Below are 57,671 nucleotides of genomic sequence, written 5' to 3' on the forward strand. Positions count from 1 at the left end.
AATGGGTTGTCGCGTGCTTTCCAGCATCGGTGCACCTCAATGTACAGGAGCGCAATCATCGCTTCCTTGAGGAAGCGCTCGAACTCGCTCAAGCGAACTCTTGCACAAAGGACGAGGCACTTGAACTGGTGGAATACGTGTTCGGTAGGACGAAAGGTGATTTGCGCCAAGAAGTTGGTGGCGTCCTCGTGACGCTCGCGGCCCTTTGCAACGCCACCAGTATCGACATGGATGAGGCCGCCGAACAGGAACTGGATAGGAACTGGTCCCGCATTGATCGAATCCGCGCGAAACAAGCTGCCAAACCTCAAGGATCAGCTCGTCCTCAATGAACGTAGTCTTAGCCGATCAGCGTGGCGTAAGCCTCGCCACCCAATACTGCGCAAGCGGACGCTGACTCGCGGATGCAGATTTCGTATGGGACGGTCGATCTAAAACATTGCTGCCTCAACCGTGACGTAGCGGAACAAAGGCTTGGAAGAACATATGCAGACCGCCTAGTCACCGAACTTGCGGATGCGGAAGCTTTCGAGAATGTCCAAGGGTGGCATGAAATCCTGGGGGATGACGTAACCATAAATGACGATGAGAGCTTTGAAGTCGCTATCGGTTCGAGTTACACGGCAACCTTCGTGAGCGTGGATCAGAATGTCGCACTAACGGAAGCTGGGCGGATTGACTGGTCGAGTGTTGAATTTGTGAAACTGACAGCCATATCGGAAGTACGATGATCGATGAGCGCAACACAGCCAATTGGTTTTCGAAACCCGGCGACTCAATCCGCGCAATCATGCAAAGACGCAACATTTCCGCACATGACCTTGCCGAGCGCTTGGACGATGGGCTTGATGCCGTCCGCAGCCTCATAGACGGGTCGCGGCAGATCGACGAGTCGACCGCTTCGACACTGTCGATGGTCTTGGGAGCGACGGCGGAATTCTGGCTGAAGCGGCAGGAGAACTTCGACACGGCGGTTAATCGATCTGTGGTTCAAGTCCGAGAGAGCGGACACGAAGATCTGCTGCTGCGCCTCCCGGCTCCGGGTCAGAAAGCGCGCGGCAAGCTTTCCCTAGAGCGCCGTGCGGCCGAGATCCGCAAGAGATTGGTGTTCTACAACGTTCCGGACGCAGCATCGTGGACGGGGCGATATGGGCGTTTGGTGGGCGAAACGGACTATCGTACCTCCAAGGCATTCGCATCAAAGGAAGATGCCACTCTCTTATGGCTCCGACGCGGCGAACTAGAGGCCGACATGATCCAGACACGCGCCTGGAATTCCGAGAACCTGGTGGATCGGCTGAAGGAAATCCGAAAGCTTTCTATGATTCGCCATCCGCAGCTCTTTCTACCGAAGCTGAGAACACTGTGTGCGGAAGCGGGGGTTGCGCTTGTAGTAGTCAAGGCTCCAGCCGGCTGCCGTGCCAGTGGCGCGATACGGATGGTCGATCCCGACAAAGCAATGCTCCTGCTGAGCTTTCGCTACAAGCGGGATGATCAGTTCTGGTTCACGGTCTTCCATGAAATCGGACATCTGGTGCTCCATAGGGCGAACACCTTCGTTGACGATGAAGCTCTGCCGGGGGACTTAGATCGGGAAAATGAGGCCAACGAGTTTGCGGCGGAATGCATCATTCCTCCCCTTCGGGAGTCCGAATTCGAACGCGTCGGGCCGAAACGAGACGACATCGTTCGCTTCAGCGTGTCAATTGGAGTGGCCCCGGGCCTAACCGTCGGGCAGATGCAGCACCGCGGAATGCTGGAGCCCGACAAGCTGAACTATCTTAAACGTACGTGGGACTGGAGTCAGATCAATCCCGCTACCGTCTAGGATCGCGCTACCCTTTGAAATGGACGAATGCGGTCGGGCTCTTTTGCCAGTTGCATAAAGCGTCTTCCATCACAATCATCCCCACGTGAAGGCTTGCGTCCAACTCATCCACCCAGCTCTGAAGCTGTGCTTCCGTTGCTACGCCAGTGTGCGAACCGGTGAACAGGAGACGCGCTCCGGAAGCGGGACCCGTAGCGCCCTTGAAATAGGCGGACCCTGGCTCGATCGGAGCGATACCGTATCGCCCGATCAACGCGAGGTAATCAAACTTCGCAAGGCGTCCAAATGTCTTCACGCTCATACTCCGATAAAGAGTATCGAAGATTGTTGCCGGATTGTTGCCTGTTTGCTGGATTTTTACTGCGAAGTACGCTTGATGTCCTGCGGGTCCTATCCAACCGACATAGCTGAGCAGAACGTCACCGAAGCTCCTGTTAGAGTTCGGTCGCAGACTTTCGTACTTCCGGTGATTACCGAATTTTCCTCCGATGTTCATCCAATTCGCGGCCAGCCATGAAATCATTGCCTGTGGGTTATTCGAAACAGTCTGCCAGTCCCACATCCCAGCCCCGAGGCAGCCGTATACCTGCTTCAGTCGAAGCCATCCGGAAGACGCCGGACGAGCGAAATGTGTCATCAGGAACACAAGCCATGCGGCTTCCTCTACGTTCTCGTTCTGCATATGATATGCAACCGCGCGCTCAGCATCGAACGCGCCCGAGTTGGGATCTGCTTTCCTTGCCGTGATGGGCTTTTCCTGTACTCGCCTGTAGTAATCTTCGCGCCTCAGGCTCGCGACGAACTGCATTGCGAGTGTGTCTCGGGCGATATTCCCCGCTGCACCTGGGAGATTACGGACGTTGGCAGAGTAGGTCTGAAGAGCACTAGCGATCTGCTCATGTTGCATCTGCCTCGTCGGCCACATTTCAGGCTGCTCCATTTGATTGGGCATTTCGCAGGGCTCGAGTTTTCAGCCTTCGCTCAAGATATGTTCGATAAACCTCGTCATGAAACTCGGCCTTTAACTCGTCGAGATCTTCGAACCCTGGCGCATCCCGACGTTTAGTCGCCCAGAACACCTGGAGAAGGCGAATGATGTCGGCCCAGTAGGGTTCTCTCGCGAAGTCTGCGGCTCGAATTTTCCTTTCTGCCCGGATCTCCCCCTCAGCCTGCAACAATCGGTCAGTAACCGAGAATGCGTCTCCGGAAGGCATCGGCGGCATTTGGACAGTCTTCTGATGTCCTTCATTCACGTAGTGGTTCATCGCTTCGATCGAGCCGTCATAAACGTGCATGCTAGCGGCGTAGTGAATGTAATCGCCCGGATCGAGGTCAAGGCGAGTTGCCATCATCTCCTGAAGCATGGTGAAGCAGAACACATCATGCGGCAGGCCCTTGTACGCGTCGTTCGACCGCATCGTGGTGGACATGTGAAGACGGCCGTCCCGCGCTACGAATTGCAAGGCCGTCGTACACGGAATCTCCTCGTGATGGACCGCAATGTCCGCAGCATCGTAAAGTTGAATCACGGCGCGCTTGGAGGTGGATTTCTCTTTCAAAAGTCTGGTGACATTCTCAAGCTGGTTAATGCTTCCATGCATCGCATGAATCCGTGGGCCGTAGGCGCCAGCAAGGATGCCATCTTCGGCATCCTTGGCGTAATCCGGGATGTATTCCTTGATGAACTCCAGAGTATTGAAGCCGCCGAGGTACCAAAGCAATTCCCCCAATGCACTGAACGGCTTCCCACGGTCCTGGGATCGACTAATCCGAGCTCTGGGGTTGGTCATTCGGAAGGAAACCCCAAGCTTTTCTCGCATCCCGCCCCGGCTGCCGACATTCTCGGCTCCCTCCGCGAGAAGGATCGGATACAGTTCGATTAGTATCTCATCAATGCCTTCACCGCACAGGTACATGCCGCCCCCGAATCTACCCCTGTGGAAGATCTTAAGATTGGACTTCGGCAAGTAAAGGGCTACTCGTATTAACTTCGTGCTTTTCTTGCACCTTGGGCAAGCGGCTCAGAACCGAAACAGATGATCCCCTGGCGAAAACCGGTATTGTAGTCAGCTCCGCGAGCAGCGCGCCGATATGCAGCGCCTAACGACCTTAAAACAACTTCGACGCGAAATGGTGTTAGGCCAGAATGAGTGCACATCGACGCCGTACGTCGCTGCTTTTTGCCCGGCAGAACCAGACTGTCGGAGGCACCGGCTATCCCGTCTTGGCCAATGCCCGTGGCGTGCCGACGAGCGGCATCAATGATCTCTTGGTGAAGAGAAAGCCGCGAAGAGTGGGTTTTCTCAGGTAGAGATAGTTCTGAGATCGTAGAGCACTACGGTCGCGGGTCGGGCTTGAGGCCCGCCCGCCCGGGGTCTCGACCTATCAAGGTCAGCGTCTACGCGAGGGAGGGAGTTCGCGAATGATTGCCGCGAACGAATCCCCTCCGCAATTCACAAACGCGTGAACTCATTTTGTCCGACTTTTGTCCGGAGTTTGTCCGGCTTTTGTCCGACTTTTCGGAATCTGCCGGAACCCTTTTTGCTTGACAGATTTCCGTGATTCTCGCGTCGCTTAGCACTCAGGGGAAGAACCCCCTTAGAAAAGATAAGGTCGGGCAGTATCCGCGGTGCTGCGCCCCGCGGTGCTTGCCCCCCTCATACGGTCCCTAAACGCCTCATTCTGCCCCGTCCCGAGCCCGCCCTCGAGGGCCTCGGACACGCCACCCAGACGCCAGCCCGGCACACGTGGCGCGTGTATGAGGCGCGTGTGGGCAGGGCAGGCCAGGCAGGCCGCGCAGACCAGCGCGCATGCGCATGGCTATGGCGGGCGCGGCCATCAGCGAGGCAGGGCGCGGCAGGCGCGTGAGCTGGGCAGCTCGGGCGGGTGGTGGGGGCTTGAGCGGACGGGTATCGCAACCCAGACCAAGAGCATTTCTCCGCTTCTGTCGAGGTGCGCCAGGGAGGCGCGAGAAAGGCGCGAGGAAATGAATAAATACATGATATTGTTTATGTTTTTCGTTCTTTTGCTTGCAAAAATGCCGGTTTCGTGGGACTATTCCCACGTATAACTGCACCGGGGAAAGTCATGGAAACGATTGATATCGGCATCACCGCCAACGGCGCGCCCGTTTCTCTGCCGATCGGTTTGGCAAACCGTCACGGCCTCATTCTCGGAGCGACCGGCACCGGGAAAACCTCGTCTTTGCAGCGCCTGGCCGAGCAGTTCTCGGCCGCCGGCGTGCCGGTGTTTGCCGCCGACGTGAAGGGCGATCTTTCCGGAATTGCCGCGATGGGCGATGCCAGCGGCGCGCCCGCCGCGCGGGCGCACGCGCTTGGCCGGAGTTTCGTCCCGGCACGCTATCCGGTGGCGTTCTGGGATATCTTCGGCCAGCACGGCCTCCCGATCCGTACCAGCGTGCAGGCGATGGGTGCGCAGATCCTTTCCCGCATGCTTGGGCTGAACACCACGCAGGAAGGTGCGATGGCGATCGCCTTTCGTAAATCAGAGGACGAGCATGATTATATGCTCACCCTCAACGATCTGCGCTGGACGCTGAATGACATGCTGGAGGAGCGCGAGGAGACCTGCGCGCGCTATGGCAATGTCACGGCGTCATCAATCTCGGCGATCCAGCGCAATATCCTCGCGCTCGAGGCGCAGGGAGGTGACCGCCTGTTCGGGGAGCCGCCATTCGATATCCTCGACATGATGCGCACCGACGATGCCGGCCGCGGCGTGGTGAATCTGCTGCATGCCGACAAGCTGATGGAGGCACCGAAGCTATATGCGACCTTCCTGCTGTGGCTGCTGACCGAGCTTTTCCGTAAGCTGCCGGAGGCGGGCGATCTGCCTAAGCCGAAGTTGGTGTTCTTTTTCGATGAAGCCCATCTTCTGTTCAATGATGCGCCGAAGCCGCTGGTGCAGCAGATCGAGCGCCTGGTGCGGCTGGTACGCTCCAAAGGCGTCGGCGTGTTCTTCGTCACCCAGACACCGGCCGATGTTCCTGATGCCGTCCTGGCCCAGCTCGGCAGCCGGGTTCAGCATGCGCTCCGCGCCTATACACCGGCGGCGCAGCGCTCGATCCGGGCGGCCGCCGATGCGCTCCGGCCGAATCCCGGCGTTGATGTCCGCACCGAGATCACCGCCATGGGCATCGGTGAGGCGCTGGTATCGGTGATTGAAAGCGACGGCGTCCCGTCGAAAGTGGAGAAGGTGAAGATCATTCCGCCGGCGGCGCAGGTCGGGCCGATCTCGGATATGGAACGCTCGACGCTGATCGAGGGATCACCGCTTTATCGTAAATACCGGGCGGATCTCGAAGAGGAGATGGCCGCCTACAAATTCCGCCGGCGAATGAAGGAAGAACGGGGAATCGACCCCGGCCCGGATACAGGGCCGGTTCACTACGAGCCCGGGATATACCTGAAATATGTGCCCACGATCGACATCGGCGCCGATCCGGTGAAGAGGAAGCTATTCGTCCCGCTGCTGCGGATATTCTTCTGGGGCAGCGTGGCGTTCGGCGGCGCGGCACTGGCGGGGTGGCTATGAGGAACTCATTCGACTAGTGACGCCGTTCCTTGCTCAACATGCTCCTGAACGAGAGCGTCAAACGCGAGGAGATGGGTGGATTTAATCACCGTCCCTAGGTGCATCATTGCCGCGACCGAAACGGCGGGCTGCCGAGCTAACACGATTTCCCCTCGCTGGTTAATTGTCGGGCCGGCATACAAAATGCCCATCAGCAACAGGCGAATGTTGCCCAATGCGTAGCCACCAGTAGCGCGATCAAAATTCGCTCCCGTGCTGTAGAGAAAAACGGGCGAACCTGAAGAGCCAGGGAAGCAGGCGAGGTCCACCATAAACTCGTCACGACCCTGGTAGTTTTTGGCTGGATGAGTAGCCGTAATGCCCCTTCGGATGATAGGCAGGTTGTTCGCCTCGTCGAACAGTCCGTTGGGGCAACCTACCATCGTGACTTCTTCAATGGCGTCGAATTCAGCCCAAGCCTCCACGGATGGAATGATATCTCGGGACAGCGTGATATAGAAAGGAAGCTCCTTCGCGCCGGCAGTTTGCCGATGAAGGTCCGTTATCGAAATCACCGCAAGATCGATTGTTGGATCGGGATGACCGATGGGATTGCCTTGGAACTCCAATTGCCACGTATGAAAAGTGCGCGAGGGCTCGCCGTTTTCGTCGCGAATGGGTAGCGTTACGTCAATTCGATCACAACCTTCAAAGACGTGCCGATTGGTAACAAGCAGTGCAGATGAGCGCCCGTTTTCCAAATTCACGATATAGAAGAATCCGGTCCCAACGGATCGCCGCATGCCTCTATGGTAGGTGGTAATCCGAGTGGCGGAATAGAGCATCTTTTCAGCGGGAGTGAGCGGCATCGTGGCAATCCTCTCCAAAGGGCTGCCTAATCTGGCATCGAAGCTTTGATTCGATCAAGGCAACGGGATAACTGCCGGTGTCGTTGCTTGGGAACTTACCACACCTCAACGCCGGTCTCATTCAGCTTCTCTGCGATGCGCGCCGCTGCGTTATCGCGCCGCCGGCGGAAAGTCGAATAGGCCCAGCCACGGCGCTGACATTCCGCCTCGGTGTGCCGGCCCTTGATCTCCCAGAAGCACCAGGCCACCAGCGTGCGCAGCAAACCGGGCTGATCACGCAGGTACGATCCCCAACTCGGCTGGCCGCCGATGCCGAGCAAAACCTTTTCCATCGACGAGATCTCGCGCGCGGTGCGCTGAACGCGCACCCGCGTCGCCTTCTTCTGTGTGCCTTGGGCATGCTGGCCGACCTCGTCCTCAAACGAAACGCGATATTCGGGCCAGCTGTTCTTGAACCAGTCAGGGCCGACCGGGCCGGTGGTTTCGAAAAGCACCTCGAATGCCCGGATCATCTCTTCCTTGACTGCCCTGGACGTCCAGGTCGTCATTCATCGAATTCCCCATCGGTTACCGCTTCGTACATGTCATCCGCAATCGCGCAGACCGCGATACGCCGGAGATATTCCTGCCGCGTTAATCCACGTTTCTCCGCCAACCGCACGAGTTTTGCCCGCTGGCTATAGGTCAGCTGGATGGTAACCGGGTTCCGCCGGTCGCCTCGCAGTTCGCTGAGCGGCAGACCCCATCGCCTCCAGAGACCACGCACAGTCGGAGCACTGGTGCCATCGGCCATGATCTTTTCGATTTCGACCGAGCTATAGCCTTGACCGGTGAGGAACCCGACGTAGCCGCTTTTGGCGTTCGTCCAGCGCTCGACGAGACGACCACGAAACCGCTCGGTGTGGTGTCGTTTTTTTTCCGACATTTCGTTGGCCATCGGTGCCTCCTCTTACAAATCGATAAGAATATCTGATAGACTTTCATGATATTCATAATTTGAAGTTTAGGCCAACCGGAGAGACAGATGGCACGCACCTTCATTGGTCAATTGGTCTTGCGCCTTCAGACGCAAGGCTTAACGGAAGCAAAGAAGGTCGAGGGCGCGATGCGCTCGATCGAGGGAGCCGCGAAACGCCTGTCGTTGGCACCTTGGGGGGCCGGCTTCCAGCGCCAACTCGACAAGTTGGGGCTCAACGCCCGGGAGCTAAATGACGTCCGTCGATCATGGGCCAACCTGGAGCGAGACCTGGTGTCGCGCAATTTGGGCGCGGCTCTCAAGAAGTCGGAAATCGGTGCATGGCGCACCGCAACAGTTGGCCATTTCGCTGCCGTGCGCTCCAGTATGCGTGAGACCGAGCGGACAGCCAATCGCATCGGCCAGAGCATCAGGACCGCGCTCCACCCAGCCTACGTCATGCTGGGAGGCTACACCGGCGTGTACATTGCCGGCCGGCTTGGCCGAGAAGGAATTGCCGCGTCGGCAGAGCGGCAGCGCGAGTATTTCCGCCAGCGGATGGGAGATATCCCGGAAGCAGAGCGCGAAGCCATTTTCGCCAGATCCGAACGTCTTAGCCTACGATATCCATCGGTGAACATCACCGATGTCATGGAGATGGCACGCACTGCCCGCAACACCATGGGCACGACAGAACGCGGTCTGGCGATCCTCGAAGAAATGACGCGAGGGCTCGTCGCCCTGCAAACAGCCAAGGGAATCGACGCGGCGCCAGGCGAAATGTCCCGCCTCCTTCGAGGTATCGACAACCTTGGACAGAACGCCAACGGCGAGACCGGTATCCAAGCAGTAAAGGATATCATCAACGGCTTGGTGAAGGCGGCCCAGATCGAAGGCGTTGAGCTGGATTCAGGGGAGCTCTTCGACGTTGCCCGGCGCTCGAAGATCGCCGGCCCGAGTCTCAGCACCGAGTTCATCATGACCACTGCGCCAGCGTTCATGCAGGACATGACATCGCACGGGTTCGGCACCGCGCTTTCGAGCGCCTACAAGGCCTTTGTCGTCGGCGCCAAAGACGTGGCCGGAAAGGTCTACATCGCGGAACAGAAACGTATCGGTATCCGCGCAGGAGAAGGACAGGGGCAGCTTGTCGACGGCGACCTTTTCGGCACCAACCCATACGCCTGGGTGAAGAAATATCTGATCCCCGCGCTCCAGAAGGACGGCGTCGATATCGCCAATGATACCGCTGTTGCAAAGGCCGTTTCCGGCCTTTCCGGTAATACCAACGCCACCGGTCTCCTCACTCGCATGATCACACAGCAGGATCAGGTCGACAGGCTGGTCAGCTTGTACAATCGGGCGATGGGAACGAGCGCTGCGGACGAGGCGAAGGATAATGATCCTTTCGTTGCCTGGAAGGGGTTCACGCAGTCGTTGGAGAATCTTTCGGCCTCGCTTGGCGAGCACGTCATGCCGGTCATCGTGCCCTCATTGAACCGGTTGTCCGGTTCCGTAAGTTCGTTCGCCCAACTCGTCCAGCAGGCAGATCCGCGCGTCATGTCCGGTGCAGCCGCCGTTGGCGGTGCTGCGGCGATCTACGGAACGTGGAAGGTTTCCACGGCAATCTGGGGGCTGGCCACCGCTGGCACCAACCTCAACGCCGCTGCTGCGTCGCTGGAGGCGGCGGCGCTATCGCTGCGTGGTGGAGGCGCAACGCCAGGCAGCGGGACGGCATCAGGGACAGGCACCGGCTTCGTTGCCGGTGCGCTTGCATGGCTTCGTGGTCTTGCCGTTGCGGGCGCGCCCGGTTTCGTGTCCACCACGCTCTCCGACACCCCGGGCAATACCTTTGAAGAACAGGTAGCCAACCAGCGCAAGGCACGCGCAGCGCTTCAACGTGGCCTGGGTATCGGCGACAAACCTGCATTCAGTTGGAGCCGACTGCTGTTCGGCGATGCTGCTGATCCGGATTTCAATCTCCGGGACCACATGCGGATCAACAAAGGAGGCGGTGCACTCGATACCTCCGCCATCAAGGCGCAGGCCGAGCAGGCCGGAACGGAGATCAAAGATGCATTGTCGGTGACGGCCACGCCAAAGGTCGATCCGTCCTCGATCGACAGCGCAATTGAAAAGGCGCAACGGCTGCTATCCGTCCTCCGCGAGGCTGGTTCGGCCGCGGCCTCCGCGAATTCAGGCGTCGACGCGCAATTGCGCCGCGGCTTCGCCGACTATGGGGTCGCGCCTTAGGGCAGGAGATGGGCGCGGCGTAGTCCGCGCCCATTATCATCACAGCTATTATGCCTTTAGGGCCGTCTCGGCGCGCTCCAGCTCGACAGTCACGTGGGCTATCGTTCCCTTGACCACGCGGATTACTCTTTCCAACGAACCCACCAACTGCGCCTGCGTGCTCTCGGCAGACATTTCAGCGGCTGCACTTTCGGCCAGATCGAGAATGGCCAGAACGTCGCAAAGTCGCCCACTGGCGCCATGAATCAGCGTGGCGGCATCATAATCCACATTGCTGAAAAGCTCCGAATGAACAGCAGGCATGCCTCGGGCGGCATGCCGAGCAGCGTGACTCGACATTGACTTCTCCTCGTCGGTATTAACGATAAATATACATGTTTTTTGCAACTTCGCGCAAACTAAGTCAACATGTTTTTTGCAACTAAGACGGAGAAGGCAGATGATAACCCCGGCACAATGTCGAGCGGCTCGAGCACTCGTAGAAATCTCCCGTGAAGATCTCGCCACACTTTCGACTGTCGCCCATCGAACGATAGTGGACTTCGAACGGGGTGCGCGCGATCCTAGAAGCAGCACAAAAGAGGCCCTTCGGAAGGCGTTGGAAGGTGCCGGCGTGATATTCCTCGACGATGGGCAGCAGGTAGCGGGCGGGCCAGGTGTGCGACTGCCTGCCTCCGGCGAGGCCATAGACGGTGGCGACGCCGAAGAAGCCGAGGCTCTTCGTCGCGAACAAAGCGTCATGGCCCGTGTTCGCGAGCGAGCGAAATGAGTGGGGGGAAAGCGGCGCGGCCTGGGCCGCGCCGCGTCCGGTTAACCGCCTCTTCTGGAGGAGGCAATGACGCCACCGGAGCCTGACGCATGCATGAGGTCTACCGCCTCTTCCGTGGTCCCAATGACCGGAATTCCGAGTGGATTTCCGAGATCGGCGTAATCATCGAGGGTGCCGAAAGGATCGACTATCTCGGAGACGCCTCGCTCTCGATCACGCTCGCGGGCCTTCCTCTCCGCCGAATATGCCTCCTGGCCTTCGGGCGAATCGAACGCCACGGCGTAGCCGGCAGCTATCGCGGCATGAGCAATGGCATTTGGTAGGTGGTACGACCACTTGTCGCAAAAGCTTCTCCTCCCTTTCTCACCAATGTAACGGAATTTTCTGGTGACCATCACCTGAGTTTCAGACAAATTTGGTGAGGCCTCTTCGCGCTTGGGGCACTCGATGATGCTCAGGTCGGCGGCGATCTCGCCGCTCCGGATCCATTCCGCGCGCTCTCTCCACCCCTTGGTGAAAACTTTGACAGCCTCCTCAGCCGGCAGTCCAGTTGGAACTCCGTCAACAAAAGTCGACCTAGGGTGGCGGCCATTTAAGTTCATGCGATGCAAGACAATCTCGCGGATGTTGGGGGTTCGAATAGCGGCCACGGCGGAGCCGACAACATGCGGTTGTCGGTCAAATAACTCAGGCATCTGTTCAAACAGTATTTCCCCGAGCAGCGCGCTGGCTAGTTCCTCTGCCGAGCCGTAAGTGCCCCCGCTTCGACCGTACGGACGAGAATCGCGATCAGCCTCATGTGTTGCCAAGTTTTGCGGAATGACAGCCCTGAGCTTCGTAATGGCTTCGGCCACCGCCCCCACTGCGCTGCCGAGTTCTTTGGAAACTTGCTCTACCGCATCGGCAGCTCGCTCCAAGGTTCCCGCAACGTCCTCACGTTGAGCGCGCTCCTGCTCAGCCTTCAGATCCCCTCGAAGATCAGAAAGCTGCGATTCGCACTCAGCAATGCTCTCTATGATCACGCAATGATGCTCACGCGCCATTGCAACCGCATGCCGCAGTTCGGCGGGCGGATCTTCAGAAGGAAACTGCCGCACAAAGCCACGCAATTCCGCTCCTTTTCCCTCCAAAATTTTTTCAATCACGGCCTGCTTTTTTACAAGTTCGCCGAGCGTGGCCTCGCGTTCGCGAATTTGCTTCTCGATTTTGACCAGCGTACCGGCCGTCCGGAATGGGTTTTTCATTTTAGTCCTCGCTAACTGATTTGAGGTGGCACCTCGGCCCGGTGCCGGTGCCCCTGGTTCCACGCTGCTCAATTGTCCGCCTGGTTACCTCCAATGCGCCGGTTTGCGCTGGCGACTGCGCGGCCCCAGCCGGCTGACGCCGATGGCTTGTCCAGCGGATCCGGCGTGCCTAGACCGAGGGCGCCTGCGGCCGGATAGGTGCGAGGCGCTAGGGGCGGTTCGGCGTTCGCGGTTGCCGCTGCCACATCGGCTTCGGCAGCGCGCATGATCGCGACGGCTTGTTCGGGGGCGACGTCAGATTCGTAGCTCAGCGCTGCCGCCAAGCGAGGCAGCCGCCGGGCTGCCTCGGTGCGCATGATCGCGCCAATTCGCTCTCGTTCATTCGTGCTCATTTTTTGCTCCTGTTCGTTGACTCTCGCAACATTTGAAGGTTTCGGGCCGGTCGCGTATGTTCGCCGGGTCATGCATGACCCTCAGGCTTTGTGCCTCGCGCCGCCCTCTCGCACAGGGCGGCGCTTCTTTTTTCACACTGCCCCGCCGCGCTGGCTCCTCGACACCCCTTCGATAATCTGACGGCACATTTCTGCCTCGACAGCTGACTTAAAGCTCGCCAGTTCTGCCGTGATGAAGACACGATCACGGATGCCGGCGACTATCAGTTCACATTCGAGCCGCGTGCACTCCAATCGCCATCGTTTCTGTCTCTTGCCGCCTTCGCGATCGAGAAGAATCCGAGCAACATTGGAGATGAAGCGCCGCCGGCGTTGCACTGGAAACCACTCGGCTGGCCTTGGAGGCGCTGGAAGAAAAAGATCGAGTTGGTGCACGGTCACGCTTCCTTTTTCTTGCTGTGACCAAGACCGGCGGCATCTAGCCCGCCGGGCGTCTGAAGGACGTCTCGTTCTGAATGAACACAGTGCACGTTGGTCGATGCCGGAGCCACGCTTGGGGTCGGCGGGCTTACGCCGCCTCCCATGCTGGAGGCTAAATCAGCAAAGCTGGGCTCTGTCGAAGGAGCAAAGGCGACGCTTGTCGCAAATTCGTCGCTTCCTATCCTTGGAACTATAAGTGGCGACGAAGTTGCGACAACACTTGACGTACAGGCGTGCGACGAAATTGCGACAGGCTCAGCCGAGGGGGAAGTTGAAGCTTGTCGCGCGCGCCAACGTTCCCATGTCCGACGGCATTTGAACCCAGCTTCCTCCCACTGTTTGGTCTGAGTAATCGAAGCTGATTGCCGTTTCGCGCCTTGTGCAAGCCTCTTGCGTGCAGCGCGCTCCCGGTCGGCAGCCCGCTTCGCTTCCTTTCTCGCCTTTGCGAACTGCAATGATGTCAGGTCAGCCGGGGACATCGTGATGATGCTAAGGTGCTGGCGTTCCGTCATCTTCAGGTTGACGAGTTTTCCGGCGGGTTGATCGCGAAGATGCTTTCGACGAGGATGCATCTTCGCCATGAGTTTTTCGACCAGATCCTCTCGATCCTCGATCCATGAGGCTACGCGCGCCAACCACTTCAACATGAATGACCGGCGATCGGCCTCATCGTTGAAGTGTGCGTGCGCAACATGCGCCATACAGAAGATGTATCCGTTACAGAGGTCATCGGTTTCAGGAATCTCCCCGCCGTAACGGAACTCGATAAGCCGATTGATTTCTGCCATACGCCTCTCGGCGCGGGCAAATGGGCGCTGGTCCTTACGACCCAGCGTATGACCTAGGCTCAGCCGTTCAAACCTGGTCAGAGAGCCGAAATCTCGATGTTTGAGATCTTCGCGATACTCCCGCCGTTGCTCCTCAGTCGTGTGGGCCTTAACCATGGCCGCCGTATCCGCTGCCAGTGGTGAGCGATATTGCCTTGCAGGGGCGCTCATCCCGCCCTCGCCAATCGCAGCCCATATTCGCGGGCGACCTCGCATGCTTCCTTGGCGGTGAGGTGAAAGCGGTTCGCGAGATCCGGGACGATCGCCCGGGCGTGCTGCGCCCGGGGCGTTTCAGCCAGATCGGCCTGACCAGGAGATAGGGGGTCGACGTTCATGCTGCGTCGCCCTTCAGAAAAAAGGCGTGCAGTTCGTCACGGCGAACGACCCATTTCCCTCCGACTTTCTTGGCAGGGATTTCGCCTTTTTCCAGAAGATAGAAGGCGCGCCGACGGTCGCAACCTAGCTCGTCAGCGATGGCACCAGCCCCCCAAATGAGATTGAATGATTTACTCGTGTTCTCCATGGCTCAGCCCCTTTCACCGTTATGAATTTTTCAAAAATAACGTAACAAAGCAGATCTGATTGAACCATCCAAAAATCCGTGTTACCCATCCATATAGCGGATTTATCATAAAGTTCGTAACAAGGTGGCGATGTGATACCTATTCGACTAGACTGGCAGCGGCCGCGCGATGGTGTTGAGATAGTTGAGGGGGACAATGCCGGGGAGCCAAAACACCCGGATATCGACTACCGAAAGTTACGCGCTCGCTCGGAACGAGTGGATTCTGTGGTTTACAGCATCACCAATCTCGAGAACTCGATGGCGATCCGCTTCCTCAATACCTCAGGAGATGACGACCTCGTCACGTTTGTCTCCCGTTTCGGTCTGCCTCAGAAGCTACTAACCCCGCACCAACTGTCGGTAGCATCGCTCTATGCTCTGAAGGAGGATTTGGAGGATATTCTGGCTCTGGGCGCGTTCCCCAACTCGATTGAGAAAGCCCAACATGCAAACGGCGTTCTCAAATTCGTATCGCTGGCACCGTCGTTCGAGCACGCGGGCAGCCAGAGCAAACTTGTCATGCGACCAACGAACCTTGCCGATTTCATGATTATGGAGGCGGTCTTCGCCTATGAAGTCGGTGCAACTCTGGCTCGGTGTTTCCACTGTTCCAAAGCCTATCTCACTGGCCCGTTGACCGGACGGCGTTCCCATTCCGTCTACTGTTCAGATCGCTGCAGAGTAGCAGCTATGCGTGCCCGCAATGCCGCAAAGGGAGCCGATTAATGTCCATCCGCAAACGCACATGGACAACCGGCAAGGGCGAAGAGAAAACCGCCTGGGTCGTCGACTATGTCGACACCAAGAGCAAGCGTCGACTGAAAACCTTCGCGAAGAAGAAGGATGCCGACCAGTTTGCAGCCACAGCCAAAGTTGAGGTACGCGACGGTGTTCACGTCGCAGATAGCGACAGCGCCACAGTAAAGCAGGCGGGCAACTTCTGGATAGCAAGCGCCGAGGCGGCCAGGCTTGAGCGCACGACCGTCGACAGCTATCGATCGCACCTGCATCTTCACATCATCCCTTTCATTGGCGATTTGAAGCTCTCGGCGTTGAACGTGCCGACAGTCCGGTCATTCGAGGACGATTTGCGCGCTGCTGACCGGTCTCCGGCCATGATCAGGAAAGTGATGGTGAGCTTAGGTTCGCTCCTTGCCGATGCGCAGGAACGCGGGCTGACGGTGCGCAATGTGGTAAGGGACATCCGCGGCCGACGCAAGGGAGGCGAACGCCGTCAGGAGAGGCGCCACAAGGGGCGGTTGAAGGTCGGGGAGGATATTCCCACCCGCGACGAGATAAAGGCCATCGTAGGCGCCTCGGAAGGCCGCTGGCGGCCGTTGCTGCTGACGGCCATATTTACCGGGCTGCGGGCCTCAGAGCTTCGCGGATTGCGCTGGAAAGATGTCGATCTAGACAAGCGCGAAATCCATGTGCGCCAGCGCGCCGATCGCTTCAACACCATCGGCAAGCCCAAGTCGTATTCCGGCGAGCGTGTGGTGCCGGCACCTCCGCTGGTCATCAATGCGCTGCGCGAATGGAAGCTGATCTGCCCCAAGAAGAAAACCGGCAAGGTGGACGCAGACGAACACGATATCATGGTGCTCGATCTCGTCTTTCCGAACGGCCTGGGGCACGTCGAGCAATTGAACAACATCGTGCGCCGCGGGCTCCAGCCGACCCAGGTGCGGGCAGGAGTGGCGGTCGAGGCCGAGGAAGTCGACAACGAGGGAAAGTCGGTCATAGAGCCTAAGTACAAGGGCATGCACGCCCTCAGGCACTTCTATGCCTCCTGGTGCATCAATCGGCAGCAAGACGGTGGGTTGGGTCTACCCCCCAAGGTGGTCCAAGAGCGCCTGGGACATTCCTCAATCACCATGACGATGGACGTCTATGGACACCTCTTTCCGCGCGGTGACGACGCCGACGAACTGGCCGCTGCGGAGGCGGCGTTACTTTCTTGACGCAACATGGATGCGACACGGCTTCCAAAAAAGCAATGAATTCAATGGGTGACTTCGGATTGTGGATCCGGAGGTCGCTGGTTCGATCCCAGCCAACGGTACCACCTCCTTTCAAAATGAATTCAACACACCGACGCCTGGCATCCTGCGGTAATTCCGGGGTTATGTCACTGAGGCCAAGTCGATTCTTTTCCTGGGGGTGTTTTGCCCCGATTTCAGGTCGACCAATTGTTGCAGCCTGATCACGGTCAACTCGCCAGCCGCGCCACCGACAACGGCTTCAAGGTCTATCTGAACGTCAGGTACCGAGGGGAACTGACAGGTGACCCATCGCTCGGGCGCTGGAACACGCTGATAACAAGGATCGACTACAGGCCCAATTGATACAATCGGGTATAGAAATTTATTGAGCCGGCCAAGCTTCCGCCACTGTCCGATGTAGCGATTGGCGCACGCTACAGGAGGAGGCAAAGATGCAGCGCAGCACCGGAGGAAGAATACCTTTGCCCATCAGTTCCATAGTCAAGGCTGCAAGTGTTTCACAACAGCCATGGCAATGGTTCTTGCTGGTCCTCGCGGCCAATGTCGCGCTCATCGGCTTGGTGGTTTTTCTGGATCGCGTCCTTGGCATCGACAACTGGAACCTGGTACGAGACCCGAATGCCATCGCCAACCAGCCAGCCTATTTCGGATTCTATTCGAATCTCGGTGTCCTTTTCTGGATAACAGGCGGATCAACTTCCCTTTTTACCGTCCTTTGCCTGCAGCATACCGGAGAGCCGGACCCTCGCATTCGCCCTCTCCTGCTGGGCGGATTGCTTTGCGCAACGGCCGCGCTGGACGACTTTTTCATGTTTCACGAACACAGCTATCTAATCGGCATTCCGGAGGTCGTCGTGATGGCCGGATATGCGCTGCTGATTGTCGCCTTCGCTGCGACGGCGTTTTCCGTCGCGCGCCTCACAAACTGGATCTGCCTTGCCACGTCCCTCGCCTTCCTGGCGCTTTCGACGCTGGTGGATATGGCCGACCTGACAATGCCCGGAAGCGTCCTGTTGGAAGAGGCATTCAAGTTCTTCGGAATTACGTTTCTGGCCGTATATCTCGTGAGCATGTCTTTCTCCGCGATCACCGCCGGCTTCAAAGGCGATCGTCTGGTTCGACCCGGCATATGAGTCTGCAGGTCTTATACGCGGAGCCCCATCGCCGTCACGGCCCGAACATACTCCTGATTTGACTTATCGGACAGCGGCTCGCTTTCAGCTCATCCGCACCTATGTTCCTCGGTTAGGCGCAGATCACCAGTTTAAACTACGAGAGAAATCGCGGTGCAAGTCGGGCGGCTTTGCCCACGCGCCCGATTTCGCTCACCAAGCTTAGGGGCGTTCCCTCGACACGGCACCGCCGTGGTTGTTCAGCCCATGCCGTCGAGCTATTGAGTGCCGATGTCACTTTACGTCAAAGCATGGCTCTTCATGGGTTGGACGATCTTGATCCTCGTCACGATGCCGATGTGGGAGCCAATTCTAAAGCATTTGTTCGGACCGGGCGGAACGCAATTAGGGCTGATAATCTGGGCTGCCCATGGGATAGGAGCCTATTTCCTGTTCGCATGCCCGGAATGTGGCTGCTCCCTCTTCAAGACCGAGGGATCGTTCTTCAACGCTCGCCACCCCTGGCCCAACAAGAAGTGTTCGCGATGCAGGCGCGATCATTCCGCTTGAGACCGGGTGTACTCCTCAAAATCGAAATAGGAGAACGGGGCTCTTCTCCGCGTCACGATCGCCGCCCGCGACACGACGAGCTGCAAAGATTTCCGAAACCGTCGGGATCAAACCGCCTTATCTATCTCGCCCCGTTTGCTCGTAGCCGCAATCACTCTGCGCATGACAACTTCCAGGTTGCCGATTTCCTCTACAATCTCGGCTTCAGGAATGCCGGCCTTCTTGGCATCAGCAAAACAGAACTCCGCGAGCAGTTTGGGAGAGATGTCGCCACCTCTCCCATTGTTCGAAGATGAAAAATGCGCATTGAGCCAAAGGAATACAAATTCAACGCCACGTGTTGTCATGCTGGTTCACCCTGCCAAGCTGGAACCGGAGCGCGTTTTCATTGGCGACACGTAGAAATAATGCCAGCGATTCTACCGCAAGCCGGGGAACCTGTCAGGTCAGGGAAAACGGCGGCCAGAAAGGCGGCAAGCCCATTTCGACGAAGCGAAGCGGGGTGATGACGCGCATAGCGGAGCCCTTACGGGAAACCCCCACTCCTGGCGCGGGTTTCCTCCGACTTGAGCCATGGCCTCCCGATCTGCCAATTTCCTCGGGCTTCCTTCGTATGAGGCAGCATGAGGCCCGGCCGAGCGCCGGTACCCCGTAGTCACGGCCGGGCCTCTCTCGCACATTGAGCGCCAGATGCGGAGCGACCGGCAGGCAGGAAAAAGCGATCCGCGGGCTTTTTGCTTGAGGCGCGGACAAAATCGCTGGCGCCAATTGTCACAAAAAAACCCGGCCAATGGCGGCTTCTGGCCTCATTGTCCCGATCAGGTGGCCACCCAGCGGGGACCAACTGGAAAGGGACACCCATGCGCAAAGCTTTCATGCTGGCAGCGAGCATCACCTTCATCGGCGCCATGGCGGCGAATGCACAAGAGCCTGCAACGCCCTCCCAGGCACCAGCGCAGCCGCCCGCGTCCGCCCCTGCGGCACCGCAGATCCAGCGCTTCGATGTCGTTGATGTCAGCGAGCTGCCTCAGGAGACACAAAAGCAGGTCGAGCAGGTTGTGGCACAGGCCGGAGAAGACAATCTCCAGCAGCTGCGCAGCACCGTTGAAGCCAACCCCGAAGCAAAAGCGGCACTCGACGCCAAGGGCGCGACAGCCGCCCAGGTGGTGGCCACGACGATGAGCACGGACGGAACGCTGACGCTGATCACGAAGAAAAAGAGCTGACAAAGCAATTCGCCTATCCCCGACCATAGCCGGGGATAGGCGTCGGTTCGCAGGCGCTCCGGCTGCTCTCCTGCGTTACGGTAACAGGCGGCCGGCCCAACACAGCCCCTTGCAACGGCCCCCCTCTTCTCGCCCTTGAATCGATCAGCGTGAGGCTGCTTTTTCGTCCCCTGCCCCAAACTGCGGGCGGTATGCGCAAGCATGCAATTGTGTCGGCAAACACCGGAACCATGAGGGTGTGCGCCTGTTGTCACCGAAAGCCCAGAAGGAGGCTGTGACATGCAGGGTCCGAAGAAACCGAATCCCGACAATGCCCCGGAGCCCGGCCGCGAGCCTCGACCCTTTGACGAGCCAGACCCCGACCGTCTGCCGGATGAGGAGCCACTGCCCAACCCGGATGAAGCCGAGGAGCCGCCCATGCGTGTCGGCGGACCGCCGCGTCCCGTTCCCGATCCGACACCGCCCACGCCGCCAGGACCGAATCCCGATCCGGCACCGGAGCCCGGCCCGTTGCCGACACGGGAAAGCGACAGCCTGTGGGCTAAGGATCGAGATAGCCGGGCGTCATGCGACGCGGCTCACTCATGAAACGCGCCGGGCAGTTTTCCGCTTCGCTCAATTCTGCAGCGCCGGAATATCCCTGAACAGGTCGAGCGCCTCGGGGTTGGCCAGCGCTTCCTTGTTCTTGACCTGCCGGCCATGGACGACGTCGCGCACCGCCAGTTCGGTGATCTTGCCCGACTTTGTGCGCGGAATGTCGTTCACCGCCACGATTCGCGCCGGTACGTGGCGCGGGCTGGCACCAGTGCGGATTTTTGTCCGGATCTGCTTCTCAAGCGCCTCGTCGAGTGCGACGCCCTCGGCCAGCCGCACGAACAGCACCACGCGCACATCATCTTGCCAGTCTTGGCCGATGCACAGCGCCTCGACAATCTCGGGCATCTGCTCGACCTGATTGTAGATCTCGGCGGTGCCGATGCGCACGCCGCCGGGGTTGAGCGTGGCGTCCGAGCGGCCATGGATGACGATGCCGCCATGCTCGGTCCATTCGGCAAAGTCGCCATGGCACCAGATATTGTCGAAACGCTCGAAATAGGCGGCGTGGTATTTGGCTCCGTCGGCGTCGTTCCAGAAGCCGATCGGCATGGCCGGGAACGGCCTGGTGCACACCAGTTCGCCCTTTTCGCCACGGACCGGCCGGCCGTCGTCATTCCACACATCCACCGCCATGCCCAGCCCCGCCGCCTGGATCTCGCCGCTCCACACCGGTTCGGTCGGTACGCCGAGCACGAAGCAGGAGACGATGTCGGTGCCGCCCGAGATCGATGCCAGGTGGACGTCTTGCCTGATGCCGTCATAGACGAAGGCAAAGCCTTCCGGCGACAGCGGCGAACCGGTCGAGGAGATGGTGCGCACCGTCGACAGGTCATGGCTGTCGATGGGCCTGAGACCCGCCTTGCGCACCGAATCGATGAACTTCGCCGAAGTGCCGAAATAGGTCATCTTCTCGGCATCGGCGAAATCGAACAGCACATTGCCGTCGGGGTAGAAGGGCGAACCATCGTAAAGCAGCAGCGTGGCGCCGGAAGCGAGGCCGGACACCAGCCAGTTCCACATCATCCAGCCGCAGGTGGTGAAGTAGAAGAAGCGGTCGCCCTCCTCCAGTCCGGCATGCAACCGCTGCTCCTTCACGTGCTGGATAAGCGTGCCGCCGGCCGAATGGACGATGCATTTGGGGATGCCGGTGGTGCCGGAGGAAAACAGGATATAGAGCGGATGCGCGAACGGCAGCCGTTCGAACGTAAGTTTCGTCGGCTCGAAGGGCGCGATGGCATCGTCCAGGGCCGCTCCATTGGCGACGCCCGCCACCACCGCTCGCGCGCTGCCAAGATAGTCCACCACCAGCACCTTGCGCACTGTCGGCAGCTTCTGCGCGACGGCGGCGATCTTGCTGGCCACGTCGATTTCCTTGCCATTGTAGAAGTAGCCGTCGGGCGCGATGAAGACGACCGGCTCGATCTGTCCGAAACGGTCGAGCACGCCCTGTTCGCCGAAATCGGGCGAGCAGGACGACCACACCGCGCCAATCGAGCTTGCCGCCAGCATGGCCGCCACCGCCTCGGGCATATTGGGCATCATCGCGGCGATGCGGTCGCCCTGACGAACGCCGAGCGAGCGGAAAAGCTGCTGCAGGCGCGACACCAAGGCACGCAGTTCATCCCAGGACAGCCGGCGCTCCACCTTGTCCTCGCCCCGGAAGACGATGGCGTCGGCCGCGCCTGTTGTCTTCAGCAGGTTTTCCGCGAAATTCAAGCGGGCATCGGGGAAGAACCGGGCGCCCGGCATGCGCTCGCCGTCGGCAAGCACGCGTTCGCCCTTGTCGCCAACGACGCCACAGAAGTCCCAGACCAGGTTCCAGAAGGCTTCGCGCTCCGTCACCGACCAGGTATGCAGCTCGGCATAGCCGGACAACTGACGCCCCGCCCTCGCCGATGCTTCAGCCATGAATGCAGTGATCGGCGCGGCCGCAATCCGCTCAGCAGATGGAGTCCAAAGCGGTGCGGTGTTCGTCATTTCATGCTCCTCCACGACCCCGAATTTCAGGCAAAGCCCTTATGCATTTTGCGCTGCAACAGGGCAAGATACTGTCTGCGCAACGGCATGGATGTACGCAAATGTCATTACAGACTGTGGGCAAATGTCATCGGCAGGCCACAAAGGCTTGAAATGCCATGCATGTCGGCTACACCGATGTGCGGCGTAACCGGCTGAGCGCAGGCGGTCGACAGTTTCGATCAGCATGAATGAGGCACAATGCCGTCACCTTTGGTCAGGCGCAGCATATGGATAGTAGGCATCGCCGCGCTGGTGGTGGCGCTGATCATCGCGATTGTGCCGTTCCTGGCATCCACGCGCATCGTGCGCGACCGCATTGCCTACGAACTAAGTTCGTGGAGCGGATACCGCGTCACAATCGGTGCCGCCCCTGAAATCGAAGTCTGGCCGACCTTCAAGGCAATCGTCACCAATGTGTCGATGACCCCTTGGAATTCGCTCGATCATCCGCCGATCATCGAAGCTGACCGTATCGAGATCAAGCTGTCGGCTCTCGCAGCCCTACAAGGCGATGTGGTTTTTGCGGGCGCAGAACTGGTGCGCCCGACGCTGCGGCTGGAGCGCAATGCGAATGGCGACTTTCAGCCTCTGCTGGCCGAAGGCGGGCGCATCGCCACCGCCATACGCGACACCCATGAGATGGTCGTTGCCAATATCGGCAGCGAAGAGATCGAGCGCAGCCTTTCCACACGCCAACTCGGCAGCATCAGCGCGCGCGACGGCCGTGTGACCGTTTTTTCCGATGGCGAAGATATCGAGATGGTGAGCGGCCTGACGGGCCGGCTGGAATGGCCCGCGCTGAACAAGGCCGCAAGCCTCAAGCTTACCGCCAACTGGCGCGGAGAAACGGCCGCCCTTGAAGCCTCTTCGCCCAAGCCGCTCATCCTGCTGGCTGGCGGTGAAGCGGGGCTGACGGCGTCCGTGAATTCCGCGCCGACGAATCTCTCCTTCGACGGCAAGGTTAAGGCCACCCGGAATGCCTTCATCGACGGAAAGGCCAAGCTTGCCACACCTTCGCTGAAGCGGATGACGGAGTGGTGGGGAGCGGACATGTCCGCAACCGCCGCCAATGTCGGATCGGTATCGATGTCAGGCCGCCTGATGGGCGACGCCCAGCGCCTGAGGCTCGAAAGCGCGGAGGTGTCGCTCGACAAAAACCCCGGTTCAGGCGCGCTGGAACTGAGCATGGGAGACGTCGTTCCCATCGTTTCAGGCACGCTGGCATTCGACAAGCTCGATCTGCGGCCCGTTTTAGCGGCCTTCACACCGGCCACATCCGAGACTGTGGCTGCCGAGATCGACCCCGCTTTCTCCAGCAGGCTCGGCATCGACCTACGCCTATCGGCCGGGCAGGCCCAGGTGGGACCGATAGCGCTGGCCAATGTCGCCGCGACGGCGCAAATCAAGAACGGGCTTGTCGCCTTCGACATCTCCGACGCATCCGCTTTCGGCGGCAACCTTCAGGCCAGCGTGCGCTTCGACCGCAAACCCGAGGGAACGCAGGCGGAAATGCGCCTGCTGGCCTCCGACATCGAAGGCGGCGCATTCGGCGCGGCCGCCGGCATGACCCGACTGGTACCAATCGGGCGCGGCAATATATCGGTGATCCTCAAGGGACCGGGCCGCGTGTGGGAAACCATTCTCGGCAATGGCGAAGGCTCCGTTTCGGCCGGCTTCGGCCCCGGTGCGCTGTCGGAATTCGATCTGCCAAGCTTCATCAAGCGGCTCGCAGAAGGCGGCTTCTTCTCGCTGGATGAGGTCGCCAAGGGCACCTTCCCGACCGACGGGGCAGAGCTCAAGGGCACGATTTCGCGCGGTGTGCTGCGCATCGAAAAGGCCGAGGCGCGCTCGCCCAAGGGCACATTGTGGCTGACCGGCATCCTGCCCCTGACCAGCCGTGGACTGGCGCTTTCAGGCGGCATCGTGCCGCCCGAGGCGGCGGCCGACCAGGAAGCTTCTCCACCTCACGCGGCCTTCTTCGTCGGCGGCACGTGGAATGCACCTTTCATCTCGCCGATAAAACCGGCGACCGGCGACTGATCGCCGGCAACGATCCAGTCGCTCAGTTGCGCAGTGCGGCCTGCTCGTCGCGCAGGCGCTGGACCTCGCGGCGCTTGTTGACCACCGAAGCGGCGATGACCCCAACCGCCACAATCCCGATCAGGATCGTACAGGCGGCGTTGATCTCGGGCGTCACGCCCAACCGAACCTGACTGTAAATCTTCATCGGCAGCGTGGTGGCGCCCGGACCGGAGGTGAAGGACGCAATCACCAGATCGTCCAGCGAAAGCGTAAACGCCAGCATCCAGCCGGAGATAATCGCCGGCAAGATCACCGGCAGCGTGATCTGGAAGAAGGTCTTTACCGGCGGCGCGCCGAGATCCATAGCCGCTTCTTCCAGCGAGCGGTCGAAGGTCAGCAGGCGCGACTGCACCACCACCGCCACAAAGCACATGGAAAAGGTGATGTGGGCAAGCGTGACCGTGACGAAGCCGCGGTCAAGCCCGACCGCGACGAAAAGCAGAAGCAGGGACAGCCCGGTGATGACTTCGGGCATGACCAGCGGCGCAAACACCATGCCTGAGAACAGCACCCGTCCGCGAAAACGCGTGTAGCGCGTCAGCGTCAGGGCCGCGAAGGTGCCGAGCACGGTGGCGACCGTCGCGGAGATCAGACCGACGCGGATAGTCACCCACGCGGCATCGATGAGCCCGCGATTGGAAAACAGCGACACGTACCACTTGGTCGAAAAGCCTGCCCAGACGGTGACGAGCTTGGATTCGTTGAAGGAAAAGATCACCAGAAGCACGATGGGCAGATAAAGGAAGGCAAAGCCCAGCACGATCGAGGTGATGTTGAAGCGGCTCCAGGTCGAGTTCATTTCACTGCCCTCACCTGTCCTGTTCCTGCGCCCGCGCTTGGGTGTGCTGGAAGATCATGATCGGCACCACGAGAAGAAGAAGCAGGATGATGGCGACGGCCGACGCCACCGGCCAATCGCGGTTGTTGAAAAATTCGTTCCAGAGCGTGCGGCCGATCATCAGCGTTTGCGAACCGCCGAGCAGGTCAGGGATGACGAACTCGCCCACTGCGGGAATGAACACCAGCAGGCAGCCGGCAATGACACCCGGTATCGAGAGCGGGAAGGTCACCTTCCAGAAGGCGCTGAGCGGCGTGCATCCGAGATCCTGCGCGGCCTCGATCAGCGAATAGTCCATCTTCTCCAGAGCCGAGTACAGCGGCAGGATCATGAACGGCAGATAGGAATAGACGATGCCGATATAGATGGCCGTGTTGGTGTTCATGATGATGAGCGGCTCGTTGATGAGCCCGATGCCCTGCAGGAACTGGTTGAGCAGCCCTTCCGGCTTCAGGATGCCGATCCAGGCATAGACGCGGATCAGGAACGACGTCCAGAACGGCAGGATGACCAGCATCAACAGGGTCGGGCGCAACGTCGCGGGCGCCCGCGCCATGCCATATGCAATCGGATAGCCGACAAGCAGCGTCAGCACGGTCGAGACACCGGCGATGGTGAGGCTGGACACATAGGCGTTGAAGTAGAGCGCGTCCTGCGTCAGCCAGAGATAGCTATCGAAGCTCAGTTGGCTGAGTTGCTGGAGGATACCCGACAACCCACCGCTGAAATCCAGAGCCGGCGTGTAGGGCGGCATGGAAATCGCGGACTGCGACAGCGAAATCTTGAAGACGATGACGAAAGGAATGAGGAAGAAGACCAGCAGCCACAGATAGGGAACGATGATCACGATCCGGCTCTTGACGGCATTAAGCGCGCGCGCCGATGGCGAAGCGTTCCCGTTACCTGTCTGCGAGGCAGCTATCGCGGTATCGGACATGACCGCCTCCTATCGGGTGAGCACCACGCCCGCATCGGGGCTGAAGGAAATCCAGGCGCGATCGTTCCAGCTCAGCGGATCTTCGGTGACGCGTGAGGCGTTGAGCGAGCTGGCCTTCACCACCTGCCCGTCGGCAAGCTTGACGTGATAGACGGTCATGTCCCCGAGATAGGCGATGTCGTAGATTTCGCCCTCGGCGACGTTGATGTCCGAAGCCGCCGGCTTGCGCGATGAAACCTTGATCTTCTCGGGACGTATCGCGAAGGCAACCGGGTTGCCCGCGCTTGCCGCGCCCGCGTTGTGCGCCATGATGTCGAGACCGGCAGCGCTGCGGATACTGGCCGCGCCGCCGCTAAGATCGGTGACGGTGCCCTCGAACATGTTGACGTTGCCGACGAAGCCGGCAACGAAGCGCGATGACGGCGCTTCATAAACCTCGGCCGGGGTGGCCACCTGCATCACCTCGCCCTTGTCGAGAATGGCGATACGATCGGCCATCGTCATCGCCTCCTCTTGATCGTGCGTGACGACGATGAAGGTGAGGCCGAGATTCTGCTGAAGGTCCATCAGTTCGAACTGGGTTTCCTCGCGCAGCTTCTTGTCCAGCGCGCCCAGCGGTTCGTCCAGCAGCAGCACTTTCGGCCGCTTGGCAACCGACCGGGCCAGCGCGACGCGCTGGCGCTGGCCACCCGAAAGCTGGTGCGGCTTGCGCTTGGCAAATTGTTCCAGCTTCACAAGCCGCAGCATCTCCGCCACGCGTGTGGCGATCTCGCCCTTGGGCATGCCTTCCTGCTTGAGGCCGAAGGCGATATTGGCCTCGACCGTCATATGCGGAAACAGTGCATAGGACTGGAACATCATGTTGACCGGGCGGCGATAGGGAGGAATGCCGCGCAGATCCTGACCGTCGAGCAGGATGCGGCCGGCTGTCGGGTCATCAAAGCCCGCGAGCATGCGAAGCAGGGTGGACTTGCCGCAACCCGAAGCGCCGAGCAACGCGAAGAATTCGCGCTCATAGACCGTCAGAGAGAGATTGTTGACGGCGGTGAAATCACCGAAGCGCTTGGTGACGTTCTCGAAGGAGATGTAGGGTTTCGCCGCCGGGTCGCTCCACGGCGCAAAGCTTCTGCGAATGCTTCCAAGCGATTTCATGCTGTTCTCCGCCTCATTCGGTTCCCATGCGGCGCGACCCGGTTTCAAAGCCCGATGCCTCGCCATCGAGAGCGGACGGGCCTTCGGGTGTCTCCCCGATTGCGACGCCGCCGCTCTCCTGCGGAAACCTTTCTGTGAACTCGCGGATCGTCGCCGCAGTTCACAGAAAGACTTCCGAAGAAGGGCCCGCGAATTTCTCGCAGGCCCTTTCGGTTGTTCTTACTGGCCGGTCACGATCTTGGTCCAGGTCCGGGTGAACACCCGCTGCGTCTTGGGATCGAGCGTCGTGTTCACGAACAACTTGCCCAGGGTCTCGTCGTCCGGATAGACGGCCGGATCGTTCAGCAGGTCCTTGTCGAGGAACTCCTGCGAGGCCTTGTTGCCATTGGCGTAGTGGACGTAGTTGGAGGACTTGGCGATCACCTCCGGCTTCATGATGTAGTTCAGGAACTCATGCGCTTCCTCGACATGCGGCGCATCGGCGGGGATCGCCATCTGGTCGAACCACATCTGCGTGCCTTCCTTCGGGATCGTATAGGCAAGCTCGACGCCGTTGTTGGCCTCGTCGGCACGATCACGCGCCTGGAACACGTCGCCCGACCAGCCTACCGCTGCGCAGATGTCGCCATTGGCAAGGCCGTTGATGAATTCGGACGAGTGGAACTTGCGTACGAAAGGCCGCACTTTCAGCAGCGTCTCCTCGGCCTTCGCGATGTCGGCCGGGTCGTGGCTGTCGGGGTTCAGCCCGAGATAGGCCAGCGTCACCGGGATCATATCGGTGGGCGAATCGAGGAAGTTGATGCCGCAATCCTTCAGCTTGGCCGCATATTCGGGATCGAACACGAATTTCCAGCTATCGAGCTTGTCCGTACCAAGGACCTCCTTGACCTTGTTGACGTTGTAGCCGATGCCGATGGTGCCCCACATATAGTTGATGGAATATTCGTTGTCGGGATCGAACACCTTCGTGCGCTCGCTCACCAGATCCCACATGTTCTTCAGGTTGGGGAGCTTCGACTTGTCGAGCTTCTGGTAGACGCCAGCCGCGATCTGGCGCTGGAGGAAGCTTCCAGTGGGCACCACCACGTCATAGCCCGTGCCGCCGGCGAGCAGCTTGGTTTCCAGGATTTCGTTGGAATCGTAAACGTCGTAAACGACCTTGATGCCGGTTTCCTTGGTGAAATCGGCCAAGATCGAATCGTCGATATAATCGGACCAGTTGTACACATTGACGACGCGCTCTTGCGCGAAGGCGCTCACGCTCATCAATGTTGCCAAAGCCGAGGTGGCGGTCAGCCAAAGCGCTTTGCGGATCATTCTAATCTCCCTTCAGTGTTCCGGATCCCGGCTCGCAACAAGCCCTTCGCGACCGGGTTTGAGGTTCAGCCTATTGGCCTTCTAAGAGGGCGACAAGCCGAAAATCGCGCCTTGCCGCCCCGGAGCAGGAACTGCCACAACTCCCTTGCGGCAGCTCCAAACCTGTTGCTGAATTTTACTCTTTCGGCGGACCGGACGGGGCCCGAATCAGAGGTAGGTGGTGCGCTCGAGCTGCGTAATCTCCGCCCAGAAGGCAAGGATTTCCGCCCGCTTGAGGTCCTGGTAGACCTTGGCCATCAGCGGCCCCAGCGCCCGTTCGACGAAGCTGCTGCGAGCCATGAGCTGCAGGGCCTCGTCCATGTCGTCGGGCAGGAAGAGCCCGTTGTCGTCATAGGCGTTGCCGATGATCGGGGGCGGCGGAACCTCCTCGTTCTCGATGCCCTCGACCATGCCCTGGATCAGAGCCGACATGACCAGATACGGATTGGCGTCGGCGCCCGCGATGCGATGCTCCAGACGCTTGTTCTCGTCCGAGGCGACCGGAATGCGCAGCGCCACAGAGCGGTTGTTCTCGCCCCACACGGCACGCGTCGGCGCATAGGAGCCGGGTGTGATGCGGCGGAAGCCGTTCCAGGTGTTGATGAACAGCAGCAGCGATTCCGGCATGGTCCGAAGCAGGCCGGCAACGGCTGCTTCCAGCTTCTTGCGGCCAGCCTCGCCGCCGAAGATGTTGCGGCCCTCACGATCCAGCATGGAGGCATGCACATGCATGCCGTTGCCCGCATATTCGAGGAAGGGCTTGGCCATGAAGGTCGCCGTCAGGCCATGTGCGCGGGCGCAGCCGATGACGAGTCGCTGCAGCATGATGACGTCGTCAGCGGCCCGCAACGGATCGGCACGATGCTTGAGGTTGACCTCGAATTGACCGGGCGCCGCCTCCTTGATGATCGTGTCGATCGGCAGTTCCTGTTCTTGCGCGGCGTCGCGGATCATATCGAACAGCGCGGCATGTTCGGCGAGATCGTCGAGGCCGTACATGCGCAGGCGATCTGGGCCGGCTGTAGCGCCGACCGGGGCTGGCATGCCGTCATCCCACTCCACCTCCGGATCGAGCAGATAAAACTCCAACTCGAAGGCGACGACCGGGAAATAGCCCTTCTCGTTGACCTCCGCCACCTTGCGCTTCAGCACCTGGCGTGAGTCCGCCATGAAGGGCTCGCCCTCGGGCGAGAAGGTTTGCAGCATCACCTGCGCGGTCTTGCGCTTGGCCCAGGGCACGATGGACAGCGAGCCGCGCGTGGCGCGGCAATAGCCGTCCTGGTCGCCGGTCTCGATGTGCAGGCCCGTCTCGCTGACCTCGCGGCCCCAGACGTCGAGGCCATGCAGCGACATGGGGAAATTCACGCCTTCCTGGAAAGCTTTCTTCAACGCATCGCCTGGAGCCCATTTGCCGCGCATGACCCCGTTGGGGTCGACCAGCAGAAACTCCACCGCTTCGAGATCGGGGTGTTTTTCGACGAAGGCACGATATTCCGCCTCGTGCTCAGGGGACATAAACTTGGATTTCTTGTCGCCGACAGCGGCCGGAGGGATCTTCGGGGGACGATTTTTTTCGGCGGCGAGGCGCGAAGGAGAATGTGTGTCGCCGAGGGAAGAAGTTTTGGCTCCGGTGTGTGTGTTGCCGGTTATTTCACGCAAGATATACCTGTTTAATTGTTGCAGACTACATAATCTGCCTCTGCCCTCGCAGTCCTGTCAATGGGGAGACGGAACACCGGTCACACCCGGCCGGGCCGGTCGCGCGTGCCTGCGGAATTCCAGCGCGATGTGGACGAGAAGGGCCGTGAACACCACCGCACCGCCCACAATGGTCCGCAGCGAGGGAATCTCTCCGTGAATGAGCCAGACCCAGACCGGCCCGAGAATAGGTTCGAACGTGCCCAGCAATGCTGCCATCGCAGCCGGAACAAGGCGCGCGCCGGTGGCGAAGAAGGCAAGCCCCAGCCCGAGATTGACGACGCCGAAGGCGAACAGAAACCCCATGTCGCGCGCCGACACGTCTAAGCTTGCGGCCTGTGTCGCGGCGAATATGGCGGCAAGCATCGCACCGAGGCATGTCGCCGGGGTCATGCGCACATGCGCGAAGCGGCGGGTGATGACCGTCGCGATCGAGAACATCACCGCGATCAGCAGCGCCAGCCCGTCGCCGATGGGCGAGACATGGCCGTCGAAGGATTCCGACACCATGATCGCCACGCCGCAGATCACGGCGGCGATTGCGGCCCATGTCGCCCCGGACACGCGCTCGCGAAACAGCACCCACGCGATCAGCGCCGCAAGCAGCGGCACGCCGGCCTGCATGAGAAGAATATTCGCCACGGTGGTGTAGGCCAGCGCCACGACGAAGGAACTCGACGCGGTGGCAAAGCACACGCCCACTGCGAGCCCCGGCAAACCCATGTCACGAAACAGTTTCAGCGTCGCGCGCCGGCCGTCGCGCCACACCATGAATCCGATGAGAAACGTCGCCGCCCATACCGAACGCCAGAACACCACCGTCCAGCTATCGGAATTGTCGATGAAGCGGGCGATAGCTCCACCGAAGCTCCACATCAATGCCGAGAGGAACACCAGAAGCATGCCCACGCGCTCGTCGCGCCCGGAGGCCTGATTGGCGGCAGGAGAGACGGCAGCTTCTGTCATGGCTCTACCATCGTCGCTTGGCGGTGGCTGCACATGCCGCAACACGACAGGCGCAGTCTAAATTGCGTAGCCGAAAGCCCGCAATTACGCCTGATCCAGCGATGTCCAGCGGTTGTGGCACCTGCGCGCCGGCCGGAAGACGAAGGCCCCCCGAAATCTACTGAAAATCAAACGCGCTCAACCCAGTGACCATCTCGTCCAATCCCAGCGGCCTCGTCACCGGAGGCTCGGCGCGCGACAGGCAGCCGGTGCGCTCGCACAGGCGGCAGGCCGGACCAACGGGCGTGGCGACGCCCTGCCCCGGCTTCCCCTGCGCGCCTGCCGGCAATGCCGCGCCGTACACGATCTCGTCCTTGAAGCCGATGTCGCATCCCAACAGCAGCGCGGTGCGCCGTGGTCGCTCGGTGAAGGCGCCCTGCGGGCCTTCCAGCGTGCGGGCGATGCACAGAAACTCGGCGCCATCCGGCATTTCCACCGCCTCGACCAGAATCTGGCCGGGCTGCGCGAAAGCGGCATGCACCGGCAGCTTGGGGCAGCCGCCCCCGAAGCGGCTTTGCGGAAACCCTTGCGCACCCGCCTTGCGGAAACGGTTCCCGGCATTGTCCACTTCCAGCATGAAGAAGGGCACCCCTGCCGCGCCGGGCCGCTGCAACATGGTCAGCCGATTGGCCGCCTGTTCGAAAGAAACGCCGAAACGCGATTTCAGCACATCGACATCGTAACGCCCGCGCAGCGCTGCTGCCTGGAAGGCCTGATAAGGCATCATCAGCGCATGCGCCGCATAACGGCCAAGCTCGAAGCGCGCCAGCCGGCGAGCTTCATCCGAAGACAGTTTCAGCGACTGGATTTCGGCGGCCACCGCCACCGACATGCGAATAAGACAGGCCTCCATCGCCACTTCACGAAGCTGGTCGAAGGGAGAAAGCCGTTCGGATATGAACAGGCGCTGCGAATGCCGGTCATAACGGCGGCGCCAGTTGGGCATGGTGGCCACCGGCAACACCTTCACCACGATGCCGAACTCCCGCTTCAGCCAAGCCTTCAGCGCGCCATAAAGATCGTCGCCCGGATCGAGCACGGCAGTGAAGGCTTCCGCCTCCTCCTCCAACGCCGCAAAATGGTTCGGACGGCGCTCGAATACCTCGCGCACTTCATCGATGGGCAGGCGCGCGCCGGAGAGAGCCGTCGCCCGCCCCTCATGGGCAAGCAGTTCCGACAGGTCGGAGAGGCGCTCGGCCTGCTCGCGATAGGCGCGAAAGAGCTTGATTACCGCCGCCGTGGCGTTCGGCGCTCCCTCCGCCAGCTCCACCAGTTCCTGATCGCCCGGCAGTTCACCGGCCAGCAGCGGATCGGAAAACACCTCGCGCAAGGCGGCAATCGAGCCGCGTGCCTCGCCATGCAGTTCTTCCGGCTCCACCTTGTAGACAGAGGCGAGCTTGAGGATGAGTTGAACCGTCAGCGGCCGTTGATTGCGTTCGATGAGATTGAGATAGGACGGCGATATGCCCAACCCCTCGGCCATCGCCGTCTGGGTGAGGCCCTTGCCGTTGCGGATGCGCCGGATGCGCGGGCCCGCGAAGATCTTCTGCTCAGCCATTCACGTCACCCACTATCCATCCTGATCGTCCACGCTGCCGATTGATCAGTTGTTACACGATTTACAAATCCCCGCTGCACGGGTGGCGCAAACCTCACTTTACATCTTTTACAATTTTACATCCGCCCTTAGTCAAACTCAACACAGATTTTCCCTTATTAATTGGGGTGTATGGCGATTTTTCTGGTCGTTTTCGCACTGCAATGTAAATCAAGTCACATGAAATCCACCTCGCAGCATAGTGGTTTCAGTGAAAGTGGTTCAAATCAGCGGAGCAAACCATGACCGATTTTTACAACCTCGTCCCGTCTGCCCCCGAAGGTCGTTTCGACGGCATCGAGCGCCCCTATGACGCCGAGACGGTAAAGCGGCTGCGCGGCTCCGCGCAGATCAAATACAGCCTCGCCGAAATGGGCGCGAACCGCCTGTGGAAGCTCATCCACGAGGAAGATTTCGTCAACGCCCTCGGCGCGATGACCGGCAACCAGGCCATGCAGATGGTTCGCGCCGGTCTCCAGGCGATCTATCTGTCCGGGTGGCAGGTGGCGGCCGACGCCAACACCGCCTCGGCCATGTATCCGGACCAGTCGCTCTATCCGGCCAATGCCGCGCCCGAGCTTGCGCGTCGCATCAATCGCACGCTGCAGCGCGCCGATCAGATCGAGGTTTCGGAAGGCAAAGGCCTCTCGGTCGATACGTGGTTCGCACCCATCGTGGCCGATGCCGAAGCCGGCTTCGGCGGCCCGCTCAACGCCTTCGAGATCATGAAGGCCTTCATCGAAGCGGGTGCGGCGGGCGTTCACTATGAGGACCAGCTCGCTTCGGAAAAGAAGTGCGGCCATCTCGGCGGCAAGGTGCTGATCCCGACCGCGGCGCATATCCGCAACCTGACGGCAGCGCGTCTCGCGGCCGACGTGATGGGCGTGCCGGCGCTGGTGATCGCCCGCACCGATGCGGAAGCGGCCAAGCTGCTCACCTCCGACATCGACGAGCGCGATCGCCCCTTCGTCGACTACGAGGCCGGCCGCACAGTCGAGGGCTTCTATCAGGTGAAGAACGGGCTGGAATCCTGCATCGCCCGCGCCGTCGCCTATGCGCCCTATTCCGACCTGATCTGGTGCGAAACCTCCAAGCCCGACCTGGAGCAGGCCCGCAAATTCGCGGAAGGCGTGCACAAGGCGCATCCGGGCAAGCTGCTGGCATACAACTGCTCGCCGTCGTTCAACTGGAAGAAGAACCTGGACGACGCGACGATTGCCAAGTTCCAGCGTGAGCTGGGCGCGATGGGCTACAAGTTCCAGTTCATCACGCTGGCCGGTTTCCACCAGCTCAACTACGGCATGTTCGAGCTGGCACGCGGCTACAAGGCGCGCCAGATGGCGGCCTATTCCGAACTTCAGGAAGCCGAATTCGCTTCCGAGGTGAATGGCTACACCGCCACCAAGCACCAGCGCGAGGTCGGCACCGGCTATTTCGATGCCGTCTCCATGGCGATCACCGGCGGCCAGTCCTCGACCACGGCGATGAAGGAATCCACCGAACACGATCAATTCCGCCCGGCGGCGGAATAACTGAAACCGCATCGCGACCTGCGCCACCACCGAACCGGCGCAGGCGCGGCCCAGGAGGAAGAAGCAATGACACCCAGGACACGTGTCAAGGAACGCGCCGAGGAACAGTCCTCAAGCATGAATGCCGACCAGCAAGCCGCCATCCGCATCGTGGCCAACGACCTGCACCGGCTCAACCAGTCGGTCATGAAGGCGGTGGAAGCCGGCGTCTCGGTGGAACTCGTGCGTTCGGCCCGCCACCACGATGCCAACGGCAACTGGGGCGACCTGCTGATACCGGTGATCGTGACGGCGCAGAATTAGGGGATCAGCCGGCCCAGTAGAGTCTGATGACGTTATCTCTCGTCCTCAGACTCTATCTATTTGTTTGAGCATCGTCTTTTCCCGAAACCGGTTCCCACCTTTCGGGATCACGCTCCAAACGTGCGGCAAGCCTCAAAAACAAAACCCCGGCAGCGATGCCGGGGTTTTGTCTAGCCATGAGACGGTTCGATCAGAACTTGTAGTTCAGGCCGACGCGGACACCATCCGAGCGCCACTTGCCGCGCACCGTGTCGCCACCGATGTTGTAATCGTCCTTGCCGAGATCGATATGCAGATACTCGACCTTAGCCGTGAGATTGTCGGTGAAGGCGTATTCGACACCGGCACCCGCCGTCCAGCCGAAGCGCGTATTGCTGTCGCTGAAGCTTTCTCCCGTCGTCGGATTGTCTGCCGAAAGGCGAACATTGCCATAGGCCGCGCCGCCGGTGATGTAAGGCAGGAAGCGGTCGAAGGCATAACCCACACGCGGCCGCAACGTGCCGATCCAGCGGTTCTTGGTTTCGCAGGTGAAGTCAGGATTCGGGCAGGGAATGTCGCCCTTGGCGCCGGACCAGGAAAGATCGGTCTCGAGGCCGAGCACAACATTGTTGTAGAACTGATAGTTGTAGCCGAGCGTGCCGCCGATGAACCCGCCCTTGGCATCGAACCGTGCGAAATCGCCGGTATCTTCGATCGTCCAGTCAGCCTTGCCCCAGTTATATCCACCCACGATACCGACATAGAAACCGGTCCAGGTGAAGATGGGCGTCACCACGGGTGCCGGTTCTTCTGGAATGACAACATCGGCGGCAGAGGCAACCGACGCGGTGGAGAGGAGTGCGGTAATGAGTACAGCGCGTGCAATGCCTTGTTTCAAGGTTGCCTCCATTCGCAAAATACGCCCAGCCCGCCCGAACGCATCGACTGCAATGTAGCGCAGACCGCTTCAAAAGGCTGTCACACAGCTGCAACAGTGACCAAAGACTTTGATAATGGTTGAGAAAACCCAACTTGGCCCGGCAAAGATGCGCAAAGCAACCTGAAGATGTGCCCAAGATGCGGAAGCGACGCTTTCACCCCGCCTTGCCCGCCAACCGCAGGAGCTCGGCTTAGATGCGGTCGCGCAAGGCGTACCAGTGCAGCGCCAGGAACAGCAGTGGCGCGCGCAGGCGAGCGCCACCGGGAAAAGCCGGAACCTTCAGTTCCTCGAACAACTTCAGGCGGTCGCGATTGCCGGCAACCGTTTCGGCATAAAGCCTGCCGACGAAATTCGAGAGCATCACCCCATGCCCCGAATAGCCGCCGGCAAAGATGACATTGGGCATCACCTCCCGCACGAAGGGCTTGCGCGGCATGGTGATGCCGACATAACCACCCCAGCTATGCGTGATCTCCACGTCCTTCAACGCCGGATAAAGCTCGACGATCTGCTTGCGGATCGCAGCCTGCATGTCGCGCGGGTCGCTGACCGTGTAGGTTTCGCTTCCGCCGAACAACAGCCGCCCTTCCTTCGACTTGCGGAAATATCGCACGACGAAGCGTGAATCGTCGACGGATTCTCCACCTGGGATTACCGGGCTGTCGGCGCCGAGCGGCGCTGTAGCTCCAATGAAGGAGCCGATCGGCATGACATGCGCCGCGCTTACCGGCTCCAGCCTGCCGCCATAAGCATTGACGGCGATCAGTGCCTTGTCGGCGGTGATGGTGCCTGTCGGCGTCGTCACCTGCACCTTGCCACCGTTCGAGACGACGCTGGTGGCAGGGGTTTTCTCGAAAAGCTGAACCCCGGCCGCAGCCGCCACCCGCGCCGTGCCCAGCGCGAGCTTCAACGGGTGGATGTGACCTGTGCCGGTGTCGCGGGTGCCGCCGAAATAAACGGCTGTACCGAGCCGCTCGGCCGTTTCCTTCGCGTCCATGAAGGAGATGCGCTCGTAGCCGAAGCGTGTCGCCATGATTTCGGCATGCGCCTTATAGGCGTCGACATAGCGCTTCTTGTGCACGACCGAAAGCTGGCCCGGCATGAAGTCGATCTCGATGTCGTTGCTGACGGCGAAGTCGAGCAGATGCGCCTTGGCCTCCTCGGCAAGATCGAAGAGGAGCTTGGCTCGGGTGAAGCCGAGCTCTGCTTCCAGTTCCTCGGCCCATGCACGTTGGCCCGTGCCAAGCTGGCCGCCGTTACGGCCCGACGCGCCATCGCCGAAACGCTGCGCCTCGATCAGCACGACATTGACGCCCGCCTTAGCCAGATGTGCGGCCGCCGACAGGCCGGTAAACCCTCCGCCGACAATGACGACATCGGCGCTGCGATCTCCGTCGAGAACCGGAAAGGCGGCTCGCGCTCCAGCCGTGTCCTCGTACCAGGAATGGCCGGGCGAGATCAGGGGCTGGTAGGTCATGCAGCACTCGGGTTCACAGGTTGGGAAGAAAGCAGGGAACAGGGCGGCAGGCTTGAAAGACATGGAGCGTAAGCCCCCTACCGCCCTTGTCTCCACGACATCACACGTTCAGAAGCAGATATTCCCGCTCCCACGGGCTGATAACCTCCATGAAGGTCTCGAACTCTGCCCGCTTGATGGCTGCATAGGTGGTGACGAAAGGCTCTCCGAGCAGCGCCCGCAAATCTTCATCGGCTTCAAAGAGCGTGACCGCCTCGATCAGGCCGCGCGGCAGGTCGATCTGGTCCTCATTGGCCGTGGTTCCGATCGGGTCATCAGGCTTGAGCCCGTTCTTCAGACCGATCAAACCACAGGCGAGCGAAGCGGCCAGCGCCAGATAAGGATTGGCATCCGAGGAAGGAATGCGGTTTTCCACGCGCCGCGCCGCCGGATCGGAGCGCGGTACACGGAAAGCGGTGGTGCGATTGTCATAGCCCCATTTGGTGTTGACCGGGGCGGATGCCGCCTGCGTCAGCCGGCGATAGGAATTCACGTAAGGCGCCAGCATCACCAGCGCATTGGGCACATGCTGCTGCATGCCGCCGATGAAGTTGAAGAAGGCGTCCGTCTCCTCACCGTTGGCCCCGGAAAAGATATTCTTCCCGGTCTTGCGATCAATGATCGACTGGTGAATGTGCATTGCCGAGCCGGGCTGCCCCTGGATCGGCTTGGCCATGAAGGTGGCGTAGGTGTCGTGCTTCAACGCGGCTTCCCGAATGGTGCGCTTGAACAGGAACACCTGGTCTGCAAGTTCCACGGGATCGCCATGGCGCAGGTTGATCTCGAGCTGACCAGCTCCCTCCTCATGGATCAGGGTGTCGATCTCAAGGCCCTGATTTTCGGAGAAATGGTAGATATCGTCGATGAGTTCGTCGAATTCGTTGACGCCGGCGATGGAATATCCCGCGCCACCGCCAATCGCCCGGCCGGAACGCCCGACCGGCGGGGTAAGCGGATAGTCGGGATCGGGGTTCTTGCGCACCAGATAGAACTCGATCTCCGGCGCCACGACCGGCTTGAGGCCCATCGTCTCATACGCTTTGACGACACGCCGCAGCACGTTGCGCGGCGTGAATTCCACCGAGCGCCCGTCCTGATGGACAAGATCGCAGATCACCTGGGCGGTGGGGTCCTCCTCCCACGGTACGGCGGTCAGCGTGGAAAGGTCGGGCACCAGTTTCAGGTCGCCGTCATCTTCCGGATAGGAGAAGCCGTTGCCATCCTCGGGGTAGCCCCCGGAAATGGTCATCATGAACACCGCCGAAGGCAGCGCGAGCGAGGTGTTCGATGTGAACTTGCTCGAAGGCATCATCTTGCCGCGCGCCACGCCGGCCTGATCGGGGGTGATGCATTCGATGTCTTCGATACCGCGCCATTCGAGCCAGGGGCTCACTTCCTTCCAGCTTTTCACGCCGCGCAGGTTTTTGACGAAAGCAGGCATACGGGCCCGTCCCCCACTCTTCGAGGGGCGAACTTCCTTTTTAGGGGCAGGCATCAATCACCAAGATTTGATTTCGGATTTCGGCAGTATAAGCGCGCTCCACCGCGGAAGGGAAGAGGCTTGCCAGGAACCGCGGAACGCCGGATTCCCCCGAAAAGTCGGAGGCGAGATCCTATCTGCCCAGACGCTCCAGCACCGTCTGCAGCCGTTCGGGCGTGATCGGCTTCATGACGACGGCGTCCACGGCCGGGAAGGCAGCAACATCCTCCCTCCTCAGCATCCGGGTCGAAAGCAGCAGGACACGCGGCGTCTCGGGGTCGGCCATGCGGCGCAGTTGCACCAGTGGCTCCATCAATGCATCGCAGTCGGTGTTGTCGGCACCGCCGTCGAGCACGATCGTGCCGGGAAGCTGTGTCTCCAGAGCCTTCAATGCCGCCTCCAGGTCCATCGAAACCGGTCGCAACCCGGCGTTTTCGAGGATTTTCGACACCACTACCCGATTGATCTGCGATCGGCCGACGACAAGCGCGCGAGAAAAATCGATTACCGGCTTGTCTGAAACTTCAGCATCCAGCTCGACACCCCCGCCGTGTTTCGGGTCGAGACTTGACTGGGTCATCTAAAGTGAACTTGCCCCCTTTGTTCGTTCAATCTTTAGTTGAATTGGGCCGCAAGTAATTCTCAGCCAGAATGAACATGTCAAGTGCAAATGTCTTTCGCACCCTACATGGGCTGAAAAGCCGAAACACTTTAGGCGAGATAACGTTAGTGGGGGCATGCTACTAAAGTTGCATGCATCGCGTCGGGGAGATGACAAGAGAAAACGCCTGAAAGGCGCCACGCCGTTGGCGCGAGCCCGCCTCTGCATGGCACGCAGCACACGCAGAAGCTCCAGGTCAACCGCCTTCGGAAGCGGTCATCCACCACGCATCTTGCCGTCGCGGGGCTTGCCCGCGCTACTGCCGCATCGGGCGCGCCTGCGCGGCTATCAGAGCGCCGATCGCATCAGCCGCCTTCGGGTCTGCTTCATAGGAGAGCGTGGATTGACCGACCAGATCGGCGGTCGTGGCCGATGCCTGCTGAACAAGCCCGGCCCCTGCACTCGGGATTGAAGCGCGCTTCTGCGGCAGGGGAATGCCGTTTTCCGGCAAGGTGACGGTCATCTCTTCGGCTGCTGCAACGGTGGCGGGCTCCTCCACCGCCACCGTTCCAGCGCTACGACCAGTCGCAGCCGAACGGATTTGCGTTGCGAAAGCCATGTCACGGCTCGACACGGAACGCTGGCGCGGCCGCTCGGCTGCCACGGCCTTTTGGGGTATTTCGGCGGTCTTTTCCTGCGAAGCGGCTGCCTCGGCGACCTGCATGTCCTGATTGCTCCGTTGCAGGCGATGGCGGCGGCTGCGCTTTTCATAGAAGGCATTGCCGCCTGCCTGCAGCACGTAGTGCATATTCTTGTATGGAAAGCGCAAACCAGCGGTGTGGAAGAACATGGCGTTCTTGACCGCAGGGTGGCGCTCGCCCTTCAGCACCGCATCGGCAGCGGCTGTCACATCGGGAAGCGCGGCCGAATTCATCTTGCGAGACAGCACTCCGGGCGCGAACTGGCCCTTCTGCCCGACGACCGCGCACACGGTGTTTCCATATTCGCCCGAACGCAGGCGGTTCATCACCACCGTGCCCACGGCCACGAGGCCGTCACGGCTCGAGCGATTGGATTCGAAGAACATTGCCCGTGCAAGACATTCCTTGTCTTTTGCCGAATAGGCATAAGACGTCCTTGTGGAAGATATCTTGCCGATGGACGAAGTCTTGACGCCGTCCGTCAAGCCGCCAGCGCCTTGCGTGGTGCAACCAGCAAGAAAACAGGCAGAAATGACGGCGCCCAGCGCCAAGCTCGTCTTCACCCTCTCCAGATGCAACAAGCCGGTCCCTTACTCATTCTTGGCCCCGTCCCGCGACCAAGAATGAGCAATTTCCGGGCGAAAAAGTGGCGGAATCCGCAACGCTTTGCGGCGCGCCGTTAACAATGTGACACAGAGCGCAAGAAAACGAGAGCGCCGCAGCCTATGGCATCGCCCCTTCCCACAAGCCCCAACAAGCTTGCGGGAAGCGAGACAACGTTTTGAAATCTGTATTGAACTTTCTTGCGAAGCACAGCGTGACTTGCACTGTTCTTTTAGATACAGCGACCGCCATCGACCTCCAGCGCCACGCCCGTAATAAAGGCAGCCTCGTCGGAAGCGAGCCACAAGGCCGCATTGGCGATGTCGAGCGGCGTGGAGAGGCGACCCAGCGGGATGGAGGCACGGAATTTGGCGCGCATTTCGGGCGTGTCCTCGCCCATGAACTGCGCCAGCATGCCGGTTTCGCCGGCGACCGGACACAGGCAATTCACGCGGATATTTTTCGGCGCAAGTTCCACCGCCATCGACTTGGTGGCGGTAATCGCCCACCCCTTGGAGGCATTGTACCAAGTCAGGCCCGGACGCGGCCGCAGGCCCGCCGTGGAGGCGGTGGTGATGATGGAGCCACCACCCTGCGCTTCCATGATCGGCACGACAGCGCGCGCCGCGTGATAGATCGCCTTCATGTTGACGGCCGTGATGAGATCGAAAACATCCTCGTCCACCGACAGCATGTCACCGTTTCGATGAGTGAAGCCGGCGTTGTTGACCATGATGTCGATGCGGCCGAACGTATTCATGGTGGCGCTCACCAGATCGTCGAATTCGCTTCGCTGGGAAACGTCCGTCTGCACGGCGAGCGCGGCCTTGCCGATCTCCTTCGCCACGCGCGCGGCACCCTTGGCGTTCAGATCGGCCACCACGACCTTTGCGCCTTCCTCCGCGAAGCGTCTGGCCATGCCTTCGCCAAAGCCGGAACCGGCTCCGGTCACGATCGCGACCTTGTTTTCCAAACGTGCCATGCTTGTTCTGCCTTCGTTTGATGCTGTTTCAACGGCTTTGGGCACTATGCCGCGAAAGACCTAACCGTGATTGAACACGATGGTCTTGGTGGCTGACATATCGTAAAGCGCCTCGAAACCCTTTTCACGGCCATGGCCGGATTTCTTGAAGCCGCCGAAGGGCAGTTCGACGCCGCCGCCCGCGCCATAGCCATTGACGAACACCTGACCGGCGCGAACGCGCTTGGCCACGCGGTGCTGGCGGCCACCATCCCTGGTCCAGACACCAGCAACGAGGCCGAATTCGGTGCCGTTGGCGAGCTTTATCGCCTGTTCCTCACCCTCGAACGGGAAGATCGACAGCACGGGGCCAAAGATTTCCTCCTGCGCAATGGTCCCTGCGGGATCGACGGAGCCGAACAGCACCGGTTCCTGATAATAGCCGCCAGCCGGCGCATCCGCATTGATCGAACCCTTCGCCAGCACCGGAATGCCGGCTTCTTCGGCGGCTGACACCATGCCCGCCACCCTCTCCTTCTGGCGCGGGTTGATCAGCGGCCCGAGGTCGAGATCGGCATCATGTGGGCCAGCGACGAGTTTGGAAAAGCGCTCGGCAAGTCCTGCTGCCACACGGTCATAGATCGGCTTTTCGATCAGCACGCGGCTTCCGGCCGAGCAGGTCTGGCCGCCATTCTGGATAATGGCGCTGACCAGAACCGGCAGCGCTGCATCGATATCGGCGTCGGCAAAAACGATCTGGGGCGACTTGCCGCCAAGCTCCATCGTGACGCCGCGATTGTTGATCGCCGCCGCCTGCTGGATGGCGGTGCCGGTGAGCGGCGAACCGGTAAAGGTGACGTAATCGACCAACGAATGCGCTGAAAGGGCTGCCCCGGCATCGCGGCCATAGCCGGTGACGACGTTGAACACGCCGGCCGGAATGCCGGCCTCCAACGCCAGTTCCGCAATGCGGATTGTGGTCAGCGAAGCATCTTCGGCCGGCTTGACCACAAGCGTGTTGCCCATGGCGAGTGCGGCCCCCACCACCCGGGCCAGAATCTGCAGCGGATAGTTCCACGGAATGATGCCGGCAACGACGCCATGCGGCTCGCGCAACGTCAGCGCCGTGTAGCCGTCAAGGAAGGGGATGGTGTCGCCGTGGATCTTGTCGCAGGCGCCGCCATAGAATTCGTAATAGCGCATGGCACCGATGACGTCGGCCTTGCCTTGCCGGATCGGCTTGCCCGTATCACGCGATTCCAGCGCGGCAAGCTCGTCGCCATTTTTCTCGACGAGCTGGAAGAGGCGCGTGAGGCACCGTCCGCGTTCCACCGCCGGCATCCGGCTCCATGGGCCTTCCTCGAAAGCCTTCCGGGCCGATTTCACCGCACGATCCACATCCGCCTGCCCGGCGGCGGGAATGGAAGCGAAAACCTTGCCATCCGAGGGGCATGACACCTCGATGCGTTCGCCCGACAGGGCGTCCACCGCCTTGCCCTCGACGATCTGCATGAAGGCGCGGCCTTCCGCAACGGTTCTGGAAAGATGCGTACCCACGGCCAATCTCCTCTGGATTCAGGGCTCTTCCGCACTATGCTGCCTAGGCGAACCCGTTTGTCCACTATTGCGCGAGCACAAAGACCCGCGTTGGACCACTGTCAAGATCAGAGCTGTGACAGTCTGGCTCTGGATATTTTAAATCGATTAGATTAAACACGACACGAAACGATGCCTGAGCGGGAAATCAGCATGACCAGTACGACCATTCCTGTCGATCCTTTTGATCTCATCGTATTCGGCGGCACCGGCGACCTTGCCGAGCGCAAGCTTCTGCCCGCCCTCTATCGGCGGCAATGTGCCGGACAATTTCAGGAGCCGACGCGCATCGTCGGCGCTTCGCGCGCGAAGATGTCCGATGCCGAGTACAGGAAGTTCGCCGAGCAGGCGATTTCCGAGCATGTCGACAAGAATGAGATCGACAAGGACCAGCTCAAGACTTTTCTGGAAAGGTTGAGCTATGTCGTGGTCAACGCCGTGTCGGGCGAAGGGTTCGACACGCTGAAGAAGCATATCGGCGACAGCAAGACCATCCGCGCCTTTTATCTGGCTGTGGCGCCGGCCCTGTTCGGCGACATTTCAAAGCACCTCAAGGAGGTGGGGCTGGTGACGCCCACCTCGCGCATCGTGATGGAAAAGCCGATCGGTCGCGATCTCACCACGGCAAAAGAGCTGAACGACCATGTCGCAAAGGTTTTTTCCGAGCAGCAGATCTTCCGCATCGACCACTATCTCGGCAAGGAAACGGTGCAGAACCTGATGGCACTGCGCTTCGCCAACGCGCTCTACGAGCCGCTGTGGAACTCGGCGCATATCGACCATGTCCAGATCACGGTCGCCGAGACCGTCGGGCTCGAAGACCGCATCACCTATTACGACAAGGCTGGCGCGCTGCGCGACATGGTACAGAACCACATGCTGCAGCTTCTGTGTCTCGTCGCCATGGAGGCGCCGTCTTCCATGGAAGCGGATGCGCTACGCGACGAGAAGCTCAAGGTGCTGCGCTCGTTGACGCGCATCAACGGCAAGGACGCTGCCAAGACCACGGTGCGCGGCCAATATCGCGCCGGCGCCTCGTCCAACGGTCCGGTCAAGGGTTATCTCGAGGAACTCGGCAGCAAGGAAAGCAACACCGAAACCTTCGTGGCCATCAAGGCCGAGATCGCCAACTGGCGCTGGGCTGGCGTGCCTTTCTATCTGCGCACCGGAAAACGCATGGCAACGCGGGTGTCGGAGATCGTCATCGAGTTCAAGCCGATCCCGCACTCGATCTTCGAGGACAGCGCCGGCAACATCGCCGCCAACCAACTCGTGATCCGGCTGCAGCCGGACGAGGGCGTCAAGCAATGGATCATGATCAAGGATCCGGGACCGGGCGGAATGCGCCTGCGTCATGTCTCGCTCGACATGAGCTTTGCCGAGAGTTTCCAGGGGCGCAACCCGGACGCCTATGAGCGGCTTATCATGGATATGATCCGAGGCAACCAGTCGCTGTTCATGCGCCGCGACGAGGTCGAGGCCGCGTGGCAATGGATCGATCCGATCCTGGGTGCCTGGGAAGACAGCCATCAGGAAGTGCAGGGCTACACCGCCGGCACCTGGGGACCATCTTCCTCGATCGCGCTGATCGAGCGCGATGGCCGGACCTGGCATGAAAGCTGAGCCGACATGAACGCGGTCGCTTGCAACTGGCATGAATTCGCTTCGTCGGAGGCGCTGGCAGCCGGCTTTTCGGCAATCGTCGCCGGCGTGTTGGGCGATGCCGTCGCCGCGCGCGGCAAGGCGACGCTCGCGGTTTCCGGCGGCACCACGCCCGGCCTGTTCTTCCGCACGTTGTCGCGTGAGAAGATCGACTGGGCCAAGGTCACGGTCACGCTGGTGGACGAGCGTTTCGTGGCGCCGGATTCTCCCCGATCCAATGCCGGGCTGGTTGCCGCGAACCTCCTGCAGAACGAAGCGGCTGCGGCCAATTTCATCGGGCTTTATTCGCCTTCTCCAGATGTGGAGAGCGCAGCCCGACGCGCCGACGGGGCAATCGGCCGACAGGCATTGCCACTCGACGCCGTGGTGCTCGGCATGGGTGCGGACGGCCACACCGCCTCGTTTTTTCCAGACGCGGACGATCTGACAGCGTTGCTCGATCCGCATGCGAACGCCAATGTACTGCCCGTCCACGCGCCGAGCGGCATCGAACCGAGGCTGACGCTGACCTTGCCGTGCATCGCTCAGGCGGGCTTCATCGCGCTCCACATCGAAGGCGCCGAAAAGCGGCGTGTGCTCAACGCCGCACTCGACGGCAAGCCAGACCTGCCGGTGCGCGCCGTCTTCGACCATGCCAGCGTGCCCGTGCAGGTTTTCTGGGCACCGTAATTATTCCGGTCCCGCGAACCGGCCCTCCCAGCGGTTTCGGGACCAAGCCTCAAAGGACCACCGCCATGACAGCCAGAAGCGACATCGAAGCCATCACCGAGCGCATCCGCGAGCGATCGCGCGCCTCCCGCGAGCTTTACCTCGAGCGCATCGAACAGGCGGCGGGGCGCGGCGTACATCGCTCGGTGCTGTCCTGCGGCAACCTCGCCCACGGATTTGCCGCCTGTGCCCCACTCGAGAAGACCGAGCTTGCCGGCGACACGGTGCCCAATCTCGGTATCATCACCTCCTACAACGACATGCTCTCGGCGCATCAGCCCTTCGAGACCTTCCCGCAACTCATCAAGCAGGCGGCGCGCGAAGCGGGCGGCATCGCGCAGGTCGCCGGCGGTGTCCCGGCCATGTGCGATGGTGTCACCCAGGGCCAACCCGGCATGGAACTGTCGTTGTTTTCGCGCGACGTCATCGCCATGGCGGCGGCGGTGGGCCTCAGCCACAATATGTTCGATGCGGCGGTGTTCCTCGGTGTCTGCGACAAGATCGTGCCGGGGCTGGTGATTGCCGCCCTCTCCTTCGGCCACCTGCCGGCCGTGTTCATTCCAGCCGGGCCGATGACCTCGGGCCTGCCCAATGACGAGAAGGCGAAAGTCCGCCAGCTCTTTGCCGAGGGCAAGGTCGGCCGCGCCGAGCTGCTGGAGGCGGAATCGAAATCCTACCACGGACCCGGCACCTGCACCTTCTACGGCACCGCCAACTCCAACCAGATGCTGATGGAGATCATGGGCCTGCACACGCCCGGTGCCTCCTTCGTCAATCCGGGCACGCCGCTGCGCGATGCGCTGACGAAGGAAGCAGCCAAGCGCGCGCTGGCGATCACCGCGCTCGGCAATGCCTATACGCCGGTCGGCCGCATGATAGACGAACGCTCCATCGTCAACGGCGTGGTGGGGCTGCATGCCACGGGCGGCTCTACCAACCACACCATCCACCTCATCGCCATGGCCGCCGCCGCCGGCATCCGCCTGACGTGGCAGGACATTTCCGAACTTTCCGACATCACGCCGCTTCTGGCGCGCGTCTATCCGAACGGCCTCGCCGACGTGAACCATTTCCACGCCGCGGGCGGTCTCGGTTTCCTCATTCGTGAGCTGCTGGACGCCGGCCTGCTGCACGGGGACGTGCAGACCGTCTGGGGCGAGGGATTGCGCCCCTATGCGGTCGAGGCAAAGCTCGGCGCGGACGGCGCTGTCCAGCGCGAGGCTGCGCCGGAACAGAGCGGCGACGAGAAGGTGCTGGCACCCTTTGCCAGGGCCTTCCAGCCCAATGGCGGGTTGAAGGTGCTATCCGGCAATGTCGGCCATGCAGTCATCAAGACTTCGGCGGTGAAGCCGGAGCGCCGCTTCATCGAGGCGCCGGCGGTTGTGCTCGACAGCCAGCAGGCGCTGAACGACGCCTTCAAGGCCGGCGAACTTGACCGCGACTTCGTTGCGGTCATCCGCTTCCAGGGCCCGCGCGCCAACGGCATGCCGGAACTACACAAGCTCACCACCATTCTCGGCATATTGCAGGATCGCGGCCACAAGGTCGCGCTGGTCACCGATGGGCGCATGTCTGGCGCATCCGGCAAGGTGCCGGCCGCGATCCACGTCACGCCCGAGGCGCTGGAAGGCGGCGTCATCGGAAAGATCTGCGACGGCGACATGATCCGCCTGGATGCGGAAAAGGGAACGCTCGAAGTGTTTGTTCCCGAAGCCGAATTGAAGGCGCGCAAGGTGCCCTTGATCGACCTTACCGAAAACGAGTACGGGTTCGGACGCGAACTGTTTGCCGGTTTCCGCCAGATGGCCGGTCGCGCCGACGAAGGCGCTCGAGCATTCGGGCTCGGCGCGTAGGATCAGATCGCCCTGGCCGGGCGGCGCAACGCCGGATAGGTGAGCGCCGCCGAAACGAGCCACAGCAGCGCAAACACTCCGTTCAGCACCCAGATGAGTTGCGAGGTTTCCAGCCCGCGCGTCAGCACATAGGTCAAAAGCAGCGCCTTCAGGCCGGCAAGCAGTGCAAGATTGATCGCGCGCAGCAATGTCTGGCCACGCGCGAACAGCAGTTCGGCCTGATATTCGACGAGATTGCGCAGACCCGGAACAAAGACCGCCAGCAGAACGAGTGGCGCGGCCTCACCGACATTCCTGCCCAGCGCGTTGGGGAAGAAATGCAGGATGACTGCGAGCACCAGCAGCGCCAGCGTCGAAACGACGAACACCCCAAGCTCGATGCCGACGCGCACTCGCAGCCGCTTCAACATCTCCGGGGCGCGCATCATGCGCTGCACCAGCATCATCGAGAATGTGCGGATCGGAATGGCCGTGAGATCCACCAGCCGCATGATGATGGCATAGAGGCCGGCGAGATGGGGGCCGCCGATTGACAGCACCAGCAGCTTGTCGAACTCCATCTGAAGATAGAACAGGACTTCCGAACCGGCGACATAGACGGAATCCGTAAGCCGCCGCATATAGAGCGGCATGCGCAACCGGAGGCGCTGGCGCGGATAGAACCAGATACCGGCAATCAGCAGTGAAACAGCATTGGCCGCGATGTAGAAGAATGACCAGTCGGCAAGGGTGCGGCTCGGCCAGAAGAGGAACACCGCCGCGAACAGCGCGCGAAGCAGTGTGCCCATGATCGACATCACGGAGGCCCGCCCGAAACGGCCACGCCCGTTGTTGACGATGATCACCACCTCGACCGGACGCCACAGCAGCGCTTCGGCAAAAACCACGGCCGCGAAGATCGCAAGCGCCATTTCGCCCTTGAAAAACAGCAGGTAGACGACACCCGATGCGAGGGCGAGCACCGGCAGCGACATGACGCCCAGCAGCAGAAAACCCGCGGTATATGTGCCGATCAGGTTGGGGCGGATCGTGGCGGTGCGGTAGAGCGCCGAGATGAAGCCGAAGGAAAGCAGCCGCGACAGCATCACGCCGGCCGCGGAAGCCGTGGCAAAGCGGCCAAAGTCAGCCAGTGACAAGGTATTGGCGAGCGCAACGAAATAGATCAGGGAGAAGACGAGCCGTCCCCCCGCCCCGCTTACGGCCGAGAAATAGTCGCGCAGCAGCCCGCGTTGCTGCGAAAGGAGCGCGCCGATGCGGCCGATGCGCCGCGTAGATTGCATTTCATTCGTCGGGGTCATGATGTCGGGGCAATACTGACAGGCAATGTTTAATGCGCCGTTCCGGAAACCACGAAATTGCAGCGAACACCGGTCCTGCACGCGCGGTTGCATATGATGTTAACGCTTTGTTTCCCATGAGGCTTTAGCTTGGCTTAACGATCCGTCGGATTGTACCCTGAACCTGTGCGGGAAGCCTGTCCCCGATGTCTAACGCCGAAAACCGTGACCGGAAGCGCTCGCTTCTCGCCTACGCACATGAAGACGCCGGCACCGACAAGGATGCCAAGGCCGGTCCGCTGCTTTCCATGGCGCAAACCGACGATCGTGCGCGGGAGGATGCGCTGGCCCGCCACCAGGCTGCTCGCGCGCGGCGCGAGACGCAGGCAATACCTCCGGCGGATGCCCGGCAGGCGCCGGAAACAATCCTCGACCCTGCGCGCCAGAGCTTTCTTGGCAGCGTCTCGGGTTGGACCGTGGCGAAAGTCGGCGACATGCGCGAAAAGCTGTCTGGTTGGCGGCGCGAACCTCGCAACGAGCCGCCTTCGCACGGTGCCACGGCCCCGCAAGAGCCTGTCGAAAGCGTGATCGAAGACGATTTCGTCGACGAGCCGGAAGATAATGCCCAGTGGAAGCCGCTGATCGATCCTCTGAAGGTCGTCGGCGGCATCGGGCGCTCCAAGGCGCTGATCGCGGCCTGCACGATCCTTGGAGCGGCGCTCGGTGTCGGCATGGCGCTGTCGACGCCGAAGAAATATGAAGCCGCGACCGAACTGCTCATCGATCCGCGCGACCTCAAGCTGGTCGACCGTGATCTCACCCAGGGCGGTTTTTCCAACGAGGCAACGCTTGCTATCGTGGAAAACCAGGTGCGTGTGATCACCTCCGGCACCGTGCTCAACAAGGTGGTCGAGGCGCTGAAGCTCGACGAGGACCCCGAATTCAACGGTACCGGCAAGGCCGGCGGCATGCTGCCAAATCTGCGCTCCCTGCTCTCGCGCGGCGGTTCCGATGCCGACGACCCCGGCAGAAGGCGTGCGCTGGCTATCGACCACCTCGCCGAAACCCTGTCGGTGGAACGCGGCGGCAAGACATTCGTCGTCTCCATCCGGGCCGAGACGCATGATCCGGAGAAATCAGCGCTCATTGCCAATACCATGGCCGACGTGTTCCTGCAGACCTATGGCGAGTTGCAATCCGACACAGCCGGGCGCGCCACCGAAGAACTCACGGCCCGCCTCGACGAGTTGCGTAAAAGCGTGGAAACGGCCGAACGCAAGGTCGAAACCTTCAAGGCCGAGCATGACATCATCGACCCGCAAGGCCGGCTCATCACCGATGACGAGTTGGTGAAGCTGAACGAGCAGCTCTCTGTTGCTCGCGCCCGCAGGCTGGAGCTTGCTGCCAAGGCGGATTCCGTCAAGGGAACGAATGTCGGCTCCGTTGTCGATGGCGTGCCGCCGGAGGCGCTTTCTTCATCGACCATGACCGAGCTGCGCTCGCAATATGCCGCGCTGAAGAGCGAAGAGGACAGGCTGGCGGTGCAGCTCGGCCCGCGCCATCCGAAGCGCCAGGCCATCGAAGCCCAGCTTTCGGGCGCGCGCGCCCAGATCGAGGGAGAGTTGCGCCGCATCATCGCCTCCGTTCAGACGGAGCTGAAGCGTTCGATCCAGCTCGAACAGGAGCTGTCATCACGACTGGCCCAACTGAAAGTTCGTCAGGGCGATGTCAGCCGCGACATGGTCGCGTTGCGCGAACTGGAGCGCGAGGCGGCGGCCAGGCGTGCCGTCTACGAAGCCTTCTTGCTGCGTTCCCGTGAAACCGGCGAGCAGAGGGACATTAACACGGCGAATATGAGCGTCATCTCGCGGGCATATCCGCCATTGCACGCACAGCCGCCATCACGCTCCACCATCACGCTCGCCGGGACCTTGCTTGGCTTGCTCGCCGGCATCGGCATCGGTGGTCTGCGTGGGGCCTATGACAGTCTGCGGGACACGGCCGATGAACGCCGGCGCCCGCGCCGCGCCCGCAGGACACCTGCGCGCGTCACCCCGTCCGACACCGTGCCGGTGCCGGCCACGGATCGCGCGGCTGGCGACCCGGACAACCAGCAAACTGCCGATTCGCTGCAAAGACCGCTCGCCACGCCCGAAGCTGACGCGACGACACAGGCAGCTAGTGATACCGACCGTCTCGCCAATGCTGAGACATCGATCGAAGAGATTCGTGCCAGCCTGCGCGACTTCCGCCACGCCGTGGAGGAACTGGCCCAATCGCGCACGCGCCGCCGCTATTTCTGAGCCGGAAAGCGAGCCGATTTCGAGTTAGCGGCATGTAACGGCGTAAAGACGGGATTGCATGGCGTTTTTTTCGTGACTATGCCTTCCTGCAATACGCATGCAGGAGGACATATGACCGATATTATCGATGGGAAGATCGTTGCCGAAAGCGTCGTCGAGACGGTTAGGCGCGCCACCGCCGATCTGGTGGCCAGTCACGGCGTGCAGCCCGGCCTCGCGGTGGTCATCGTCGGCGAAGACCCGGCAAGCCAGGTTTATGTTTCCTCCAAGGGCAAGAAGGCCAAGGAGTGCGGCTTCCTCTCGGTTCAGCACACGCTGCCTGCCGAAACCGGTGAAGCCGACCTGCTCAAGCTGATTGCAGACCTGAATGCCGATGACACGATCCACGGCATTCTGGTGCAGCTTCCACTGCCCGACCATATCGATTCCGGCAAGGTTATCCAGGCCATCGCGCCTGAGAAGGACGTGGACGGCTTCAGCTTCGTCAATGTCGGCAAGCTCGGCACCGGTGAGATGGACAGCGCTTTCGTGCCCTGCACGCCGGCGGGCTCTATGCTGTTGATCGAGCGCGTGCGCGGCAAGGATCTTTCCGGGCTCAACGCCGTGGTAATCGGCCGCTCCAACATCGTCGGCAAGCCGATGGCCAATCTGCTTCTGGCCGCGAACTGCACCGTCACCGTCGCGCACAGCCGCACCCGCGACCTGCCGGCTCTTGCCCGCACCGCCGATATTCTCGTCGCGGCCGTGGGACGGCCGGAAATGATCAAGGGCGACTGGGTCAAGCCCGGCGCCACCGTCATCGATGTCGGCATCAACCGCATACCCGCGCCGGAGAATGGCGAAGGCAAGACACGGCTGGTCGGCGATGTGGAGTTTGCCGGAGCCTCCGAGGCAGCCGGCGCCATCACGCCGGTACCGGGCGGTGTCGGTCCCATGACCATCGCCATGCTGATGGCCAACACGCTGGTTTCGGCAAGCCGCGCTGCAGGCGTGGAGCCGCCAGCCTTCTGATAGAAAGGCGCATATGCCGCCCTTGCAGCAGGCAATCCAGACATCTTCAGCGCTCATGCCCAACGACGTGGGCGGCGAGCGTCGGTTCGCCTTCCTGCTGGTCGACAAATTCCCGATGTTTTCGCTGGCGGCGGCGATAGATGTCTGCCGCTCGGCCAATCGTCTGTTGGGCCACGATTTCTATAGCTGGATCACCGTATCGCCTGACGGCGATGCGGTCACCGCCTCAAACGGCCTGCCGCTGAAGGTCGATTACGCGGTCGCCGATCTTCCGGCGGTCGACATCCTTTTCGTCTGCGTCGCGCTCAACCTCGAATTCCCAGGCAAATCGAAAGTGCTCGCGGCACTCAGAAGCTGGGGCCGGCGCGGACAGGCACTGGGCGGCCTTTCGGTCGGCGCCCATCTGCTGGCCGAAGCGGGCCAGCTCGACGGCTATCGCTGCACCATCCATTGGGAAAACCGCGCCGGCTTCATGGAGCGCTTTCCCGACATCGAGTGCACCGGCAATGTCTTCGAGATCGACGGCAAGCGCTACACCTGCGCCGGCGGCACCACTTCCATCGATCTGATGCTGGAGATCGTGCGCGGGGATTTCGGCGCCAACCTGACCAACAGCGTCGCCAACCAGTTCCAGCACGAACGCATCCGCTCGGCCGGCGACCGCCAACGCGTCGGACCCGAACGCGACCTGACCGGGAAGTCGGAGAAGCTGCGCAAGATCGCGGAACTGATGGCCGACAATCTCGACGAACCCTATTCGGCCCTTCAGCTCGCCAGAATGGCGGGGCTTTCAGTGCGTCAGGTGGAGCGGCTTTTCCTGCGCCATCTGGGCATGACGCCCGGCCGCTACTATATGCGGCTGCGGCTCGAACGCGCGCGGGAGTTGCTGCGTCAGACCAATATGCCGATCCTCGATGTGGCGATTGCCACCGGCTTTACCTCGCATTCCTACTTCGCGCAGAGCTATCGGCTGCATTTCGGCCGGCCGCCTTCGGAAGAGCGCCGCACCACCTACTGAAACCAGTGTCCGGAAGGCGAAGCGACTACGCTTCCACCAGCCTGCGAATACGTCCAAGATCCGTGCCAATGAAGGATTGCATGCCGATCGCCACCTGTTCGGGCGCCATGGTGGCGACAAAGTCATGAAATTCCTCGTCGGACATCGCATGCCCAAGCCAGTGGACACGGCAGAACTCCTCCGCCCCGTGAAAATGCCCGTCTCCGTCCAGCACCTCATCGACAAAGCGGCCATAGAGCATGCACTCGGAAAATTTCCGCGTCGTGCCCAACACTTCGATCCAGCCCCTGCCGTGCGTATCCTCGATACGCGCGCACATATCCCTTGCGCTGGCGCTACGCCAGGCAATGAGCGTCGCGATGTAATCGTACGGTGAAATGACCGGGGCGGAAATGCCGAGCGCTTCCGCTGCATTCTGCGACCAGACTTTCTGGTTGCCGGGCAGCCATCCGCCCATCGCATCGCTGCGACGAAAGAGCCTGACATGGCCGTTGCGCTGAAAGCGCCGGCAATCGAATGGCTTCAGGAAAGCAACGTCAGAGTCGATATAGACGAGAACCTCGTGCGGCACATGCGCGGCGATGGCGATACGCCGCAACTGCTGAACATGCCAGCCGCGCAACGGCTTGGTGCGCCAGCTCAACCATATGCGTCGGCGAAACAGGCTCAGCGGATCATCGATCACATGGAGCCAGCGCGGAAGCAGATCGCGTTCGTCGACCACGGTGCGACCGGGACCCTCAAGCTGGCGAAAGAGAGCGACATCACGCCCTTCCACGAGGATATAGTGATGGTCGGCGCCGGTGACATAGCGGTCCAGTGTCTCACACAGGAGTCGGCAGCGCTCGAAGTCCGGCGCGTAGCTTGCCGTGACGATGGCCGTGCTGAGGCGAACCTTGGAAGACATATCTTGCGAAAGAGCCGCGCGGTCGTCCATCACACCCTTCCAGAACGCTTCTGGCGCACGATGCGGAGCAGAAACAGCGGGTTCCCGACGATGTAGCGCCGCCACAGACGGCCCGGTTCGAGAAGCAGCCTGAACACCCATTCGAGTCTTAGCCGGCGCATCCACAGCGGCGCGCGCGGCACCGCCCCGCTGAGAAAATCGAGCAGGGCGCCGACCGCAATCGGCAGCGTGCAGTGCTCGGCCGTCAGGTTCCGGTCGATCCACAGTTCCTGGCGCGGCACGCCCATCGCCACCAGCAGAATATCCGGCCGCAGTTCGCGCAGGCGCTCCAATATTTCCGGTTGTTCCTCGTCCGAGAAGAAGCCATCATGCACGACGACGAACTGGTGCTGGCCGGCGAGAGCCGCAAGCTCTTGCGCCGCCGCCTCGGCATTGTGGCGCGTGGTACCGATGAGCCCGACCGTAAGCGGCTCCTGCGAAGCCTGCAGAAATGCCGGCACGAAATCGGTTCCGTTGAGATTGTCCGGAAACGGCTCACCGTAGAGGAGCCGGGCGGCGAGGTCGACGCCGATACCGTCGGGCAGGACCAGGAAATCGTTCAGAGCGGCCGCGAACTCGGCCTCCGCGCAGGCGATATTGGCGTTGTGCGCATTAAGGAAGGTGATCCGGGTGAATTCGCGCTCGGTGAGCATGCGCTGCAACAGGCGGATTGCATCATCGCGGGCCACGCTGGCCACGGAAATGCCGAGAATGTCCTTCCAGGAGCCAATCCCGAAAGCGGTGCGCGTGGCATGAAGGTTCATGCAGCCACCTCCCTCCGTGCGGCATCCAGCACGGCAATCCCCTTGCCGATACGTTCGTCCAGCACCGACCGCTGGCGCCAGTAGAAGGCGGAGCCATCCACATCCTGCAACGCGCCGGCCACGGCCAGTTGCAATGCCGCCGCGAAAGCTGCCGGATCGTCCGCCACAGTGCAGTTTTCCGGCCGGTGGTCGATACCACGCAGCGCGCTGCTGGTGGCGACCGATGGCAACCCCAGTTCGAAGGTTTCGATGGTCTTGAGCTGCACGCCCGTCCCGGCCCGGCTGATAAGCGGAATGACCGCCGCTCCGCGCACGAAAGCTTCGGCATCCGGCACGCGGCCGACGAATTTCACGCCGGGATGGCGCGCGCTCATGCCAGCGGGAATGTGCCCGGCAATCCTGATCGAGAAGTCCTGCGGCAGGAACGGCGTGACCTCGTTGAGGAACCAGTCGAGACCGATGCGGTTGGGTTGCCATGTCCAGGTGCCGATCAAGGCGGCATCATATTCGACGGCGCGTTGGCCCAGCACCGGTGGCGGCCCGGCACGCGTGACCAGAGGCAGCGCGGCGGAGCGCTTGTCCGACCCGACACCGAGGGCAGCGCGGTCCTCTTCGGCAAGCGTGAAAACGAACCTGGCCTTGCTGCAAAGTCGCGCTTCCAGCTTTTCCAGAAGCCTCGCCTCCCTGCGATAAAGGAAACGCTGGAACGCGCTGCCAGAGGCTAAGGCGTTTTCCTGCGCCGAGCGGTGCTCGACATTGTGGGCAACGAAGATCGTGGGCCTGTCTTCGAACACACCTTCGAAAGCGCCGGCGAACTGCACGGAATTCAGCACGTAGGCATCGAAAGGCCCCGCTTTCTCAATCGCGCGTCGCACGGTTTCGCAGCGTATCGTGCGCAGCTTGACAGACGAAAATGTCTGACCAGAGCGCATGGCCCGCAAAAGCCAGCCGAGCTTGCGATGCATGGGCGCGCCCTCGGTGCGCACATCGACTTCGCCCAGCAGGATCGTGTTCTCGGGATCGGAGGGCGCGCGTCCGGGCCAGGCAAAGCCAAGCACCGTGACCCTTATGCCGGCACGACGCAGGGCGTCGATGATTGCGGCATTCGCAATCTCGTAACCCGACCCCAACGCGCCATCCGGCACGATCGATGTTGCAAACAGAAAATGCATCGCAGCCCTTATGTAGCTATCTGTTAGCAGCGCCGTGGTGAAGCTTTGATTAAGCAAATCGCCGCGTCTGGCCCACTTCTCCACCTGACGTTGCGGACCGTTAAAGGTGTTTAACGGATCGTAAAATCAAGGGCTTGTTTCCGGACGCGCGGCCGTATGCTACCGCATCCGCGTGCTACGCGCTGATGTTGGCCTGGTGGCCCGGAATTGCATCGGCGTGGCGAGCGAGGCTGGCCAATTGCGCAGAACGAACAGCCCTCCGCTCCACTTTAGCGCGCGGGCCAGCCAGACCATGGTTGCGCCCTGCCTCTCCGCAAAAACCGGATCGCTTAGAAGACGCTCGAATGCCCTGGCCATCATTCCGGGCTCAAAACGCACCTGCAATTGCGCTTGCTTGCTCAACCGCTCCACCTGACGAGCAGTGATGAAGTTGAAACTTTGCCACAACTCTTCCGTATGGAAACGACGGGTCCATGGCGTCATGGCCGGACGAGATGGAAACAGGGCTACACCGTAGTGTGGTTCAAATGGCACCGTGTAGTTGGGACAGGTGTGAATCATGATGCCGTCCGCAGCGAGGGTACGGGACATGCCATGTATGGCCGCTTCGAGCTTGGCGATGTGCTCGAGCACATTCGCGGAGAACATGACGTCAAACACTCCGTGGAGGTCGGGGTCCAGGTCCTCCGCGCCAAGTGGCAGCAACCTGACATTATCCAGACCAAGATGGTCCCGGATTGCGGCAGACAGAGCGTGCATGAAGCCAAAGCCCGTCGCGGCGGGCTCGAGCGCCGTGCAATCATAGCCGAGGCGATGCAAGAGGAAAGTCGCCAGACCCAGGCCCGCCCCCACTTCAAGGATGCGGCGGTCGCGTAACTCAACCCCCGTAAGCAACCCCATTGAGACGCGCAGTTCGCCTGAATAGGTGGCAAGCGTTTGGGCAACATATTCGGCGTCGAATGATGTCGCCGCCGCGCAACGTTCCACGCATGAGTCCGAGGTCACCTCCGCGATGAAGGATTCCACCTCGTCAGCATGAGGCATATCGACCATGCTGGACTCCTCCACCACTCGCTCATTTGTTTCACTAAGTCGTTTTGTCCAGATTGATCAAGCCGGCTGGGAACACAGGAGACCAATGATTGCCACGGTCACAAAAAAGGACGGTAGCCACATTTCACGGCGCGCCAACCCCATAACAAGCTGAAATATAACGGGAATCCAGATCGCGCATTTTAACCGATCGTTATCGGCAAGCATGCTACGGCGGGGTCTGTTGAACGGGCGGGCTATAGTATGACTTTTTCGCCATCCGAGGCTTCCGTTTCGATTGCCGGACGCTCTCCGACCCTAGCCGCTGAGGCTATTGAGGTCATCATAACCGTGCCGACCTTTCGTCGGCCGCAGCAATTGCTGGCGACGCTCGATTCGCTTGCCATGCAGCACACCGCAAGGCGCTTTGCGGTTATTGTCATGGAAAACGAAGCCGAAGCCCGTGAAGGCGCGGCCGCCGCATTGCCCGTCTTTGAGTCCGGCCATCTGGGCGGCATGGTGATCGTCGCGCATGAACGTGGCAACTGTAGCGCCTACAATGCCGGTTGGCAGACCGCGATCTTACATTTTCCCGTCTTCCGCCACCTTCTCGTGATCGATGACGACGAGATAGCTGACCCGCACTGGCTGGAGCGGATGTGCTGTGCGGCCGAAACGCTGGAAGCCGATATCGTCGGCGGGCCGCAGGTGCCGGTGTTTGCAAGGCCCGAACATGCGAAATGGGCAACGCATCCGGTCTTTTCACCTCCCTATACGGAAAGCGGCCGGGTGAAGGCGCTTTATTC

Annotated in this window: 51 protein-coding genes (2 of these 51 only partly in view); 18 read left to right on the plus strand and 33 right to left on the minus strand. The window is 60.9% G+C overall.

All coding sequences use genetic code 11. From position 1 onward, the window contains the following. Together C7441_RS18125 and C7441_RS18135 are read left to right on the plus strand one after the other, a co-directional pair. Positions 1-332, plus strand: the 3' portion of a protein-coding gene (locus tag C7441_RS18125; protein WP_109614084.1) for a MazG nucleotide pyrophosphohydrolase domain-containing protein. It extends 34 nt beyond the left edge of the window; the window shows 332 of its 366 coding nt (coding positions 35-366); its start codon lies beyond the left edge, outside the window; the stop codon is at positions 330-332. A gap of 395 nt (positions 333-727) precedes the next feature. Continuing rightward, entirely contained in the window at positions 728-1,828 is a 1,101-nt protein-coding gene (locus tag C7441_RS18135) for an ImmA/IrrE family metallo-endopeptidase (protein WP_109614086.1), read from the plus strand. 7 nt (positions 1,829-1,835) lie between these two features. Here the strand turns inward: C7441_RS18135 and C7441_RS18140 are convergent, their stop codons facing one another. Together C7441_RS18140 and C7441_RS18145 are read right to left on the minus strand one after the other, a co-directional pair. Continuing rightward, on the minus strand, positions 1,836-2,768 hold the full coding sequence (locus C7441_RS18140) for an alpha-glutamyl/putrescinyl thymine pyrophosphorylase clade 3 protein (RefSeq protein ID WP_244916196.1): 933 nt from the start codon (positions 2,766-2,768) through the stop codon (positions 1,836-1,838). Continuing rightward, positions 2,755-3,744 (minus strand): thymidylate synthase, encoded by a 990-nt coding sequence (locus C7441_RS18145; RefSeq protein WP_109614087.1) that lies wholly within the window; start codon positions 3,742-3,744, stop codon positions 2,755-2,757. Before C7441_RS18145 ends, C7441_RS18140 begins: the two co-directional genes overlap by 14 nt. Before the next feature lie 1,171 nt (positions 3,745-4,915). Between C7441_RS18145 and C7441_RS18155 the strand changes: the two genes are divergently transcribed. After that, entirely contained in the window at positions 4,916-6,382 is a 1,467-nt protein-coding gene (locus tag C7441_RS18155; RefSeq protein WP_109614089.1) for a helicase HerA-like domain-containing protein, read from the plus strand. A 5-nt stretch (positions 6,383-6,387) separates the two neighbouring features. Here the strand turns inward: C7441_RS18155 and C7441_RS18160 are convergent, their stop codons facing one another. The 3 genes from C7441_RS18160 to C7441_RS18170 form a co-directional block, all read right to left on the minus strand. Then, the gene (locus tag C7441_RS18160) at positions 6,388-7,230 is read right to left on the minus strand and encodes a S1 family peptidase (RefSeq protein WP_146201517.1); all 843 of its coding nucleotides are present in this window, start codon (positions 7,228-7,230) and stop codon (positions 6,388-6,390) included. A 95-nt stretch (positions 7,231-7,325) separates the two neighbouring features. Then, entirely contained in the window at positions 7,326-7,778 is a 453-nt protein-coding gene (locus C7441_RS18165; protein WP_109614091.1) for a hypothetical protein, read from the minus strand. Further along, the gene (locus tag C7441_RS18170; RefSeq protein ID WP_109614092.1) at positions 7,775-8,167 is read right to left on the minus strand and encodes a hypothetical protein; all 393 of its coding nucleotides are present in this window, start codon (positions 8,165-8,167) and stop codon (positions 7,775-7,777) included. Before C7441_RS18170 ends, C7441_RS18165 begins: the two co-directional genes overlap by 4 nt. An 87-nt stretch (positions 8,168-8,254) precedes the next feature. Between C7441_RS18170 and C7441_RS18175 the strand changes: the two genes are divergently transcribed. Beyond that, entirely contained in the window at positions 8,255-10,438 is a 2,184-nt protein-coding gene (locus tag C7441_RS18175; RefSeq protein WP_109614093.1) for a hypothetical protein, read from the plus strand. Positions 10,439-10,486: 48 nt separating this feature from the next. On the opposite strand, the gene C7441_RS18180 is transcribed toward C7441_RS18175, so the two are convergent. The 7 genes from C7441_RS18180 to C7441_RS18205 all read right to left on the minus strand — a co-directional run bounded on the left by C7441_RS18180 (position 10,487) and on the right by C7441_RS18205 (position 14,673). After that, positions 10,487-10,777, minus strand: a complete 291-nt coding sequence (locus C7441_RS18180) for a hypothetical protein (RefSeq protein WP_109614094.1) — start codon at positions 10,775-10,777, stop codon at positions 10,487-10,489. 82 nt (positions 10,778-10,859) lie between these two features. Next, the gene (locus C7441_RS24300; RefSeq protein ID WP_210205675.1) at positions 10,860-11,171 is read right to left on the minus strand and encodes a hypothetical protein; all 312 of its coding nucleotides are present in this window, start codon (positions 11,169-11,171) and stop codon (positions 10,860-10,862) included. 77 nt (positions 11,172-11,248) lie between these two features. Further along, the gene (locus C7441_RS18190; RefSeq protein ID WP_146201519.1) at positions 11,249-12,451 is read right to left on the minus strand and encodes a hypothetical protein; all 1,203 of its coding nucleotides are present in this window, start codon (positions 12,449-12,451) and stop codon (positions 11,249-11,251) included. Positions 12,452-12,519: 68 nt separating this feature from the next. Beyond that, a complete protein-coding gene (locus C7441_RS18200) occupies positions 12,520-12,843 on the minus strand; it encodes a hypothetical protein (RefSeq protein ID WP_146201520.1) in 324 nt (107 codons plus the stop codon). Between the two features lie 132 nt (positions 12,844-12,975). Next, positions 12,976-13,278 carry a DUF6074 family protein gene (locus C7441_RS23845; RefSeq protein WP_146201521.1) on the minus strand — a complete coding sequence of 101 codons (303 nt, stop codon included), beginning with the start codon at positions 13,276-13,278 and terminating at the stop codon, positions 12,976-12,978. A gap of 2 nt (positions 13,279-13,280) precedes the next feature. Beyond that, positions 13,281-14,321, minus strand: a complete 1,041-nt coding sequence (locus tag C7441_RS23850) for a hypothetical protein (protein ID WP_146201522.1) — start codon at positions 14,319-14,321, stop codon at positions 13,281-13,283. A gap of 160 nt (positions 14,322-14,481) precedes the next feature. Further along, entirely contained in the window at positions 14,482-14,673 is a 192-nt protein-coding gene (locus tag C7441_RS18205) for a helix-turn-helix domain-containing protein (RefSeq protein WP_109614098.1), read from the minus strand. A 300-nt stretch (positions 14,674-14,973) separates the two neighbouring features. Between C7441_RS18205 and C7441_RS18210 the strand changes: the two genes are divergently transcribed. The 3 genes from C7441_RS18210 (at position 14,974) to C7441_RS18225 (ending at position 17,851) form a co-directional block, all read left to right on the plus strand. Beyond that, positions 14,974-15,441, plus strand: coding sequence for a hypothetical protein (locus C7441_RS18210; RefSeq protein ID WP_210205676.1), 468 nt, complete (start codon positions 14,974-14,976; stop codon positions 15,439-15,441). Further along, positions 15,441-16,676, plus strand: coding sequence for a tyrosine-type recombinase/integrase (locus C7441_RS18215; RefSeq protein WP_109614100.1), 1,236 nt, complete (start codon positions 15,441-15,443; stop codon positions 16,674-16,676). Before C7441_RS18210 ends, C7441_RS18215 begins: the two co-directional genes overlap by 1 nt. A gap of 473 nt (positions 16,677-17,149) precedes the next feature. Continuing rightward, positions 17,150-17,851 carry a hypothetical protein gene (locus C7441_RS18225; RefSeq protein ID WP_146201524.1) on the plus strand — a complete coding sequence of 234 codons (702 nt, stop codon included), beginning with the start codon at positions 17,150-17,152 and terminating at the stop codon, positions 17,849-17,851. Positions 17,852-18,507: 656 nt separating this feature from the next. Here the strand turns inward: C7441_RS18225 and C7441_RS18235 are convergent. Then, complete coding sequence (locus tag C7441_RS18235; RefSeq protein WP_019173043.1) at positions 18,508-18,747, minus strand: DUF768 domain-containing protein; 240 nt, start codon at positions 18,745-18,747, stop codon at positions 18,508-18,510. A 513-nt stretch (positions 18,748-19,260) separates the two neighbouring features. Between C7441_RS18235 and C7441_RS18240 the strand changes: the two genes are divergently transcribed. Continuing rightward, positions 19,261-19,626, plus strand: coding sequence for a hypothetical protein (locus C7441_RS18240; RefSeq protein ID WP_019173041.1), 366 nt, complete (start codon positions 19,261-19,263; stop codon positions 19,624-19,626). A 615-nt stretch (positions 19,627-20,241) separates the two neighbouring features. Here the strand turns inward: C7441_RS18240 and C7441_RS18245 are convergent. Next, positions 20,242-22,200, minus strand: coding sequence for an acetoacetate--CoA ligase (locus tag C7441_RS18245; RefSeq protein WP_109614103.1), 1,959 nt, complete (start codon positions 22,198-22,200; stop codon positions 20,242-20,244). A gap of 240 nt (positions 22,201-22,440) precedes the next feature. Between C7441_RS18245 and C7441_RS18250 the strand changes: the two genes are divergently transcribed. Further along, positions 22,441-24,282: an AsmA family protein gene (locus C7441_RS18250; protein WP_170125180.1), complete on the plus strand. Its 1,842-nt coding sequence runs from the start codon at positions 22,441-22,443 to the stop codon at positions 24,280-24,282. A gap of 22 nt (positions 24,283-24,304) precedes the next feature. On the opposite strand, the gene C7441_RS18255 is transcribed toward C7441_RS18250, so the two are convergent. From C7441_RS18255 to C7441_RS18285, 7 genes are all read right to left on the minus strand, one after another. After that, positions 24,305-25,123, minus strand: coding sequence for an ABC transporter permease subunit (locus tag C7441_RS18255; protein ID WP_019173038.1), 819 nt, complete (start codon positions 25,121-25,123; stop codon positions 24,305-24,307). Positions 25,124-25,133: 10 nt separating this feature from the next. Next, the gene (locus tag C7441_RS18260; RefSeq protein WP_019173037.1) at positions 25,134-26,099 is read right to left on the minus strand and encodes an ABC transporter permease subunit; all 966 of its coding nucleotides are present in this window, start codon (positions 26,097-26,099) and stop codon (positions 25,134-25,136) included. A 9-nt stretch (positions 26,100-26,108) separates the two neighbouring features. Beyond that, complete coding sequence (locus C7441_RS18265; protein ID WP_109614156.1) at positions 26,109-27,251, minus strand: ABC transporter ATP-binding protein; 1,143 nt, start codon at positions 27,249-27,251, stop codon at positions 26,109-26,111. A 219-nt stretch (positions 27,252-27,470) separates the two neighbouring features. Continuing rightward, positions 27,471-28,517, minus strand: coding sequence for a polyamine ABC transporter substrate-binding protein (locus C7441_RS18270; RefSeq protein WP_280523576.1), 1,047 nt, complete (start codon positions 28,515-28,517; stop codon positions 27,471-27,473). Between the two features lie 258 nt (positions 28,518-28,775). Beyond that, positions 28,776-30,122, minus strand: coding sequence for a glutamine synthetase family protein (locus C7441_RS18275; RefSeq protein ID WP_109614106.1), 1,347 nt, complete (start codon positions 30,120-30,122; stop codon positions 28,776-28,778). Positions 30,123-30,323: 201 nt separating this feature from the next. Continuing rightward, entirely contained in the window at positions 30,324-31,271 is a 948-nt protein-coding gene (locus tag C7441_RS18280; RefSeq protein ID WP_109614107.1) for a DMT family transporter, read from the minus strand. Between the two features lie 157 nt (positions 31,272-31,428). Further along, positions 31,429-32,868: a helix-turn-helix domain-containing protein gene (locus C7441_RS18285; RefSeq protein WP_109614108.1), complete on the minus strand. Its 1,440-nt coding sequence runs from the start codon at positions 32,866-32,868 to the stop codon at positions 31,429-31,431. Between the two features lie 281 nt (positions 32,869-33,149). Between C7441_RS18285 and aceA the strand changes: the two genes are divergently transcribed. Both aceA and C7441_RS18295 read left to right on the plus strand, forming a co-directional pair. Then, entirely contained in the window at positions 33,150-34,439 is a 1,290-nt protein-coding gene (gene aceA / locus C7441_RS18290; protein ID WP_109614109.1) for an isocitrate lyase, read from the plus strand. 66 nt (positions 34,440-34,505) lie between these two features. Continuing rightward, positions 34,506-34,742: an SMc00767 family acetate metabolism repressor gene (locus tag C7441_RS18295; protein ID WP_109614110.1), complete on the plus strand. Its 237-nt coding sequence runs from the start codon at positions 34,506-34,508 to the stop codon at positions 34,740-34,742. Positions 34,743-34,932: 190 nt separating this feature from the next. Here C7441_RS18295 and C7441_RS18300 read toward each other — a convergent pair whose 3' ends face one another. From C7441_RS18300 to C7441_RS18330, 7 genes are all read right to left on the minus strand, one after another. Continuing rightward, positions 34,933-35,619, minus strand: coding sequence for an outer membrane protein (locus C7441_RS18300; RefSeq protein WP_244916197.1), 687 nt, complete (start codon positions 35,617-35,619; stop codon positions 34,933-34,935). A 232-nt stretch (positions 35,620-35,851) separates the two neighbouring features. Next, complete coding sequence (locus C7441_RS18305; protein ID WP_109614111.1) at positions 35,852-37,138, minus strand: NAD(P)/FAD-dependent oxidoreductase; 1,287 nt, start codon at positions 37,136-37,138, stop codon at positions 35,852-35,854. A gap of 100 nt (positions 37,139-37,238) precedes the next feature. Further along, positions 37,239-38,672 (minus strand): glutamine synthetase family protein, encoded by a 1,434-nt coding sequence (locus C7441_RS18310; RefSeq protein ID WP_026060562.1) that lies wholly within the window; start codon positions 38,670-38,672, stop codon positions 37,239-37,241. 118 nt (positions 38,673-38,790) lie between these two features. Then, entirely contained in the window at positions 38,791-39,237 is a 447-nt protein-coding gene (locus C7441_RS18315; RefSeq protein WP_109614112.1) for a PleD family two-component system response regulator, read from the minus strand. A 337-nt stretch (positions 39,238-39,574) separates the two neighbouring features. After that, positions 39,575-40,345, minus strand: coding sequence for a cell wall hydrolase (locus tag C7441_RS18320; RefSeq protein ID WP_425326600.1), 771 nt, complete (start codon positions 40,343-40,345; stop codon positions 39,575-39,577). Positions 40,346-40,794: 449 nt separating this feature from the next. Then, the gene (locus tag C7441_RS18325; RefSeq protein ID WP_019173024.1) at positions 40,795-41,544 is read right to left on the minus strand and encodes an SDR family oxidoreductase; all 750 of its coding nucleotides are present in this window, start codon (positions 41,542-41,544) and stop codon (positions 40,795-40,797) included. Between the two features lie 60 nt (positions 41,545-41,604). After that, on the minus strand, positions 41,605-43,080 hold the full coding sequence (locus tag C7441_RS18330) for an aldehyde dehydrogenase family protein (protein WP_109614113.1): 1,476 nt from the start codon (positions 43,078-43,080) through the stop codon (positions 41,605-41,607). Between the two features lie 192 nt (positions 43,081-43,272). Here C7441_RS18330 and zwf point away from each other — a divergent pair, with 192 nt between their 5' ends. The 3 genes from zwf to edd all read left to right on the plus strand — a co-directional run bounded on the left by zwf (position 43,273) and on the right by edd (position 47,342). Beyond that, positions 43,273-44,742, plus strand: coding sequence for a glucose-6-phosphate dehydrogenase (gene zwf / locus C7441_RS18335; protein WP_109614158.1), 1,470 nt, complete (start codon positions 43,273-43,275; stop codon positions 44,740-44,742). Between the two features lie 6 nt (positions 44,743-44,748). Continuing rightward, complete coding sequence (pgl, locus tag C7441_RS18340; RefSeq protein WP_109614114.1) at positions 44,749-45,450, plus strand: 6-phosphogluconolactonase; 702 nt, start codon at positions 44,749-44,751, stop codon at positions 45,448-45,450. 65 nt (positions 45,451-45,515) lie between these two features. Further along, a complete protein-coding gene (edd, locus tag C7441_RS18345) occupies positions 45,516-47,342 on the plus strand; it encodes a phosphogluconate dehydratase (protein ID WP_109614115.1) in 1,827 nt (608 codons plus the stop codon). A gap of 2 nt (positions 47,343-47,344) precedes the next feature. On the opposite strand, the gene C7441_RS18350 is transcribed toward edd, so the two are convergent. Next, positions 47,345-48,640 carry a lipopolysaccharide biosynthesis protein gene (locus C7441_RS18350; protein WP_170125181.1) on the minus strand — a complete coding sequence of 432 codons (1,296 nt, stop codon included), beginning with the start codon at positions 48,638-48,640 and terminating at the stop codon, positions 47,345-47,347. 185 nt (positions 48,641-48,825) lie between these two features. On the opposite strand from C7441_RS18350, the gene C7441_RS18355 reads away from it, so the two are divergent. From C7441_RS18355 to C7441_RS18365, 3 genes are all read left to right on the plus strand, one after another. After that, entirely contained in the window at positions 48,826-50,922 is a 2,097-nt protein-coding gene (locus tag C7441_RS18355) for a GumC family protein (protein ID WP_109614116.1), read from the plus strand. A 111-nt stretch (positions 50,923-51,033) separates the two neighbouring features. Next, entirely contained in the window at positions 51,034-51,933 is a 900-nt protein-coding gene (locus C7441_RS18360) for a bifunctional methylenetetrahydrofolate dehydrogenase/methenyltetrahydrofolate cyclohydrolase (RefSeq protein ID WP_109614117.1), read from the plus strand. Positions 51,934-51,988: 55 nt separating this feature from the next. Next, positions 51,989-52,951, plus strand: a complete 963-nt coding sequence (locus tag C7441_RS18365; RefSeq protein ID WP_109614118.1) for a GlxA family transcriptional regulator — start codon at positions 51,989-51,991, stop codon at positions 52,949-52,951. Between the two features lie 25 nt (positions 52,952-52,976). On the opposite strand, the gene C7441_RS18370 is transcribed toward C7441_RS18365, so the two are convergent. The 4 genes from C7441_RS18370 to C7441_RS18385 all read right to left on the minus strand — a co-directional run bounded on the left by C7441_RS18370 (position 52,977) and on the right by C7441_RS18385 (position 56,886). Next, a complete protein-coding gene (locus C7441_RS18370) occupies positions 52,977-53,888 on the minus strand; it encodes a DUF6492 family protein (protein ID WP_109614119.1) in 912 nt (303 codons plus the stop codon). Then, positions 53,888-54,661, minus strand: a complete 774-nt coding sequence (locus tag C7441_RS18375) for a WecB/TagA/CpsF family glycosyltransferase (RefSeq protein ID WP_109614120.1) — start codon at positions 54,659-54,661, stop codon at positions 53,888-53,890. The genes C7441_RS18370 and C7441_RS18375 overlap by 1 nt, the downstream gene beginning before the upstream one ends. Then, complete coding sequence (locus C7441_RS18380) at positions 54,658-55,833, minus strand: glycosyltransferase (RefSeq protein ID WP_109614121.1); 1,176 nt, start codon at positions 55,831-55,833, stop codon at positions 54,658-54,660. Before C7441_RS18380 ends, C7441_RS18375 begins: the two co-directional genes overlap by 4 nt. Before the next feature lie 159 nt (positions 55,834-55,992). Continuing rightward, positions 55,993-56,886, minus strand: coding sequence for a class I SAM-dependent methyltransferase (locus C7441_RS18385; RefSeq protein WP_146201525.1), 894 nt, complete (start codon positions 56,884-56,886; stop codon positions 55,993-55,995). A gap of 243 nt (positions 56,887-57,129) precedes the next feature. Here C7441_RS18385 and C7441_RS18390 point away from each other — a divergent pair, with 243 nt between their 5' ends. Beyond that, positions 57,130-57,671 carry the 5' portion of a glycosyltransferase gene (locus tag C7441_RS18390; RefSeq protein WP_109614123.1) on the plus strand. 457 nt of this gene lie beyond the right edge of the window, so 542 of the gene's 999 nt are visible here — the first part of the coding sequence; it begins with the start codon at positions 57,130-57,132; its stop codon lies beyond the right edge, outside the window.

The organism is Pseudaminobacter salicylatoxidans, from assembly GCF_003148475.1.
Classification (GTDB): Bacteria; Pseudomonadota; Alphaproteobacteria; order Rhizobiales; family Rhizobiaceae; genus Pseudaminobacter; species Pseudaminobacter salicylatoxidans.

What these genes read in the sequence shown, in the direction of transcription:
- C7441_RS18135 (WP_109614086.1), top strand. Translation starts at nt 728, where the DNA reads ATGATCGATGAGCGCAACACAGCCAATTGGTTTTCGAAACCCGGCGAC.
- C7441_RS18140 (WP_244916196.1), bottom strand. Translation starts at nt 2,768, where the DNA reads ATGGAGCAGCCTGAAATGTGGCCGACGAGGCAGATGCAACATGAGCAG.
- C7441_RS18145 (WP_109614087.1), bottom strand. Translation starts at nt 3,744, where the DNA reads ATGTACCTGTGCGGTGAAGGCATTGATGAGATACTAATCGAACTGTAT.
- C7441_RS18155 (WP_109614089.1), top strand. Translation starts at nt 4,916, where the DNA reads ATGGAAACGATTGATATCGGCATCACCGCCAACGGCGCGCCCGTTTCT.
- C7441_RS18160 (WP_146201517.1), bottom strand. Translation starts at nt 7,230, where the DNA reads ATGCCGCTCACTCCCGCTGAAAAGATGCTCTATTCCGCCACTCGGATT.
- C7441_RS18165 (WP_109614091.1), bottom strand. Translation starts at nt 7,778, where the DNA reads ATGACGACCTGGACGTCCAGGGCAGTCAAGGAAGAGATGATCCGGGCA.
- C7441_RS18170 (WP_109614092.1), bottom strand. Translation starts at nt 8,167, where the DNA reads ATGGCCAACGAAATGTCGGAAAAAAAACGACACCACACCGAGCGGTTT.
- C7441_RS18175 (WP_109614093.1), top strand. Translation starts at nt 8,255, where the DNA reads ATGGCACGCACCTTCATTGGTCAATTGGTCTTGCGCCTTCAGACGCAA.
- C7441_RS18180 (WP_109614094.1), bottom strand. Translation starts at nt 10,777, where the DNA reads ATGTCGAGTCACGCTGCTCGGCATGCCGCCCGAGGCATGCCTGCTGTT.
- C7441_RS18190 (WP_146201519.1), bottom strand. Translation starts at nt 12,451, where the DNA reads ATGAAAAACCCATTCCGGACGGCCGGTACGCTGGTCAAAATCGAGAAG.
- C7441_RS18200 (WP_146201520.1), bottom strand. Translation starts at nt 12,843, where the DNA reads ATGAGCACGAATGAACGAGAGCGAATTGGCGCGATCATGCGCACCGAG.
- C7441_RS23850 (WP_146201522.1), bottom strand. Translation starts at nt 14,321, where the DNA reads ATGAGCGCCCCTGCAAGGCAATATCGCTCACCACTGGCAGCGGATACG.
- C7441_RS18205 (WP_109614098.1), bottom strand. Translation starts at nt 14,673, where the DNA reads ATGGAGAACACGAGTAAATCATTCAATCTCATTTGGGGGGCTGGTGCC.
- C7441_RS18210 (WP_210205676.1), top strand. Translation starts at nt 14,974, where the DNA reads ATGGCGATCCGCTTCCTCAATACCTCAGGAGATGACGACCTCGTCACG.
- C7441_RS18215 (WP_109614100.1), top strand. Translation starts at nt 15,441, where the DNA reads ATGTCCATCCGCAAACGCACATGGACAACCGGCAAGGGCGAAGAGAAA.
- C7441_RS18225 (WP_146201524.1), top strand. Translation starts at nt 17,150, where the DNA reads ATGCAGCGCAGCACCGGAGGAAGAATACCTTTGCCCATCAGTTCCATA.
- C7441_RS18235 (WP_019173043.1), bottom strand. Translation starts at nt 18,747, where the DNA reads ATGACAACACGTGGCGTTGAATTTGTATTCCTTTGGCTCAATGCGCAT.
- C7441_RS18240 (WP_019173041.1), top strand. Translation starts at nt 19,261, where the DNA reads ATGCGCAAAGCTTTCATGCTGGCAGCGAGCATCACCTTCATCGGCGCC.
- C7441_RS18245 (WP_109614103.1), bottom strand. Translation starts at nt 22,200, where the DNA reads ATGACGAACACCGCACCGCTTTGGACTCCATCTGCTGAGCGGATTGCG.
- C7441_RS18250 (WP_170125180.1), top strand. Translation starts at nt 22,441, where the DNA reads ATGCCGTCACCTTTGGTCAGGCGCAGCATATGGATAGTAGGCATCGCC.
- C7441_RS18255 (WP_019173038.1), bottom strand. Translation starts at nt 25,123, where the DNA reads ATGAACTCGACCTGGAGCCGCTTCAACATCACCTCGATCGTGCTGGGC.
- C7441_RS18260 (WP_019173037.1), bottom strand. Translation starts at nt 26,099, where the DNA reads ATGTCCGATACCGCGATAGCTGCCTCGCAGACAGGTAACGGGAACGCT.
- C7441_RS18265 (WP_109614156.1), bottom strand. Translation starts at nt 27,251, where the DNA reads ATGAAATCGCTTGGAAGCATTCGCAGAAGCTTTGCGCCGTGGAGCGAC.
- C7441_RS18270 (WP_280523576.1), bottom strand. Translation starts at nt 28,517, where the DNA reads ATGAGCGTGAGCGCCTTCGCGCAAGAGCGCGTCGTCAATGTGTACAAC.
- C7441_RS18275 (WP_109614106.1), bottom strand. Translation starts at nt 30,122, where the DNA reads ATGTCCCCTGAGCACGAGGCGGAATATCGTGCCTTCGTCGAAAAACAC.
- C7441_RS18280 (WP_109614107.1), bottom strand. Translation starts at nt 31,271, where the DNA reads ATGACAGAAGCTGCCGTCTCTCCTGCCGCCAATCAGGCCTCCGGGCGC.
- C7441_RS18285 (WP_109614108.1), bottom strand. Translation starts at nt 32,868, where the DNA reads ATGGCTGAGCAGAAGATCTTCGCGGGCCCGCGCATCCGGCGCATCCGC.
- aceA (WP_109614109.1), top strand. Translation starts at nt 33,150, where the DNA reads ATGACCGATTTTTACAACCTCGTCCCGTCTGCCCCCGAAGGTCGTTTC.
- C7441_RS18295 (WP_109614110.1), top strand. Translation starts at nt 34,506, where the DNA reads ATGACACCCAGGACACGTGTCAAGGAACGCGCCGAGGAACAGTCCTCA.
- C7441_RS18305 (WP_109614111.1), bottom strand. Translation starts at nt 37,138, where the DNA reads ATGACCTACCAGCCCCTGATCTCGCCCGGCCATTCCTGGTACGAGGAC.
- C7441_RS18310 (WP_026060562.1), bottom strand. Translation starts at nt 38,672, where the DNA reads ATGCCTGCCCCTAAAAAGGAAGTTCGCCCCTCGAAGAGTGGGGGACGG.
- C7441_RS18315 (WP_109614112.1), bottom strand. Translation starts at nt 39,237, where the DNA reads ATGACCCAGTCAAGTCTCGACCCGAAACACGGCGGGGGTGTCGAGCTG.
- C7441_RS18320 (WP_425326600.1), bottom strand. Translation starts at nt 40,345, where the DNA reads ATGTTCTTCGAATCCAATCGCTCGAGCCGTGACGGCCTCGTGGCCGTG.
- C7441_RS18325 (WP_019173024.1), bottom strand. Translation starts at nt 41,544, where the DNA reads ATGGCACGTTTGGAAAACAAGGTCGCGATCGTGACCGGAGCCGGTTCC.
- zwf (WP_109614158.1), top strand. Translation starts at nt 43,273, where the DNA reads ATGACCAGTACGACCATTCCTGTCGATCCTTTTGATCTCATCGTATTC.
- pgl (WP_109614114.1), top strand. Translation starts at nt 44,749, where the DNA reads ATGAACGCGGTCGCTTGCAACTGGCATGAATTCGCTTCGTCGGAGGCG.
- edd (WP_109614115.1), top strand. Translation starts at nt 45,516, where the DNA reads ATGACAGCCAGAAGCGACATCGAAGCCATCACCGAGCGCATCCGCGAG.
- C7441_RS18350 (WP_170125181.1), bottom strand. Translation starts at nt 48,640, where the DNA reads ATGACCCCGACGAATGAAATGCAATCTACGCGGCGCATCGGCCGCATC.
- C7441_RS18355 (WP_109614116.1), top strand. Translation starts at nt 48,826, where the DNA reads ATGTCTAACGCCGAAAACCGTGACCGGAAGCGCTCGCTTCTCGCCTAC.
- C7441_RS18360 (WP_109614117.1), top strand. Translation starts at nt 51,034, where the DNA reads ATGACCGATATTATCGATGGGAAGATCGTTGCCGAAAGCGTCGTCGAG.
- C7441_RS18365 (WP_109614118.1), top strand. Translation starts at nt 51,989, where the DNA reads ATGCCCAACGACGTGGGCGGCGAGCGTCGGTTCGCCTTCCTGCTGGTC.
- C7441_RS18370 (WP_109614119.1), bottom strand. Translation starts at nt 53,888, where the DNA reads ATGGACGACCGCGCGGCTCTTTCGCAAGATATGTCTTCCAAGGTTCGC.
- C7441_RS18375 (WP_109614120.1), bottom strand. Translation starts at nt 54,661, where the DNA reads ATGAACCTTCATGCCACGCGCACCGCTTTCGGGATTGGCTCCTGGAAG.
- C7441_RS18380 (WP_109614121.1), bottom strand. Translation starts at nt 55,833, where the DNA reads ATGCATTTTCTGTTTGCAACATCGATCGTGCCGGATGGCGCGTTGGGG.
- C7441_RS18385 (WP_146201525.1), bottom strand. Translation starts at nt 56,886, where the DNA reads ATGGTCGATATGCCTCATGCTGACGAGGTGGAATCCTTCATCGCGGAG.